Below are 54,696 nucleotides of genomic sequence, written 5' to 3' on the forward strand. Positions count from 1 at the left end.
AGCTGGAGCAACAGCAGCAGGCGCAGGACGAGCCGCCGGCCACGGCCACGCCGGATCCGACGAAGACCCCGGATCCGACGCCGACCCTGGACCCGACCCCCACCCCGGACCCGACCCCCACCCCGGACCCCACGCCGACCCCGACTCCGGCGCCGCCCGCCCCGGCCGGCGGGGCAGCCGCCGCGATCGCGTTCGCGCGCGCCCAGATCGGCGAGCCGTACCGCTGGGGTGCCGCCGGCCCCAGCTCGTGGGACTGCTCTGGCCTGACGATGGGCGCCTGGCGGGCCGGCGGCAGGGCGCTGCCGCACTACTCGGTCGCCCAGTACGAGCAGTCCACGCCGGTCTCGGCCGGCCAGCTGCAGCCCGGCGACCTGGTGTTCTGGGGCTCGTCGAGCGACCCGTCGTCGATCTACCACGTGGCGCTCTACGTCGGGGGCGGCCGGATCATCCACGCCCCGCGCACCGGCGAGGACGTCCAGGAGACCTCGATGTACTCCTGGATCCCGCCCGGCTTCTACGCCCGTCCCTGACCTCCGCCGAGCGGTCCAGATCACCCGCTTGGGTGGTGCTCCGGCTGGGTATCGGACGGTCATGGCCACGAACATGGCGGCGCCCCCGCAGCCCGGCTACGTCCAGCCCGACGTCGACGTACCCGCCCTGACCGCCCTCCTCGACGGCAAGTACGCCGACGTCCGCGACCTCGTCCGCACCAACCTCGCGAAGTACAGCCAGATCCTCGACGAGGCCGAGGAGATGTCGATCGACGACTTCCGCGAGCGCGTCCGCGAGGTCGTCGTCGAGATGGCCGCGACCGGCCAGACCGGCATGGGCTTCCCCGAGGAGTACGGCGGCGGTGGCGACATCGGCGCGTCGATCGCGGCGTTCGAGACCCTCGCGTACGGCGACCTCTCGGTGCTGGTCAAGGTCGGTGTGCAGTTCGGGCTCTTCGGCGGCGCCATCCTCCAGCTCGGCTCGAAGCATCACCACGACGCCTACCTCGCCGACCTGGTCAGCGGGAAGGTGATGGGCTGCTTCGCGATGACCGAGACCGGCCACGGGTCCAACGTGCAGGCCCTGGGCACGGTCGCGACCTACGACCAGGAGACCCAGGAGTTCGTGATCACCACGACCTCCGAGTCCGCGCGCAAGGACTACATCGGCAACGCCGCCAAGCACGCCGAGCTCGCGGTGGTCTTCGCCCAGCTCGAGGTCGGCGGTGCGTCCGAGGGCGTGCACGCGTTCGTCGTACCGATCCGCGAGAACGGGTCCGTCTGCCCCGGCGTCCGCATCGAGGACGACGGCCGCAAGATGGGCCTCAACGGCGTCGACAACGGGCGGATCTGGTTCGACGGCGTGCGGGTGCCGCGCACCGCGCTGCTGAACCGGTTCGCCGACGTGACGCCCGAGGGCGTCTACGAGAGCCCGATCGAGAACCCGAACCGCCGCTTCTTCACGATGCTGGGCACCCTGGTCCAGGGCCGGGTCTGCGTGGGCGGCGCCGGCATCAACGCGGCCAAGGTGGCGCTGGCGATCGCGACCAAGTACGCCGTGCGCCGGCGGCAGTTCGAGGCCACCTCGGACACCGAGGAGGAGCTGCTGCTCGACTACGGGCTGCACCAACGGCGGCTGTTCCCGCTGATCGCGCGGACCTACGCCCTGCACTTCGCGCAGGAGGTCGTCGCGGCGCAGCTGCACGACGTGTTCTCGGGGATCTCGGACGACGAGCACACGCGTCGCGAGCTGGAGTCCCGCGCGGCCGGGACCAAGGCGCTCGGGACCTGGCACGCCACGCGCACCATCCAGGAGTGCCGCGAGGCGTGCGGCGGGGCCGGCTACCTCGCGGTCAACCGGTTCGCCGCGCTCAAGGCCGACAGCGACATCTTCACGACGTTCGAGGGCGACAACCACGTGCTGCTGCAGCTCGTGGCGAAGGGGCTGCTCACCGACTACGCCAGCGAGTTCGAGGACCTCGACCAGCTCGGCATGGTCAGGTTCGTCACCAACCTCGCGGTCGAGACGGTCATCGAGAAGACGTCGGTCCACAAGCTGTTCGAGCGGGTGCGCGACCTGCTCCCCGGCGGCGACGACTGGGACCAGGAGGCCGGGCTGCTCGACCCGGACTACCAGCTCGCGATGCTGCGCTTCCGCGAGGAGCACATGCTCGCCGGCGTCGCGCGGCGCCTCAAGCGCGGCATCGACCAGAAGATGAACCCCGGCGAGGTGTTCTCCCACGTGCAGGACCACGTGGTCGCCGCCGCCAACGCCCACGTCGAGCGGCTGGTGCTCGAGGCGTTCGTCGACAAGACCCGCGGGCTGCCCGCCGGCGACAACAAGGTCGCGCTCAGCCTGCTCTGCGACCTGTTCGCGCTCTCGACGATCGAGGCCGACCGGGCGTGGTTCATGGAGCACGGCCGGCTCACCGTGCAGCGCTCCAAGGCGATCAGCCGCGAGGTGAACAACCTGTGCCGCAAGATCCGCCCGATCGCCGTACCGCTCGTCGACGCGTGGGCGGTGCCTCCGGAGATGCTGCGGTCCCCGGACCTGGTGGGGTGAGGTGGCGGTTTCCCCGGTACACCGGGGAGACCGGCACGGGCCGAACGCTCAGTGAGCGCCGGTCGTGAGCCGCTGGAACGACGCCTCGACCTCGGCCTCGGCCTCGGTGCGGCCGACCCACTCGGCGCCCTCGACGGACTTGCCGGGCTCGAGGTCCTTGTAGACCTCGAAGAAGTGCTGGATCTCCAGGCGGTCGAACTTCGACACGTGGGAGATGTCGCGCAGGTGCTCCAGGCGCGGGTCGGTCGCGGGGACGCAGAGGACCTTGTCGTCGCCGCCGGCCTCGTCGGTCATGCGGAACATGCCGATCGCGCGGCAGCGGATCAGGCAGCCCGGGAACGTCGGCTCCTGGAGGATCACCATCGCGTCGAGCGGGTCGCCGTCCAGGCCGAGCGTGTTCTCGATGTAGCCGTAGTCGGCCGGGTACTGCGTCGAGGTGAAGAGCGTGCGGTCGAGGCGGATCCGGCCGGACTCGTGGTCGACCTCGTACTTGTTGCGCTGACCCTTGGGGATCTCCACCAGCACGTCGAACTCGAGCACGTCATCCTCCGCAGTCGTCTACGTCGTCTACATCGTCGTCGGGGCCCGCCGACGGGCCGTGCCCAGTCTCGCGCACAATGTCGGCAAACGCGCAGTCGGAAGGGGCGAAGAGTGGGTCGACGTGACGCACGCCACCGTCGGCTCGCGCTCTGGCTCCCGGTCGGCCTCGTCCTCGCCGTCCTCGCGGCCGCCGGTACGGCGTACCTGGTCGACCCGGAGGCGCCCCGCGACCCGAGCCCGGCGGCCGTGCCTCCGCCGCCCGGCCTCGAGCTGCCCGCGGTCACGACGCCGGCGCCCGTCGCCGGCCCGGTGGCCGGGACGCCGGACCCGGCGAAGGTGCGCCGCGCCCTCGCCGGACCGCTCCGCGACGCCGACCTCGGCCGGCACGTGCTGGCGACGGTCTCGGCGCTGGACGGCACGCTGCTCTACTCCACCGGCACCGGGGAGGCCGCCCCGGCCTCGACGATGAAGCTGCTCACCACGACCGCCGCCCTGGAGACCCTGGGCCCCGACCACACCTTCACGACCACGGTCGTCGCCGCCGGCCCCCGGCGGGTGGTGCTCGTCGGCGGGGGAGACCCCCTGCTGTCGGTGCCCGACCTGACGAGGCTCGCCCGCGCGACGGCCGCGGCCGTCGACGGCCCGGTCCGGGTCGGGTACGACGCGCACCTCTTCTCGGGGCCGGCCGTCAACCCCCACTGGGAGCCGGGCTACGTGCCGGAGGAGGTCTCGCCGATCTCCGCGCTCTGGGTCGGCGAGGGCGACGGCGAGGCGGACCCCCCGGCCGCCGCGGCGGCGCAGTTCACCACGGCGCTGGGACGGGCGGGCGTCCGGGTCCTGGGTGAGCCGGCGCCGGCGCACGCCCCCGCCGACGGCCCCGAGCTGGCGTCGGTGGACAGTGAGCCGCTGGCCGGCATCGTCGAGCACACGCTGCTCACCAGCGACAACAATGCCGCCGAGGTGCTGGCCCGCCACGTCGGGCTCGCCACCTCGGGGACGGGCTCGTTCCGCGCCGGCGTCGCGGGCGTGCTCGACACCCTCGACGCGCTCGGCGTACCCACGAGCAGGGCGGTCGTCCACGACGGCAGCGGCCTGTCCCGCGGCGACCGGCTCGACCCGGACACGCTCACCGCCGTGCTCGAGACCGCGGGCTCGGACGCGCACCCGGAGCTCCGGTCGGTGCTGACCGGACTGCCGGTGGCGGGCTTCACCGGCTCGCTGGAGTACCGCTTCGACGCCGAGGACGCCGGCCGCGGGCTGGTCCGCGCGAAGACCGGCACCCTGTCCGGCGTCAGCGCCCTGGCCGGCACCGTCGTCGACCGGGACGGGGTCCCGATGGTCTTCGCGCTGCTCGCGGACCGGATCGCCGTGGTCGACACCCTCGACGCGCGGGCCGCGCTCGACGACGCGACCAGCGCGCTGGCGGCCTGCCGTTGCGGGGGCGCGGGTACGGTCGCTCCATGAGCACGGGCATGGTCGACTGGGACCTCGCGATCTCGCTGGGCTCCCGCATCGCCGGCACCGGACCGGTGCTGTCGCGTGCCGACGCCGCGGCCGTCGTCGCCGAGCTCCACGCGGACGCCGACCGCTCGACCGGGCTGGTCCGCGACTTCACCGGGCTCGAGACCGCGGCCGGGACGGCCCCGGTCCGGGTGGTCGACCGGGCCGGCTGGGTCGCCGCGAACGCCGACGGCTTCGCGACCGTGCTCGCGCCGGTCGTCGACAAGCTGACGGCCAAGAAGGGCCCGCCGACCGGCCTGTCGCTGGCGATCGGGTCCCGGGTCACCGGCGTCGAGGTCGGCGCGCTGCTGGGCTTCCTGGCCGGCAAGGTGCTCGGCCAGTTCGACCCGTTCCACCCGCCGGCCGGCCGGCTGCTGCTGGTCGCCCCGAACGTCGTGCACGTCGAACGCGAGCTCGGCGTCGACCCGCACGACTTCCGCCTCTGGGTCTGCCTGCACGAGGAGACCCACCGGGTCCAGTTCACCGCCACCCCGTGGCTGTCGGACCACCTGCTCGGCGAGATGCACGCGCTCGCGGAGACCCTCGAGCCCAGCGGTCTGCTGGACGACGGCCTCGGCCGGATCGTCGAGGTGGTCAAGGGGGAGGGCAGCCTGATCGACGCGATCGGCAGCCCGGAGCAGAAGGAGATCGTCGACCGGGTCACCGGGGTCATGTCGCTGCTGGAGGGCCACGCCGACGTGGTCATGGACGGCGTCGGCCCGAGCGTGATCCCCACGGTCGCGACGATCCGCACCAAGTTCAACCAGCGCCGCAAGGGCGCCGGCTCCCTCGACCGGATCCTGCGGCGACTGCTCGGCCTGGACGCCAAGATGGCGCAGTACCGCGACGGCGCGAAGTTCGTCCGCTCGGTCGTCGACAAGGCCGGCATGGCGGAGTTCAACGCCGTGTGGGAGCGCTCGGAGAACCTGCCCTCGAAGGCCGAGATCGCCGACCCGCGGGCCTGGATCAGCCGCGTGCTGTGACCGTGCGATGAGCCTGCACCCAGCGGTCGCCGCCGTGCGGGGCGCCGTACGGCGGGCGCTGGCCCACGTCGAGCCGGGCCGGACCGTGGTCGTCGCGTGCTCGGGGGGCGCCGACTCGCTCGCGCTGCTGGCGGCGACGGTCTTCGAGGGCCGCAAGGCGGGGTGGCACGTGGTGGGCGCGACCGTCGACCACGGCCTCCAGGACGGATCCGCCGCGCACGCCGCCCACGTCGTGGCGCAGATGGCGGCGCTCGGCGCCGACGAGACCCTCGCCGCGACCGTGCACGTCGACGCTCCCGGCCTGGGCCCCGAGGCCGCGGCCCGCCGGGCCCGGTACGCCGTCCTCGAGCAGGTCGCCGATCGGTTCGACGCGGCCGCGGTGGCGCTCGGCCACACGCGCGACGACCAGGCCGAGACGGTGCTGCTCGGCCTCACCCGCGGCTCCGGCGGGCGCTCGCTGGCGGGGATGCGCCGCTCCTTCGACCGGATCGTGCGCCCCCTCCTCGACCTGTCCCGCGACGACACCGTCACCGCCTGCCAGGTGGAGGGCATCGAGTTCTGGGACGACCCCCACAACGAGGACCCCGGCTACACCCGGGTGCGGGTCCGCCGCACGGTGCTGCCGGTGCTGGAGGAGCAGCTCGGCCCCGGCGTCGCGGCGGCCCTGGCCCGCACCGCTGACCAGCTGCGCGGCGACATGGACCTGCTCGACGACCTCGCCGAGGCGGCGTACGCCGAGCTGGCCGACCTCCCGGTCGACGGCCTGCTGGCCCAGCCGACCTCCCTGCGGCGCCGGGTGCTCCGGCTCGCGGCGCTCGCGGCGGGCTGCCCGGCCTCGGAGCTGTTCCACGAGCACGTCGTCGCCATGGACGGGCTGCTCACCGACTGGCACGGCCAGAAGTGGGTCGATCTGCCCGGCCCCGTCCGGTGCTTCCGGAGGGACGGCCACCTTCAGTTCGGGTGAGAATCCGCCGATAACCGTCACGAAGCGCGGCTCGCCGCGTCACACTTCGAACGTATCAGCCGCATTTCTCGAGGAGCATCGCCATGTCCCGTCGTCGCATCGCCACCCTGCTCGCCTCCTGTGGCGTGCTGCTGGCAGCACCCCACGCGCTGCCCGCCCAGGCGGCGCCGTCGTCCGCGGACCGGGCGGTCGCGCCGCTGCGCGCCGAGGTCCACCCGCTGATCCGGGGCGTGGTCGTGGACCAGGACGGCGACCCCGTCGACGACGTCGAGGTCCAGGCGACCAAGGCCGACGGCACCGAGCAGGCGTCCGCGCTCACCTACGCCAGCGACCGGGAGGACGGCCCGCAGCACGGCTACTTCTTCCTCGAGGTCACCAAGGGCACCTACACGGTGACGCTGTCGAAGAAGGGCTACAAGACCGTCGAGTACGACGCCGGCACGATCAGCAAGCGCGGCCAGAAGGTCAGCATGGGCGAGCTGGTGATCAAGAAGGTCGCCGCGGACACCGACACCAAGGCCGCGCTGAAGAAGGCGACGGTCACCACCAAGCAGCACGGCGAGGTCACGGTCACCGTCTCCAGCAAGGGCGCCAAGCCGCTCGGCGACATCGAGATCCGTGAGGGCAAGCACGCGGTCGGGGACGGAACGCTGCGCAAGTCCGACGGCGGGACGGTCACGATCGAGCTCGACAAGCTCCCCAAGGGCGAGCACGAGCTGAAGGCGTACTTCCTCGGCAGCGCGGGCTTCAAGGCCTCGTCCTCGAAGGCGTTCACCCTGACGGTGGTCAAGCCGAGGCGCTGACCTAGAGTCTGCGCCATGGACTCGTCCCACGTGGAGAACGACCTGGTCAACGTCCTCTTCACGGAGGAGCAGATCCAGGCCCGGCTCAAGGAGCTGGCCGCCGAGATCGAGGCCGACTACGAGGGCAAGGACCTCCTCATCGTCGGCATCCTGCGCGGCGCGGTGATGGTCATGGCCGACCTGGCCCGCAGCTTCAGCCGGCACCTGGAGATGGACTGGATGGCGGTGACGTCGTACGGCTCCGGGACCAAGTCCAGCGGCGTCGTGCGGATCCTCAAGGACCTCGACACCGACATCTCCGGCCGGCACGTGATCATCGTCGACGAGATCATCGACACCGGGCTCACGCTGTCCTGGCTGACCTCCAACCTGACCTCGCGCAGCCCCGCCAGCGTCGAGATCTGCACGCTGCTCCGCAAGCCGGAGGCGCTGACGATGCCGGTCGAGGTCAAGTACGTGGGATGGGACATCCCCAACGAGTTCGTGGTCGGCTACGGCCTGGACTACCGCGAGCGGTACCGCAACCTGCGCGACATCGGCACCCTCGCCCCGCACGTGTACTCGTAGCGGGAACGCGCCAGCGGATCCGCTGATGGTGGTCGAGCGAGCCGCGCGACCGAGCCTGCGAGGTCGCGACCGGCGTGTCGAGACCCGGTGAGCCGGAAGTCGGCGCTGGGGGCGACACCTTCGGGTGCGGGGGTCTCGACAGGCTCGACCACCGATCTCTAGGCCAGCCTGCGACAATGGGAGCGGCCGGCGGTCCCGTGTACCGTCGACACTTCCGATCAGCACGTCCGAGAGAAGTCTGTGAAGCGTATATTCAAGGGGCCCTGGCTCTGGATCGTCCTTGCCGTGGTGGGCGTGCTGCTCGCCCTGCAGTACCTGGCGCCCAACGGCGGGTACGACGAGGTCGAGTCGTCCAAGATGGCCGACTACATCTCGAGCGGTGAGGTCAAGGAGGTCACCTTCGTCGACGGTGACCAGCAGATCAAGGCGACCCTCGACGACGGCGACAAGGTCACGGCGTTCTGGCTGGACGGCACCCAGGCCACGCTCCAGGAGCAGGTGCAGAAGCAGGTCGATGCCGGCAAGATCGCGCAGTTCAACGTCGAGGTGCCCAAGCCCAGCCTGCTCGGCTCGATCCTCGCGACGCTCCTGCCGTTCGCGCTGATCATCCTGCTGTTCCTGTTCCTGATGAACCAGGTGCAGGGCGGCGGCGGCCGCGGCGTCATGCAGTTCGCCAAGTCCCGCGCCAAGCTGATCACCAAGGACATGCCGAAGACGACGTTCGCGGACGTCGCCGGCTGCGAAGAGGCCATCGAGGAGCTCGAGGAGATCAAGGAGTTCCTCCAGGAGCCCGCGAAGTTCCAGGCGGTCGGCGCCAAGATCCCCAAGGGCGTGCTGCTCTACGGCCAGCCGGGCACCGGCAAGACCCTGCTCGCCCGCGCGGTCGCGGGCGAGGCGGGCGTGCCGTTCTACTCGATCTCCGGCTCCGACTTCGTCGAGATGTTCGTGGGTGTCGGCGCCTCCCGGGTCCGCGACCTGTTCGAGCAGGCCAAGGAGAACGCCCCCGCGATCGTCTTCATCGACGAGATCGACGCCGTCGGCCGCCACCGCGGCGCCGGCATGGGCGGCGGCCACGACGAGCGTGAGCAGACCCTGAACCAGCTGCTGGTCGAGATGGACGGCTTCGACGTCCGCGGCGGCGTGATCCTCATCGCCGCGACCAACCGTCCCGACGTGCTCGACCCCGCGTTGCTGCGTCCGGGCCGCTTCGACCGCCAGATCCAGGTCGACGCGCCCGACCTCACCGGCCGCGAGCAGATCCTCCAGGTGCACGCGCGCGGCAAGCCGCTGGCGCAGGACGTCAACCTCCGGTCCGTCGCGCGGCGGACGCCGGGCTTCAGCGGCGCCGACCTGGCGAACGTGCTGAACGAGGCCGCGCTGCTGACCGCGCGCACCAACCAGAAGCTGATCACCAACCAGGCGCTCGACGAGGCCATCGACCGGGTGATCGCGGGCCCGCAGCGGCGGACCCGCCTGATGAGCGAGAAGGAGAAGCTGATCACGGCGTACCACGAGGGCGGCCACGCCCTCGTCGCCGCCGCGCTCCCGGGCAACGACCCGGTGCACAAGATCACGATCCTGCCGCGCGGCCGGGCGCTCGGCTACACGATGGTGCTGCCCGACGAGGACAAGTACTCCCAGACCCGCTCGCAGATGCTCGACACGCTGGCCTACATGCTCGGCGGCCGCGCCGCGGAGGAGATGGTCTTCCACGACCCCACCACCGGCGCCGGCAACGACATCGAGAAGGCCACCAACCTGGCGCGCGCGATGGTCACCCAGTACGGCATGACCGAGCGGCTCGGTGCGATCAAGCTGGGCGAGTCCAACTCCGAGCCGTTCCTGGGCCGCGACCTCGGCCACTCCCGGAACTACTCCGAGGAGATCGCCGCGGTCGTCGACGAGGAGACCAAGAAGCTGCTCGCGACCGCGCACCAGGAGGCCTTCGAGATCCTGGAGGAGAACCGCGACGTCCTCGACGCGCTGGTCCTCGAGCTGGTCGACAAGGAGACGCTCGACAAGGAGGAGGTCGCGCGGATCTTCCAGGCGCTGCGGCGCCGTCCCGAGCGGCCGGCGTGGACCGGCTCCGACCAGCGGCACCCGTCGGCGATCCCGCCGGTCGAGATCCCGCAGTGGATCCGCGACCGGGCCGCCACGAACGGCCAGAACGGCCACGCTGAAGAGGAGGCGGGCGCCGTCCTGACCCCGCCGGGCTCCGGGGGCGACGTGCACGGCGACCCGGGTGTCGAGGGTCCCTCCGCCGGCTCCGGCCCCAGCCTGCCGCCGCACTGATGACCGACCCGATCGGGTTCGACGACCGCGACCCCGCCGACGTCCCGCCGTTCGACTACGCGCGGGCGGAGGCGGCGGTGCGGGAGCTGCTGATCGCGCTCGGGGAGGACCCGGAGCGCGAGGGCCTGAGCGAGACGCCCGCGCGGGTGGCCCGGGCGTACGCCGAGCTGACCACCGGGCTGCGGATGCGCCCCGAGGACGTGCTGACCACGACGTTCGACCTCGGCCACGACGAGATGGTGCTGGTCCGCGACATCGAGCTGTGGTCGATGTGCGAGCACCACCTGGTGCCGTTCACCGGCGTCGCCCACGTCGGCTACATCCCGGCCGAGAGCGGCAAGATCACCGGGCTCTCGAAGCTCGCGCGGCTGGTGGACGTGTACGCCAAGCGGCCCCAGGTCCAGGAGCGGCTCACCACCCAGGTGGCGGACGCCCTGATGCGCATCCTCGAGGCGCGCGGCGTCATCGTCGTGATCGAGGCCGAGCACCTGTGCATGACGATGCGCGGGGTCAAGAAGGCCGGCGCCCGCACCATCACCTCCGCGGTCCGGGGCACGATGCGCTCCAACGCCGCCACCAGGGCCGAGGCGATGGCCCTGATCCACCGGAACCGCTGACCGATAGCCTCCGCTCATGACGACGATCCCGGTGCTCATGGGCGTCGTCAACGTCACGCCCGACTCGTTCTCCGACGGCGGCCGGTGGCTGGAGCCCGACGCCGCGATCGCGCACGGGCGCGAGCTGCTCCGCGACGGCGCGGACATCCTCGACATCGGCGGCGAGTCGACGCGCCCCGGCGCCACCAGGCCGCTGGTCGAGGAGGAGCTGGGCCGCGTCGTCCCCGTGATCGCCGCGCTGGCCGCCGACGGGGCCACGGTCTCGGTCGACACGATGCGCGCCGAGGTCGCCGAGGCCGCCCTCGCCGCCGGCGCGACGATCGTGAACGACGTCTCCGGGGGGCTCGCCGACCCGCGGATCCTCGACGTGACCGCAGCGAGCGACGCGACGTACGTCGCCATGCACTGGCGGGCCCACGCCGCGCACATGCGCGACTTCGCCGTGTACGACGGGCCGGGCGGCGTCGTGCAGGCCGTCCGCGACGAGCTCGCGGCGCGGGTGGAGGCGATCCTCGCCGCGGGCGTGCCGGCGGAGCGGATCGTGCTCGACCCCGGCCTCGGCTTCGCCAAGCGCGTGGAGCACAACTGGGCGCTGCTGCGCGACCTCGGCCCGCTCGAGTCGCTCGGCTACCCGGTGCTGGTGGGTGCGAGCCGCAAGACCTTCCTCGGTAGGCTCCTCGCCGACAGCGGCGGGACCGTGCGCCCCGTCGACCAGCGCGAGCACGCGAACACGGCCCTCACGGTCCTCCTCGCCCAGCGCGGCGTGTGGGGCCTGCGGGTGCACGACGTGCGTGCCGCCCGGGACGCGCTGCGCGTGCTCGAGCGGCTCGACCAGGGAGAGCAGGAATGACCGACGAGCTGGCGGTGACCGGCATCGAGTGCTTCGGCCACCACGGCGTGTTCGAGTTCGAGAGGCGCGAGGGCCAGGTCTTCGTGATCGACCTGGTCCTGGGCGTCGACACCGCCGCGGCGGCGGCCTCCGACGACTTGCCAGACACCGTCGACTACGGAAGTCTCGTGGCCTCGGTGAAAGCCGCCGTGGAGAAGGATCCGGTCGACCTGATCGAGACCCTCGCCCAGCGGGTCGCGGGCGTCTGCCTCTTGGACGACCGTGTTGAATGGGCGCGGATCACGGTCCACAAGCCGGATGCACCCATCGAGGCGACGTTCTCGGACGTCGCGCTCACCATCACCCGGAAACGCGAGGTCGCCCGTGACTGAGACCCCCAACCCGAACATCGTCGACACCGACACCCTGACCGGCGAGATGCGGCCGATCCGGCGTGCGGTGCTGGCGCTGGGGTCCAACCTCGGCGAGCGGATGGCGAGCCTGCAGGGCGCGGTCAACGCGCTCGCGGACACCCCGGACGTCTGGATCACCGCGGTCTCGCCGGTCTACGAGACCGACCCGGTCGACTCGCCGCCCGAGGCGAAGACCTACCTGAACGCCGTCGTGCTCATCGACACGACCCTCGCGGCGAGCCGGCTGATGGACCGGGCGCTGGCGATCGAGGACGCCTTCGACCGTGAGCGCGGCGAGGTCCAGAACGCCCCGCGCACCCTCGACGTCGACCTCATCGTGGTCGGCGACCGGCGCAGCGACGAGCCGTCCCTCCGCCTGCCGCACCCGCGGGCCGCCGAGCGCGCCTTCGTGCTGCGGCCGTGGTTCGACCTCGAGCCCGAGGCCGAGTTCCCCGACCGCGGCCCGATCGCCGACCTCCTGGAGCGGACCGACCAGAGCGGACTCAAGCTGCGCGACGACCTGGTCCTCGAGATCCAGTGAGCAGCGCCCCGTCCGGCGACGAGCCGTCGGGCGGGCGGCTGCGCCCGACCTCCGCAGCGGCGCTCACCCTCTGGGCGGTGGTCGGCCTGGTCGGCGGCTACCTGCTGCACCCGCTCGCGATCCGGGGCCGCGGCACCGCGCCGATCGTGACCTGGGCCCAGCCGCTGGCGCTGGTCCTGGTCGCGGCGATCCTCGGCGCCACGGCGTACCTCACCTGGCGCACCGTGCAGGTCCAGCACCAGCGGCTGGAGCCGCACCGGGCCGTGAACCGGCTGGTCCTCGCCCGCGCCTGCGCCCTGGTGGGCGCGCTGGTCGCGGGCGGGTACGCCGGGTACGCGCTCAGCTGGGTCGGCATGGACTCCGACCTCGCCTCGCAGCGGCTGTGGCGGTCGGTCGTCGCCGCGGTCGCGGGTGTGGCGATCGTCGTCACGTCGATCCTCCTCGAGCGCGCGTGTCGCGTCAGATCCGACGAGGACGAGCCCTAACCTGCTTTCATGGCTTCCCCCCAGGCACCTTCCGCTGTCCGCTCAGGTCGGCGTCGCCAGCGCAGCACCCGGCTGACGGTCGCCGTCGTCCTCCTCGTCGTGGCCGCCGTCCTGGTCGCCGCCGCGATCGCCAGCGGTTCGCCGGCCCTGGTCGCGGTGGTCGCGGCCGGTGCCGTCCTCCTCGGTGCCGCCGCCACCCGGATCACCCACGCCGAGGTGGTCGCCACCCGTCGGGACGCCGCGCGCGACCGCGCCGAGCAGGCCCAGGCCTACCGCGAGATCACCGCGACCCGCACCGCGGAGAACCAGGCGTTCGCGGACACGATGCGCACCCGCATCGCCCGGCACGAGGAGTCGATCCACGAGCTCGAGGACGCGCTGACGGCCGCCCAGGGGCGCGCCGCCGACGCCACCCGGAAGATGAACGCCGAGGCGCGCCGCGCCGACGCCGCCGAGCGAGAGGGCGCGGCCGTGTCCGACCGGCTCCGCGAGGCCGAGCAGCGGGCCGCGGACGCCGTCGTCCGGGTCGCCGAGCTGGAGCAGGAGCTGGACGTCGTCCGCGCCGAGCTCGAGGTCGTGACCCAGGCCTGGCGCGAGTCCGAGGCCCAGCGCAAGCACGCCTAGTCGAGACGCGCCAGCGGCTCGACCTGCGCTGCTGAGTCCTTCCCCACGTTTCCGCGTCACCGCGGTGCGGGATGATCGGGGACTGTGATCCCCGACGAGAACCGGTTCCACAGCGACCCCGACCAGCTGGTCGGTGACCGGCCCGGGTTGCCCGACGGCTGGACGGTCGGCCAGCCCGACCCCGCGGACCGGTTCGACGTCGCCCGGCTCACGCACCTGCTGCGTGCGCACGAGCGGGACGGGCGCGGGTGGGCGGGCTCCGGCGTCGACGACGTCCTGGTCGAGGTCTCCGAGCGCGGCCTGCGGATGCGGGAGAACGTCGTGGTCCGCGACCCCGACGGCGACATCCACGCCTGGGGCAGCGTCCACGACCGCTCGGTCGGCCGGATGCTGTTCGTGCACATCGTGCAGCGGGACCTGCCCGACGAGGTCGCCGACGCCTGTTCCGACGTGCTCTTCACCTGGGCCGAGGGGCAGGCCCGCGCCGTCGGCTCAGCCCGGGGCCTCCCGGTCCAGCAGATCGACACCGGGGCCTTCGAGGGGGACGAGCGCCAGGCCCGGTGGCTCCGGGACGCCGGCTTCGAGCGGGTCCGCCGCTGGTGGCAGATGAGCCGCCCGGTGGAGCCCGGCGAGAAGGACCTGGTGCCCGACCCGGAGCGGTGGGAGGCCGACGGCGTCGTGTTCCGCCTGGTGCGCCGGGCCGGGTCCGGCCTGCCCGACGAGGACGACCTCCGCGAGGTGCACGAGGTGCTCGAGGGCGCGTTCGTCGACCACTTCAACTCCAGCGAGGAGACGTTCGAGGAGTTCCTGTTCCGGCTGCGCGAGGACCCCGGGCACCGCTGGGACCACTGGTGGCTGGCCGAGCTCGTCGACGGTGACCGGCCCCAGCCGGTCGGCGCGCTGATCGGCACCGTGTCGGAGAGCTCGTCCGGCCCGGACGGGTCGTACGTCTCCTACCTCGGCGTCCTCGAGGCCGCCCGGGGCCGGGGCGTGGCCAAGGGCCTGCTGCGCACGATCATCGCGGACGCCGCGCTGCGCGGGCGGGACCGCGTCGGCCTCGAGGTCGACGCCGACTCGCCCACCGGCGCCGCCGGGCTCTACACGTCGATGGGCTGGGCGACCAAGTACGTCACCGAGTCCTGGCACCGGGACGTCCCGGTCAGCTGACCCGCGGGGGCGGCGGCGCGCAGCGCAATTGCGCGGCTGGACTGGTTCTACCGGCGAGTAACCCAGGGCAACCCAGCAATTGAACGGAAATCGCACGAACCGCAGGGGCGCTCAGCTGACCTGCGCCATCTCCGCGAGCGCCGCGCGGAGCGCCCGGTGGATGCCGTTGGGGGTGAGGACGCCGACGAACTGCGCGCCCTGCTTGACGCCGACCACGCCGCGGTCGTCGTTCAGCAGCACCGCCAGCGCCTCGCCGAGCGTGGCGTCGACGTCGATGGCGGCGCTGAGGTCGCCGGCGCGGACGCCGTCCATCGGCTCGAGGTGCGCGGGGTCGAGCGGGATCACCTGCAGCCGCCGCAGGCCGCTGGTGGAGCCGACGAAGTCCGCCACGAAGTCGTCCGCCGGGCGCCCGAGCAGCCGGGCCGGGGTGTCGTACTGCGCCAGCCGGCCGCCGGGACCGAAGACCGCCACCCGGTCGCCGAGCCGCACCGCCTCGTCGATGTCGTGGGTCACGAACACCACCGTCACCCCGAGCTCGTCCTGGAGCCGGAGGAACTCGTCCTGCAGCCGCAGCCGCACCAGCGGGTCGACCGCGCCGAAGGGCTCGTCCATCAGCAGCACCGGCGGCTTGGCCGCCAGGGCGCGGGCCACGCCGACCCGCTGCTGCTGGCCGCCCGAGAGCTGGTGCGGGTAGCGGTCGGCGTACCGCGCCGGGTCCAGCCCGACCAGCTCGAGCAGCTCCCGCGCGCGCCCCCGCGCGAACTCCTTGGACTCGCCGTGCAGCAGCGGCACGGTCATCACGTTCGCCAGGATCTTCTGGTGCGGGAACAGCCCCACCTGCTGGATCACGTAGCCGATGTCGCGCCGCAGCCGCACCGGGTCCTGGCCGGTGACGTCCCGGCCGTCGATCTCGATCGTGCCCGTGGTGGGCTCGATCAGCCGGTTGATCATCTTCAGCGTCGTCGACTTGCCGCACCCCGACGGCCCGACGAGGCAGACGAGCTCGCCCCGCCGGACGTCGAGGTCCAGCTGCTGCACGGCGACCGTGCCGTCGTCGTAGGTCTTCCCGACGCCGGCCAGCCGGATCATCGGCTCGGCGCTCAGAGCAGGCCCTTGTCCTGGAGGAACTGCTGGGCGACGTCCTCGGGCTTCTTCCGCTCGAGGTCGACCTGGACGTTCATGTTCGCCAGGTCCTCGGTGGTGAGGGCCGCCGAGAGCTTGTTGAACAGGTCCTCGAGGTCCGGGTTGTCGTTCAGGAAGCCCGTGTTGACCGCCGGCGTCAGGTTCTGCGCCGGCTGGATGCCCTTGTCGTCCTCGAGCAGCACCAGCCCGAGGTCCGCGAGCGTGCCGTCGGTCGTCCCGGTCTCACCCATCTGGACCTCGCCCTTCTTGACCGCGTCCTTGACCTGGGCGCTGGCGAAGTCGAGCGGCACGATCTCGGTGATCTTGAAGCCGTAGGTCTTGGTCAGCCCACCCTCGCAGTCGGCGCGGCCCTCGCAGTCCGGCGGCGCGCCCAGCTTGATCGGCTGGTTCATCGCCGCGAAGTCCGACAGCGTGGTCAGGCCGTTCTGCTCCGCGAAGTCCTTGGTCACGAAGAAGGCGTTCTGGTCGGTCGCCTGGGACGGCGGCAGGATCGAGATGCCCTTGGCCTCCGCGAGCGGCTTGAGCGCCTCGAGCGTCGCCTGCGGGTCGTTGCTGGACACCAACGGGGCGTCCGGCCCGTTCTTCTCGGTGTTGAGGTAGTCGGTGATCCCGGCGAGGTAGTCCGGGACGACGTCCACCGAGCCCTTGCTCAGCTCGGGCAGGTAGACGTCGCGCGTGGTCACCAGCTTCGTCTGGACCGAGTAGCCCTCGTTCTCCAGCAGCTTCTGGTAGATCGCGGCCATGATCTGGCTCTCGGTGAAGTCCTGGCCGCCGACGACCACCGACCCCTTGTCGGCGCCACCGCTGCCGCCGTCGGAGGACTGGCCCTCCAGCGAGTCGCCGCTGCCGCCACAGCCCGAGGCCGCCAGCGCCAGCGCGCCGGCGAGGATCCCTCCGAGTACGCGTCCGACCTTCATGGGTGCCACCACCTTCTGTGTCCCGCGGGGTGTCACCGCCGCGCGTGTCCGATGGGCGCCGGAACGGCACCCGCGACAAGACCCTAGCCCTCACCACCGACAGCGGTCGCTGACGATTTGGTAACGGCTCGACGGGCCCGGCGCACGGGGTCGGCGTACCGCTCGACGGTGGCCATCACCGCCTCGAGCAGCAGGGCGCCCACGGCGACGAGCACGGCGCCGGCGACCACCTCGTAGGTGCGGTGGTTCGCGAACCCCCGCGTGATGATCCGGCCCAGTCCCGGACCGGCCACCAGGGCGGCGATCGTCGCCGTCGCCCAGACCTGCACCAGCGCCAGCCGGATGCCGGTCATCACCACCGGCATCGCCAGTGGGAGCTCGACGGCGCCGAACACCTGGCGCTCGGCCATGCCCATGCCGCGTGCCGACTCGACCGCGCCGGGGTCGACCTCCACCACGCCGACGTACGCGTTGGTGATGATCGGCGGGAGCGCGAAGAGCACGAGCGCCACGAGGGTGGCCAGGCCGGCTCGTCCGAACGGGCCGAACTGCTCCGAGCCGACCGGCCCCAGCGCGAGCACCAGCAGGACGGCGAAGACCGGCACCGCCCGGCCGATGTTCGACACGTTCACCGCGACCAGGCCGCCGCGGTGCCGGTGGCCCAGGTAGAGCGCCGGGGGCAGCCCGAGCGCCATCGCGACGACCAGGGCGGTGACCGTCAGCAGCAGCTGCTGGACGGCGAACGCGCCGATGCCGGTCGAGCCCGACCAGTTCGACCCGTCGGTGAGGTAGGAGAGGACGTCACCCAGCACGGCGCGTCCAGGGGGTGAGGAGGCGCTGCACGAGCACCAGGACCAGGTCGAGGACCACCGCGAGGGCCACGCACAGCACGCTGGCGGCGAAGATCTGGGCCTTGAACTGGTTGCCGACCGCGAGCAGCAGCAGGTTCCCGAGCCCGCCGTACGACACGATCGAGCCGACCGTCACCAGGGCGACCGTCGAGACGGTCGCGACGCGGATGCCGGCCATGATCACCGGCAGGGCCAGCGGGATCTCCACGCGCCAGAGCAGGCCGCGGTCGGAGTAGCCGACCCCGCGCGCGGACTCCTTGACCGCCTCGGGGACGCCGCTGAGCCCGGCGATCACGTTGCGCACCAGGACCGTCAGGGAGTACAGCGCGAGGCCGACGATCACGGTCGTGGACGTGAGGCCGGTGAACGGCAGCAGCAGCGAGAACAGCGCCAGCGACGGGATCGTGTAGACGATCGTGGTGCCCCCGACGACCAGGTTCTCGAACGCCGGGTTGCGCCGGGCGAGCAGCCCGAGCGGTACGGCGACCAGCAGGCCGGCCAGCACCGAGACGACGGTCAGCCAGATGTGCTCGACGGTCGCGTCGATGAGCTCGGGACGGTAGTCGTGCCAGTACTGCGCGCAGATCCAGTCGTTGTCGACGTAGCACTGCGGCACGTCGTCCACGAGAGCGATCACGGGCTGACGCTACCCCGTCCTCAGGCCCGCACCTCGAAGTCGCGCAGCGCGAGCGCCGCGGGGTCGACGCTCGCCGGGTCGATGACCGGTACGTCGAGGCGCGGCCCGGCCGGGGTCCGGACCTGGGGGACCGGGCCGCCGAGGCGGGCGACGTACTCCATCACCGCCGTCGCGTCCTCGCGCCGGCCCATCTGCACCAGCCAGCCGGTCAGCCGGTGCACGGGCGGCAGCCCGGAGTGCACCAGCGAGCGCGACCCCCAGAACTCGCGGACGCCCGCGACCAGCAGGTCCCACCACTCGTCGGAGCAGCCGGGGATCTCGATGAAGTAGCGGTGCAGGTCGCCGGCCAGCACCCGGTCCACGAAGACCCTGGTGACCTTGTCCGAGCCGAAGCCGGTGACCGTCGCGAGCGACATCCGCTTCGTGGTCCACCGGTCCCGCAGGTCGTCGAGCGAGGAGCGCTGCTGGGTGATCGACGAGCCGTCGTAGCGGACCCGCCAGTGGTAGACGACGTCGGGCACCACGCCGAACAGCCGCGCCCGCACGTACGCCGCGGTGGTCGTCGGCTGGTCCTCGTAGCGGATCCCCTCGGGCCAGGACAGCCCGGCGTTCTCCCAGAACGCGCGGCGGAACAGCTTGTTCCACGCGAACACGTCACCGAGCAGCTCGGGGTGGCCCTCGACCACCTCGGCGGCACGGTGCTTGTGCAGCCGCCGCATCCAGGGCAGCTCGGTGAGCGTGGTGCCGTCCCAGCGCGCCACCGAGCCGGTCACGAAGTCGGCGCCGGTGCGCCGCAGCTGCCGGTGGAGCACGGCGTACGCGTCCGGCGGCACGACGTCGTCGGAGTCGGCGAAGGCCAGCAGCTCGCCGGTCACGTGCCGCAGCCCCTCGTTGCGCGCGGCGCCGAGGCCGCGGTTCTCGGTGTGCACGACGCGGACCCGCGGGTCCCGGGCGGCGTACGCGTCGGCGATCGCCCCGGAGCCGTCCGTGGACCCGTCGTCCACGACGACCACCTCGAGGGCGGGGTAGGTCTGGGCGAGGAGGGAGTCCAGCGCCTCGGGGAGGTACGCCTCGACGTCGTACACGGGCACGACCACGCTGATCAGCGGTGTGCGGCGCCCGAACTTCATGCGCGAACCGTATCGACCGTAGAGTCTGACGCCGTGAGTGCCGAGCCTGCCGCCGTCGATCCGCCTGCCGACCGCAGCGAGATCGACCCCTCCGAGTACCCGCGCAAGGTCCTCTTCGTGGCCGGCGCCGGCCGCAGCGGCACCAGCACCATGGCCGGCCTGATGCAGATCATGGGGCTGCACGTGCCGCAGCCCGAGGTCGCCGCGGACGAGACCAACCCGAAGGGCTTCGGCGAGCCGGCATGGGTCGTCGAGAACCACGACCGGCTGCTCAAGGAGGCGCTGGTCCAGGTGAGCGACGCGCGGCCGGACGCGTGGTTCGAGACCGGCCGGATCTCGGCGCGCGAGCAGGAGCGGATCCGCGCCGCGGAGTGGCTCGAGGGGCACTTCGCGGTGAACCGGGAGCTGGTCGTCAAGGACCCGCGGCTGAGCTGGTTCCTCTCGCTGTGGCGGGTCGCCGCCATCCGCACCGGCGCGACGCCGGTCTTTGCGACGATGCTGCGCCCCCCGGCCGAGGTGGTCGGCAGCAAGCAGACCTACTACAAGAACCGGCTCGGGTCGGCGCACCTGGCGGCGTCCTGGCTGAACATGCTCCTGCACACCGAGCGCGCGACCCGCGAGTCGGTCGCCGACGGCGGCCGGGTGTTCGTGCGGTACGCCGACCTGCTCGACGACTGGACGAAGGTCGTGATGCGCGTCGGCGAGCAGCTCCAGCTCGAGCACGTCATGCACGCGCGCAGCGAGGCGATCCGCGACGGGCACCGGTTCGTGGACCCGAGCCTGCGCCGGATGACCCAGACCCTCGACGACCTCGGCCTGCCGCCGCGGCTGCACGAGCTCACCGCCCAGACCTGGGAGGAGCTCAACAAGCTGGCCGAGCCGGGCGGGGACACCCCGCAGGTGCACGCCGCGCTCGACCAGCTCCGCGAGGGGTACGTCGACCTGTACGAGGAGGCGGAGGCGATCTCGCGCTCGTCGGTCGTCGCCGCCGAGCAGCGCACCCGCAAGCAGCTCAAGGGGAAGCCCGCGCCGGCGCCGGCCCCGTCGGGCGCGGACAAGATCCCGCACGGCGTCCGCGCGGCGGTCCCCGCGCCGGTGCGCCGCGGCCTGCGCAAGGCGTTCGGCAAGCAACGATGACCGCCCACCTCGGCGCGACCGGCCTCTCGAACCTCGAGGGCCACACCGACTTCGACATCACCTGGCCGTGGCTGCGGCCCGAGGGGCTGCGTCCCGGCGCGACCGCCGTCCTGCGGGTGAAGAACGAGGCCCCCTCGCTGCCGTTCGTGCTGCCGCCGCTGCTGCGCGCCTGCGACTTCGTGCTGCTGGTGGACAACGACTCCGACGACGGTACGCCGGACGTCGCCCGCGAGACCGCAGCGATTGCCGGGCACGCCGACAAGCTGACGGTCGCGTCGTACCCGTTCAGCGTCGCCCGCGCCGGCGCCGAGCACCTCCAGGTCCACGAGCTGTCGGTGCACTCGCTGTCGTACTTCTACAACTGGTGCTTCGCCCAGGTCACCACCCGTTACTCCTGGAAGTGGGACGGCGACATGGTGCTGACCACCGAGGGCGAGGTCTCGATGGCGGACCTCAGCTGGCAGGTCGGCGACGTGCAGTCGATCATCCGGGTGCCCCGGCACGGGCTCTACCTGGAGAGCGAGTCGAAGGGCTACCTCGACCTGGGCTGGCGCAACGCGGAGGAGTGGGGCTTCCCGATCGGCCCGGACTTCGTCTACACGAAGGCCTTCGAGTGGGAGATCCGGACCACTCCGGAGGGCGTGCGCTCGATCGGCCTGCCGCACGGGCTCTGCGTGGAGCTGAAGTACCTCGACGGCGAGGAGTTCGCGCACTGGACCGACCCGGAGTCGTTCGCGACCTCCTGGCGCAACCGGCGCAAGCGTCGCGAGTGGGAGGTCTTCCACGCGCTCAAGGAGGGCCGCGTGCTGCCCGGCGTGCACGAGATCACCGCGCCCCCGGGCGTGCACATCGTGGACCACGTCACCCACGACTGGCTCCCGCACGCACCCCGCCCGCTCGACGTCGGCTGACCCGCGAGTCGGCGCCAGTGCAGGCGTCAGGGGTGCCGAGTCGGCGCCAGTGCAGGCGTCAGGGGTGCCGAGTCGGCGTGAATGCAGGCGCGCGTGGCGCCGAGTCGGCGTGAATGCAGGCCCAGCATCTGCAGTGGCGCCGACTCGAGGGCTTCCAGGCCTGCAGTAGCGCCGAGTCGGCGCGGGAGGGATGTCGGGTAGGTCACGCCGCGCGTCCCTTACCTCGGTCCAGACCGGGGCGTACCTTGGACGGCGCCGGGGAACAACCACCCCGACAACCACCAGACGAGCACACCGTCCGGTACCCACACCGGCCCCGAACCGCAGCGACGCGGCGAGGGGTGGTCGGAGGGACTGGAACGAAAGGTTCGACACCCATGACGCACCGGATCGGCGTCGTCGGCGCGGGACGCGTCGGCGCCGTCCTGGCCGCCGCCCTCGAGGCCGCGGGCCACACCGTCGTCGCCGCCGCCGGCGAGTCCGACGCCTCGCGCTTCCGCATCGCGGACCTGCTGCCCGGCGTCGGCCACGCGAAGCCGACCGACGTGGCGCGCTCCTGCGACCTGCTGCTGCTCACGGTCCCCGACGACATGCTCGAGAACGTCGTCACGGTGCTCAGCGACAGCGGCGCGATCCGCCCGGGGCAGTACGTCGTGCACACGTCCGGCCGGCACGGCCTGGCCGTGCTCGAGCCCGCGCGCCGGGTCGGCGCGCGGGTGGTCGCCATGCACCCCGCGATGACGTTCACCGGCACCGCCCTGGACCTCGACCGGCTCCCCGGCTGCGTGTTCGGCCTCACCGCCGGCAGCGCGGAGCGGGCCTTCGCGGAGGGTCTGGTCGCCGACCTCGGCGGCCGCCCGATGTGGGTGCCGGAGGAGATGCGCACGCTCTACCACGCCGGCCTCGCGCACGGCGCCAACCACCTGGTCACCCTCGTGACGCAGGCGATGGAGCTGCTGGCCGCGGCGGGGGCCGACGACCCCGCCGGCACGCTGCGCCCGCTGCTGACCGCTGCCCTCGACAACGCCCTCGAGCACGGCGACGCCGCGCTGACCGGCCCGATCGTCCGCGGCGACGTGAACACCGTCCGCGCGCACCTCGCGGAGATCACCGCGAACGCCCCGCACACGATGCCGTCGTACGTCGCCCTGGCCCGCGACACCCTGGACCGCGTCGTGACCGACGGCCGGGTGCTGCCGATCCGCGCGGCCACGATCCGCCGGGTGATCGACGACGCCGAGCGCACCGCCCAGCTCCAGGCCGCCCGTCGCCGATGAGCACTGCTCCCGCCCTCGCCCACACGCGCGAGGAGCTCGCCACGCTGCTCGCGAAGCACGACGACCCGGTCGGGTTCGTGCCGACCATGGGCGCCCTGCACGAGGGCCACGCCAGCCTGATGCGCGTCGCGCGGGAGCGGATCGGCGACGACGGCCCGCTGGTCGTCTCGGTCTTCGTGAACCCGCTCCAGTTCGGGCCGGGCGAGGACCTGGACCGCTACCCCCGCACCCTCGACGCCGACGTCGAGGTCTGCGCACGCGAGGGCGTGGACATCGTGTTCGCGCCGGGCGTCGACGAGGTGTACCCCGGGGGCGAGCCGCAGGTGACGGTGGACCCCGGCCCGCTCGCCGACGTGCTGGAGGGCAGGATCCGCCCCGGCCACTTCCGCGGAGTGCTCACCGTGGTCGCCAAGCTCTTCGGCCTGGTGCGCCCCGACGTCGCGGTGTTCGGGGAGAAGGACTACCAGCAGCTCGCGCTGATCCGCCGGATGGTGCTCGACCTGAACATGGGCGTCGAGGTGGTCGGCGCCGAGACCGTCCGCGAGGCCGACGGGCTCGCCCTCTCCAGCCGCAACCGCTACCTCGACCCGGAGCAGCGCGAGCAGGCGGTGGCGCTGAGCCGGATGCTGCGGGCGGCGCAGGACGCGGCGGCGTACGGCGCCTCGAGCGCCCTGGCCGCCGCCCGCGCGGAGCTGCGCGCGGCTCAGGGCGTGGACCTCGACTACCTCGTGGTCGCCGACCCCGGCCTGGGTGAGCTGCCCGACGACGTACCCGCCGGGACGGAGGCCCGCGTGCTCGTCGCCGCGCGGGTCGGCCCCACCCGCCTGATCGACAACATGCCGCTCGTCCTCGGGCGAGGGAAGGACAGCTGATGCTGCGCACCATGATGAAGAGCAAGATCCACCGCGCGACCGTGACCCAGGCGGACCTGCACTACGTCGGGTCGGTCACCGTCGACGAGGACCTGCTCGACGCCGCCGACCTGCTGCCGGGCGAGCTCGTGCACATCGTCGACATCACCAACGGCGCCCGCCTCGAGACGTACACGATCGCGGGCGAGCGCGGCTCGGGGGTGATCGGCATCAACGGCGCCGCCGCGCGGCTCGTGCACCCCGGCGACCTGGTGATCCTCATCGGCTACGGCCAGATGGAGACCGCCGAGGCGAAGGAGCTCCGGCCGCACGTGGTGTTCGTCGACGCCGGCAACAAGATCCGCAGCGTCGGGCACGACCCGGCCGAGGCGGTCGCGGGCTCCGGTCTGGTCCGCGGCGACCAGCTGGCCGGGCGGTCTCGACACGCCGGTCCCGACTTCGTCCCTCAGTCGGGCGGCTCGCTCGACCACCATCATCCGATTCGCTGACGCGCCTCGGATAACCTGCGCCAATGCCCACCGCTCCGGTACGCCGCGTGCCCGGACGCCTCGTCGCGCCCGAGCCCGGCTGGACCACGACCGCCGACGTCGTGGTCGTCGGCTCCGGCATCGCCGGGCTGACCGCGGCGCTCCGCCTGCGCGACCGGGTCGGCAAGGTCCTCGTCGTCACCAAGGACGTGCTCGCCGCGGGTTCGACGCAGTGGGCCCAGGGCGGCATCGCCGCCGCGCTCGGCCCGGGCGACACCCCCGAGGAGCACGAGCAGGACACGCTCGTGGCCGGTGCGGGCGCCTGTGACCGCGACGCGGTGCGGGTGCTGGTCACCGAGGGGCCGGACGCCGTACGCGAGCTGATCGCGCTGGGCACGAACTTCGACCACGACCCCGACGGCGAGCTGTCGCTGACCCGCGAGGGCGGCCACCACCGCGACCGGATCGCGCACGCCGGCGGCGACGCCACGGGCGCCGAGATCCAGCGGGCGCTGATCGCCGCGGTCGAGCAGGCGCCCGAGATCGAGGTGATCCAGCACGCGCTCGCCGTCGACCTGCTGCTGGCCCGGGACGGCGGCGTCGCCGGGCTCACTCTCCACGTGATGGGCGAGGGTCAGCGCGACGGCGTCGGCGCGGTGCTCTGCCGCGCGGTCGTGCTCGCCAGCGGCGGCCTCGGGCAGGTGTTCTCCCAGACCACCAACCCCGCCGTCTCCACCGGTGACGGCATGGCGGTCGCGCTGCGCGCCGGCGCGGTGCTGCGCGACCTGGAGTTCGTCCAGTTCCACCCGACCGTGATGTACCTCGGCCCGCAGTCCCTCGGTCAGCAGCCGCTGATCTCCGAGGCGGTCCGGGGCGAGGGCGCCGTCCTCGTGGACTTCGAGGGCAACCGCTTCATGCAGGGCGTGCACGAGCTCGCCGACCTCGCGCCGCGCGACGTGGTCGCGAAGGCGATCATGCGTCGCATGCTCGACACCGGGCGCCCGCACATGTGGCTGGACGCCCGGCACCTCGGCGCGGAGTTCTGGGAGCGCCGGTTCCCGACGATCCTCGCCACCTGCCGCTCGTGCGGCGTCGACCCGGTCACCGACCTGATCCCGGTCGCGCCCGCCTGCCACTACGCGTCCGGCGGCGTGCACACCGACCTGTGGGGCCGCAGCAACGTGCCCGGGCTCTACGCCACCGGCGAGGTCGCCTGCTCGGGCGTGCACGGCGCGAACCGGCTGGCGTCCAACTCGCTGCTCGAGGGCCTGGTCTTCTCGCGCCGGATCGCCGAGGTGCTGCCGGGCGAGCTGCGTCCCCAGCTGCCGCCGGTGCCCGACGCCCGCACCGCGGGCCTCGTGCCTGGCGGGCTGCGCCGCGACCTGCAGGAGATCATGACCTCGCGGGTCGGCGTGCTGCGGCACGCGACCGGCCTCGGCGAGGCGGCAGGCCTGCTGGACAAGCTGGCCGGCGTCCCGGCCGAGGTCGTCGACCAGGAGTCCTGGGAGACCACCAACCTGCTGACGATCGCCACCGCGCTCGCCGACGCGGCGCTGCTGCGCGAGGAGACCCGTGGGTCGCACTGGCGCGAGGACTTCCCCGAGCGCGACGACGAGCGGTTCTCCGGCCACTTCGACGCGGTCATGAACGACGGCGCGACCACCTTGGAGCTCGTGTGATCACCCCGTACGACGACGAGCTGGCCGAGGCCGGCCTCGACCCCGCCGCGGTCCTGGCCCAGGTGCGCCAGGCGCTCGCCGAGGACCTGCCCGCCGGTGACGTCACCTCGCTCGCGACGATCTCGCCCGATGCGCAGGGCACCGGCGTCTTCGCCGCCCGCGAGGCCGGGGTCGTCGCGGGGCTGGGCCTGGCCGCGCTGGTGTTCCACGAGGTCATGGGCGACACCGTGAAGGTCACCGACCGCGTGCCCGACGGCACCCGCGTCGAGCCCGGCGACGTCGTCATGCGGGTCTCCGGCCCGACCCGCGGCCTGCTCACCGCCGAGCGCACCGCGCTCAACTACGCCAGCCACCTCTCCGGGGTCGCCACCGCGACCGCGCACTGGGTCGAGGCGCTGCGCGGCACGAACGCGCGGGTGCTCGACACCCGCAAGACACTCCCGACGTTCCGCGCCCTGCAGAAGTACGCCGTCCGCTGCGGCGGCGGCGTCAACCACCGCTTCAGCCTCAGCGACCGGGCGATGGTCAAGGACAACCACGTGGTGGCCGCGGGGGGCGTGGTCCCGGCGTACCGCGCGGTCCGCGAGCGCTACCCCGACCTGCGCGTCGAGGTCGAGGTCACCGACCTCGACCAGCTCCGGGAGCTGCTCGACGCGGGCTGCACCGAGATCCTGCTCGACAACATGGACTCGCCGACGATGGCCGAGGCCGTCCGGATCACCGCCGGCCGTGCCACCCTGGAGGCCTCCGGCGGGCTGACCATCGAGCGGGCCCGCGAGGTCGCCGAGACCGGCGTCGACTTCATCTCGGTCGGCGCGCTCACCCACTCGGTCAAGGTCTTCGACCTCGGGCTGGACCTCCAGGACGAGTGATGCCGCTCCTCGCCGCCGACATCGGCAACAGCCACACGGTCCTCGGGCTGCTGGCCGACGGCGAGGTCACCGCGCACTGGCGGGTCGCGACGGACGCGCGGCGCACCGCGGACGAGTGGTCGGTGCTGCTGCGCGGCCTGCTCGGCCGCGCGATCGACGACGTGGACGGGGTCGCGGTCTGCGCCACGGTTCCGTCGGTGCTCCACGAGTGGCGCGAGATGCTCGCGCGGCACCTCGCCGACGTCCCGAGCCTGGTCGTCGAGCCCGGTGTCCGCACCGGCGTCCCGGTGCTCATGGACAACCCCCGCGAGGTCGGGACCGACCGGATCATCAACGCGCTCGCCGCGGTGCACGAGTACGGCGGCCCGGCGATCGTCGTCGACTTCGGCGGGACCGCGACGACGTTCGACGTCGTCAATGCGAAAGGCGAGTACGTCGGCGGCGCGATCTCCCCCGGAATCGAGATCTCGCTCGAGGCGCTCGGGCGCCGGGGTGCGCAGCTGCGCAAGGTGGAATTGCAGCGTCCGCGGACCGTGATCGCCAAGAACACCGTCGAGGCGCTGCAGTCCGGAATGGTTTTCGGTGTCGCGAGCCAGGTCGAGGGCATCGTGGCCCGGATGATCGCCGAGCTGGGGCAGGAACCCGCGGACGTGCAGGTGATCGCGACCGGGTACCTCGCGGACCTGGTCGTCGGGGAATGCACGTGCTTCACCCGGCACGCGCCGTGGTTGACGCTGCGCGGCCTCGAGCTCGCTTTTCTGCGGAATAGATGAATTAACCCGGGCCGAAATGCGCTACCCATTCGCTTTGTGGCACGATGGGAATTGCCCAGACACCTAAACTCATTAGTGAGGTCAAAAGATGGCCCAGAAGGTCAACATCGTTCTCGTCGATGATATCGACGGCAGCGAGGCGACAGAGACCGTGTCGTTCGGTCTCGACGGCACGACGTACGAGATCGACCTGAACGACAAGAACGCGGCGGCGCTGCGCGACGCCCTCGCCAGCTACGTCGGCCACGGCCGCAAGGTCGGCGCCGCCCCGCGGCGCGGCCGCCGGTCCGCGGCCGCGGCCTCGAACGGGCCGAGCGCGAAGGAGATCCGGGACTGGGCGCGCGCCAACGGCCACGACGTCCCCGACCGCGGCCGCGTCTCCGCCGAGGTCCGTGAGGCCTACGACAAGGCACATTGACGGAGCCGCCCGAGGAACGAGGGCGGATCCGAGAGTCAATGTGGGTCGAGTAGCCCCGCGACCGAGGAACGAGGTCGCGACGGGCGTATCGAGACACCAGTGACATGACGCAGGGCGGTGACCACCGTGGTCACCGCCCTGTTGTCGTCTCACCGGATTTCAACGCGCCCGTCGCGGCTTCGTCCCTCAGCCGCGGGGCTTGCTCAATCGAACAGAGCCCACGCGGCACGCTCGTTCCTCGCGCGCCGCTGCTCTGTTCGCTCTCAGCGGACTGCCTGGGACCCGATCGGGGAACGCGTAGGCTGTCCGTGGGGTTGGAGTACCCGTAGCCCCACACAAAGCTTCAGGAGCGATGCGCATGTTCGAGCGGTTCACAGACCGAGCTCGCCGGGTGGTCGTGCTGGCCCAGGAAGAGGCCCGCATGCTCTCCCACAACTACATCGGGACCGAGCACATCCTGCTCGGCCTCATCCACGAGGGCGAAGGCGTTGCCGCCAAGGCGCTGGAGAGCCTCGACATCTCGCTCGAGGCCGTGCGCGCACAGGTCGAGGAGATCATCGGCCAGGGCCAGCAGGCCCCGAGCGGCCACATCCCGTTCACCCCGCGCGCCAAGAAGGTGCTCGAGCTGTCCCTGCGCGAGGCGCTGCAGCTCGGCCACTCCTACATCGGCACCGAGCACATCCTGCTCGGCCTCATCCGCGAGGGTGAGGGCGTGGCGGCCCAGGTGCTGCAGAAGCTGGGCGCGGACTTGAACCGGGTCCGCCAGCAGGTCATCCAGCTGCTCTCCGGCTTCCAGGGCAAGGAGTCCGCGGGCGCCGGCGCCGCGACGGGAGCCGCGTCGAGCGACGCGCCGTCGTCCTCGCTGGTGCTCGACCAGTTCGGTCGCAACCTCACCCAGGACGCCCGCGAGGGCAAGCTGGACCCGGTCATCGGCCGGGAGCAGGAGATCGAGCGGGTCATGCAGATCCTGTCCCGCCGTACGAAGAACAACCCGGTCCTGATCGGCGAGCCCGGCGTCGGCAAGACGACCATCGTCGAGGGCCTGGCCCAGGACATCGTCAAGGGCAACGTGCCCGAGACGCTCAAGGACAAGCAGATCTACACCCTCGACCTCGGTGCGCTGGTCGCCGGCTCGCGCTACCGCGGTGACTTCGAGGAGCGCCTGAAGAAGGTGCTGAAGGAGATCCGCACCCGCGGCGACATCGTGCTGTTCATCGACGAGATCCACACGCTGGTCGGCGCCGGTGCGGCCGAGGGCGCGATCGACGCGGCGAGCATCCTCAAGCCGATGCTGGCCCGCGGCGAGCTGCAGACCATCGGCGCGACCACCCTCGACGAGTACCGCAAGTACCTCGAGAAGGACGCCGCGCTCGAGCGCCGCTTCCAGCCGATCCAGGTCGCCGAGCCGTCGATCGCCCACACGATCGAGATGCTCAAGGGCCTGCGCGACCGGTACGAGGCGCACCACCGCGTCACGATCACCGACGAGGCCCTGGTCTCGGCGGCCACGCTGGCCGACCGCTACATCTCCGACCGGTTCCTGCCGGACAAGGCCATCGACCTGATCGACGAGGCCGGCTCGCGGCTGCGGATCCGCCGGATGACGGCGCCCGCGGACCTGCGTGAGTACGACGACAAGATCAGCGACGTGCGGCAGCGCAAGGAGGCCGCGATCGACGGTCAGGACTTCGAGGCCGCCGCGCGCCTGCGCGACGAGGAGAAGCAGCTGATCCTCAAGAAGTCCGAGCGCGAGCGCCAGTGGCGCGCGGGCGACATGGACGAGGTCGCGGAGGTCGACGAGGAGCTGATCGCCGAGGTGCTCGCCGTGGCGACCGGCATCCCGATCGTGAAGCTCTCCGAGGAGGAGTCGACCCGGCTGCTCAAGATGGAGGACGAGCTGCACAAGCGGGTCATCGGGCAGGAGGAGGCCGTCAAGGCCCTCAGCCGCGCGATCCGGCGTACCCGTGCCGGCCTGAAGGACCCCAAGCGTCCGGGCGGCTCGTTCATCTTCGCCGGCCCGTCCGGTGTCGGTAAGACCTGGCTGTCCAAGACGCTGGCCGAGTTCCTGTTCGGCGACGAGGACGCGCTGATCCAGCTCGACATGTCCGAGTTCGGCGAGAAGCACACGGTCTCTCGGCTGTTCGGCTCGCCTCCGGGCTACGTCGGCTACGAGGAGGGCGGCCAGCTCACCGAGAAGGTGCGGCGCAAGCCGTTCTCGGTCGTGCTGTTCGACGAGGTCGAGAAGGCGCACCCGGACATCTTCAACAGCCTGCTGCAGATCCTGGAGGAAGGTCGCCTGACCGACTCCCAGGGCCGGGTGGTCGACTTCAAGAACACCGTCATCATCATGACCACCAACCTCGGCACCCGGGACATCGCCAAGGGCATCAACCTCGGCTTCCAGCAGTCGGGCGACGCCGCGGGCTCCTACGAGCGGATGAAGAGCAAGGTGTCGGAGGAGCTCAAGCAGCACTTCCGCCCCGAGTTCCTCAACCGTGTCGACGAGATCATCGTGTTCCCGCCGCTGTCGCAGGAGCAGATCGTCGCGATGGTGGACAACATGATCGCGTCGGTCGAGCTGCGGATGAAGGACCGCGACATGCGGATCGAGCTCACCCAGCCCGCGAAGCAGCTGCTCGCCGAGCGGGGCTTCGACCCGGTCCTGGGCGCCCGGCCGCTGCGCCGCACGGTCCAGCGCGAGATCGAGGACGTGCTCGCCGAGAAGATGCTGTACGGCGAGGTCGGCCCCGGCCAGATCGTGCTCGTCGGCGTGGAGGGCGAGGGCCCGACCGCGACGTTCACGTTCCAGGGTCAGAAGATCGGCGAGCTGCCGGACCTCCCGCCGTTCGAGGCCGCCGAGGTCACGTCGTCCGACGCGGCCGCCGACGGTCCGGACGACTCCGACAGCGGCTCCGACGTCCCGAAGTCCACGGACTGACGGTCTGATCAACGCCTGCGTCGGGGCNNNTGGCGCCGACTCGGCATTTCAGGGGAGCGCGTAGGTGTCCGGGCCGGCCGGCACGACCAGGCCGTCGTCGACGAGGGACGCCAGGCAGCGGATGCGCTGCGCCTCCTCCGACCAGGCCGCGTCGAGGAGCGAGCGGTGCACGGGTCCCTCGCTGTCGCGCAGCACGGCGAGCAGCCGGCCGCGGCACTGGCGGTCGGTCCCGGCCCAGGCCTGCACCTTGCGCGGCGGACCGTCGTACGGCGGGTGCCCGGCCGCCCGCCACGCGCAGAGGTCCCGCACCGGGCAGGCGGCGCAGCGCGGGTTGCTCGCGGTGCACACGAGCGCGCCGAGCTCCATGACCGCGACCGACCAGGTCGGTGCGTCGTGCTCCGGCAGCAGCTCGCGGGCGACCTCGCGCTCCGCCTTCGTGACCGAGGGAGCGGGGAGCTCCACGCCCTGGACGGCCCGCGCGAGCACCCGGCGCACGTTGGTGTCCAGCACCACGTGGCGCCGGCCGTGCGCGAACGTCGCGATCGCCGCCGCGGTGTAGTCGCCGATGCCGGGCAGCGCCAGCAGGTCGTCGTACGACGCCGGGACCTCGCCGCCGTGCCGCTCGACGATCGAGGTGGCGGCCGCGTGCAGCCGCAGCGCCCGGCGCGGGTAGCCCAGCCGGCCCCACGCCCGCACCGCCTCGCCGCTGGGCTCGGCGGCCAGTGCCGCGGGGGTGGGCCACCGCCGGAGCCACTCCGCGTGCACGGGCAGGACCCGGGACACCGGCGTCTGCTGGAGCATGAACTCCGAGACCATCACCGACCACGGCGAGGCCTGCTCGCCGCGCCAGGGCAGGTCGCGCGCGTGCTCGTCGTACCAGCGCAGCACCGGCTCGTGCAGTTCACTCATCGCACGCACATCCTGCCCGGTGTGGCACCACCATCCGGAGCCGGGCGCTGACTAGCGTTTGAGCATGCCGCCGCTGACCCGAGGACCGCTCCCCGCGAGGGTGTACTGGTTCCGCCGGCTGCTCGTGCTCGGTACGGCGCTCGCGCTGGTGTTCGGCATCGGCCGGCTGCTCGTCGGCGGCAGCGACGCCTCGTCCGGCGAGGACACCGCGGCCCAGGTCGCCGCCGGCACCGCGCCGACGTCGACGGCTCCCACGACGCCGGCGGCCACGCCCACCAAGCACCGCACGAGGACCCCGAAGCCGACCCCCACCCTGGCCGCACCCGAGGGGGACTGCGACGGCTCCGACATCGCCGTCACCCCGAAGGTCACCAACGCCGTGGCGGGCCGCGACGTCCTGGTCGTGCTCCAGCTCCGCACCCTGGAGTCGGAGGCCTGCACCTGGCGCACCGGCGCCGACGCGGTGACGGTCAACATCACCTCCGGCAAGGACGCCATCTGGTCGAGCCGGCAGTGCCCGCGGGCGATCCCGGTGCGCGACGTCGTCGTCCGCAAGGCGGTGACCACCAACCTCGGGATCATGTGGCGCGAGGCCAAGCGGTCCGGCGAGGAGTGCACGAAGCTCACCGACTGGGCGATGCCGGGCTGGTACCACGTGACCGCCGCGGCGCTCGGCGGCGAGCCGTCCGACCTCCAGTTCGAGCTGAAGCGGCCCACGGCCACCACGGTCACCCAGACCGCGACCCCGACGCAGAGCCCCAGCGGCAAGCCGACCGGGAAGCCGACCGGGAAGCCGACCGGTCGTCCGGTGACGTCGTCGGGCTCGCCGTCCGGGTCAGCGACGGGTTCGGCCCACTAGCGGCTGCTGCCCGGCTCACCGGGTCTCGACACGCGGGCCACAGCTTCGTTCCTCAGCCGTGCCGCTTGCTCGACCACCGACGAACGGTAGGTGTGACTTCGTCACACGTACCGTTCAAGGATCGTCGACTCGGCGAGCCGGGAGAGGCCCTCGCGGACGCTGCGGGCGCGGAGCTCGCCGACGCCCTCGACCGCCTGGAGGTCGTCGACGCCGGCGGACAGCAGCTTCTGCAGCGTGCCGAAGTGGTCGACCAGCCGGTCGACGACCGCGCTGGGCAGCCGCGGCACCTTGGCCAGGAGCCGGTAGCCGCGCGGCGCGACGGCGCCGTCGAGGTGCTCGCCGGTGCCGAGGCCGAGCGCCCGCGCGGCGGCGGCCGGGTCGACCAGCTCGGTCGACGAGAGCGACTCCAGCCGGTTGAGCAGCGCCTCGGGGCTCTTGGAGCGGCGGCCGGTGGGCAGGTAGTCGCGGATCACCAGCTCGCGCTCGGTGTCGACGCCGGTCACCAGCTCCTCGAGCTGCAGCGACAGCAGCCGGCCGTCGGTGCCCAGCTCGAGCACGTAGTCCTCGATCTCGGCGGCGATCCGGGTGACCATCTCCAGCCGCTGGGCGACGACCGCGACGTCGCGGACCGTGACCAGGTCCTCGATCTCCAGCGCGGACAGGGTCGCGGAGACCTCGTCGAGGCGGAGCTTGTACCGCTCGAGGGTCGCCAGCGCCTGGTTCGCGCGCGAAAGGATCTGGCCGGAGTCCTCGAGCACGTGGCGGGTCTCGCCGACGTACGCCGCGATGATCTGCATCGACTGCGACACCGAGATCACGGGGTACCCGGTCTGCCGGGCCACCCGGTCGGCGGTGCGGTGCCGGGTGCCGGTCTCCTCCGACGGGATCGTGTGGTCGGGCATCAGGTGCACGGCCGCGCGGATGATCCGAGTGACGTCCTTGTCGACGATGATCGCGCCGTCCATCTTGGCCAGCTCGCGCAGGCCGGTGGCGGTGAACGGGACGTCGAGGGTGAACCCGCCGGTCGAGATCGCCTCGACGACCTTGTCGTGCCCCAGGACGATCAGGGCGCCGGTCCGGCCGCGGAGGATCCGCTCGAGGCCGTCGCGGAGCGGGGTTCCGGGCGCGATCGACGCCAGTGTCGCGCGCAGGCGCAGCGTCTCGTCCGAGCGGTCGGGGGGCACGCCGTGAGTCTAGAGGTCTTCGACGGGACGCGGACGCTGAACGTCCGCGGCGAGCAGGTGCAGCAGCCGCAGGGCCGAGCCGACGTCGGGCACGTCGAGGACTCGCATGCCGTCGACCGTCCACGACTCCGGCGACCGGGCGGGCGGCCGCCCCGGCTCGGTGGGCACCACCGCGAGCTGGAAGCCGAGCCGTGCGGCCTCGCTGAGGCGCTGCGGCAGGTCGCGCACCCGGCGCAGCTCGCCGGACAGGCCGATCTCGCCCATGGCGACGACGCCGCGGGGCGCCGGAGCGCCCCGGCTCGCGGAGGTCAGCGCGACCGCGACCGCCAGGTCGCTGGCCGGCTCCATCAGCCGCGCGCCGCCCACGGTCGAGGCGAACACGTCGAAGGTGTGCAGCCGGACCCCGCAGTGCTGCTGGAGCACCGCCATCACCATCGCGACCCGGGAGGAGTCGAGCCCGGACGTCGTCCGGCGGGGCCGCTCCGCGGCGCTGTGCGTCACCAGGGCCTGGACCTCCGCGAGCAGCGGCCGGCGCCCCTCCATGGTCACCGCGACGCAGGTGCCCGGCACCTGGCCGTGGTGGCTCTCCACGAACAGGCCGGTCGGGTCGGTGACCGCGTTGATGCCCTCGGTGCTGAGGTCGAAGCAGCCGACCTCGTCGACGGGCCCGAACCGGTTCTTCATCGCGCGGACCATCCGGAACCGGGAGTCGCGGTCACCCTCGAAGTGCAGCACCACGTCGACGACGTGCTCGAGCACCCGGGGTCCGGCGATCGAGCCGTCCTTGGTGACGTGGCCGACCAGGACCGTGGTGATGTTGCGGGTCTTCGCGACCCGCACCAGTGCGGCCGCGACCTCCTTGACCTGGCTGACCCCGCCCGGCACCCCGTCGACGCCCGAGGCCCCGATGGTCTGCACGGAGTCGACCACGATCAGGCTCGGGCGGACCTCCTCGATGTGGGTGAGCACCGCGCCGAGGTCGGTCTCGGCCGCGAGGTAGAGCTCGTCGTGGACGCCCCCGGTCCGGTCGGCGCGCAGCCGCACCTGGGACGCCGACTCCTCGCCGGTGACGTAGAGCGTGCGGCGCTGGTAGCGCGCCGTCTGCGCGGCGACCTCCAGCAGCAGCGTGCTCTTGCCGACGCCCGGCTCGCCGGCCAGCAGGATCACCGCCCCGGGGACGAGCCCGCCGCCGAGCACCCGGTCGAGCTCGGGCACGCCGCTGGTGCGGAACGTCGAGTCCTCCACCGACACCTGGCCGATCGGGACCGCCGGGCTGGTCACGGGGCTCGCCGACGTGCGCCCGGCGGGCGCCGTGGCGGCCTCGGCCACCGACCCCCAGGCCTGGCACTCGCCGCAGCGGCCGACCCACTTGGCGGTCTCCCAGCCGCACTCGGAGCACCGGAACGAGGGACGGGCGGTCTTCGGCATGGCGCACACGCTAAGTGACGGCGCCGACAGCGCCGACACGCCCGGTTATGGTGTCATTGGATCGATCAAGACCGTCGAGGGGTCGAGAGGAGCTCGAGGTGACCAGGAGCATCGGTCGGCTCGCGACGCCTCCGACCCTGGCCGACGTCGCCGAGCGGGCCGGCGTCTCCCGCCAGACCGTCTCCAACGCGGTCAACAACCCCGACCTGCTGCGCGCCGACACCCTCGCCCGGGTGCTCGCCGCCATCGACGAGCTCGGCTACTCCCCGAACCGGGCCGCCCGCAACCTGCGCACCCGCGCCTCCCACCTGATCGGGATGCGGATCAACCCCGCGCAGGAGGGCACCGCCAACGCGACCATGGACCGGTTCGTGCACTCGCTGGTCGAGACCTCGCGCGAGGCCGGCTACCACGTGCTGCTGTTCTCCGGCGACCACGACGATCCCGTCTCCGGGTACGACGACCTGCTCCGCTCGACGGCCGTCGACGCGTTCGTCGTCACCGACACCTACCTGGGCAACCCCCAGGCGGCGTGGCTGCAGCAGCGGCGCGCGCCGTTCGTCGCGTTCGGCCGGCCCTGGGACAACCCCGCCGCCGAGCACGCCTGGGTCGACGTCGACGGCGCCGCCGGCACCGACCTCGCCACCAGCCACCTGATCGAGCGCGGCCACCACCGGATCGCGTGGATCGGCTGGCGCAAGGACTCCTTCATCGGCGAGGACCGCCGCTCCGGCTGGAGCCGCGCCATGCACGCCCGCGGCCTGTCGACGACCGGCCTGGCGTCCCGGGTCGAGGACACCGTCGCGTCCGGCCGCGAGGCCAGCGCGGTGCTGCTGGACGAGGCGCACCCCTCGGCGTTCGTCTGCGCCTCCGACACCCTCGCGATGGGGGTGCTGCACACGCTGCGCGAGCGGGGGATGGAGGCGGGCCGCGAGATCGCCGTGGTCGGCTTCGACGACTCCCAGGTCGCGCAGGTCGTCCCGCCCGGCCTCACGTCGGTGCGCCAGCCGCTCGAGCAGGTCGCGATCGAGATCGTGAAGGCGCTGGAGGGCATGCTCGCCCACCCGCCGGTCGTCGGCCCGGGCGTGATGCTCACGCCGAGGCTGGCGCTGCGCGGGTCGTCCTAGAAGCGTCGCCACCAGAGGTTGACCGCGTAGTCGACCTCGGTGCCCTCGTGGGCCGCCAGCACCTCGTCGGCGACCTCGCGGGTGAACTCGATGCGCACGACGGCCTCGAGGTCCGCCCGCGAGGAGAACGACCAGCGCATGTCGACCGGTGTGCGGGTCCAGCCCCGGGTGGACCAGAACCGCTCGACGGCCGCGGGGTCGACCTCGGGGTAGCCGCGCCGGAACCAGGCGCCGAACGTCGACCGGGTCGGGTCGTTGTCGATCACGAACGCCGTGCCGCCGCGGCGTACGACCCGGTCCAGCTCGGCCAGTCCGGGCTCGCAGCCGGGGCCGAAGAAGTACGCCCAGCGTGCGTGCACGACATCGACGGACGCGTCCGCGAGCGGCAGCGACTGGGCGGTCCCCTGCAGCACGGACACGTTCGGCAGCCGGCGGGTGCGGCGGCGCGCCAGCGCCACCAGGTCGGCGTGCGGCTCGACGCCGACCACGGACGCCGCGGTCGCCGCGAACCAGGGCAGGTGGAACCCGGTCCCGCAGCCGAGGTCCAGGACGGTGCGGCCGTCCCAGGAGTCGACCGCCCGCATCGCGCGCTCGATCGCCCCGTCCGGGTCGACGGCGCGGTTCTCGACCTCGTACGTCGCGGTGTGGTGCCAGATGTTGGGGCTCGGCCGAGCCCCGGGACTCACAGACGTACGAGCCCGTTCGGCGTCTGCACCTGGCAGGCGAGGATGCCGGGGGTTCCGTTGGGGGCGACCCACTCGACCTTCACGTCCTCCAGGGGCGCCTCGACGGTCTCGCCGAGCCACTCGCTGACCCGCTGCGGGTCGCCGGCGATCTCCAGGCAGGCCAGGGAGAACGCCGGGTCCGCGCCCGCGCTGGGGTGCATGTCCGCGGGCGACTCCCACTGGATGAAGAACGGCAGCTGCGGGTCGGCGATCAGGCCGTGGACGCCGATCTGCTTCCAGACCAGCTCCTTGCCGTCGGGGCGGTGCCGGTTGCCCTTGACGGCCTCGCGGCCGAGCCGCTGCTCGACCTGGGTGATGTCGTCGACCGCGACCACCCAGCCCAGCCAGCCGCCGCCGAGGGCGGAGCGGGCGCGTACGGCCTGGCCGAAGGGGGCCTTGTCCGACGCGGGGTGGTCGAGGACCTCGACGATCTCGAGGTAGGTGTTGCCGGCGAGCGGCAGGATCATGTTGCGGGTACCGAAGCGGGGGTGGACCCCACCGTCGACGAAGTCCTTGCCGAGCAGACCCCCGATGCGCTGGGCAGTGCTGGCGAGGCCATCCGGTCCTGCTGCGAAAGAGAGATGGTCCAGGCGCATGCCCCGATTCTCGGCGGCCTCTCAGGCACGTCGGACACCGGGGTCGGTGTCTCTTGACGTCGAGACGTTATCGGGCGCGAATCGGATCTCGGTCAGCGCGGATCGGCTGGGTGCAGCGCCAGGGCCGAGCGGGACCGCAGGTGGGCCTCGCAGTGCCGCACCAGCTCGTCGTACGCCGGCCTGCCCATCAGCTCGGTCAGCTCGGCCTCGTTGGTGACGTAGACGGGCTCCATCGCGACGTGGGCCTCGGTGTTGCCCGAGCAGTACCAGTCGAGGTCGTGGCCTCCCGGTCCCCACCCGCGGCGATCGTATTCGCCGATCGTCACCTCGGTGTACGTCGTGTCGTCCTGCCGCTTGACCTCGCGGAACGTGCGCCGGATCGGGAGCTGCCAGCACACGTCCGGCTTGGTCTCGAGCGGGTTCTTGCCGAGCACGTACGCCAGCGCGTGCAGCGCGCAGCCCGCGCCGTTCTTGAAGTCCGGGCGGTTCTGGAAGACGCACGCCTGCTGGCCGTCGACCTCGGTGACACGGGTCTTGCGCTCGCCGTCGTCGTCGAGCTCGACCCAATGCTCCTTGCGGACCTTGCCGGGCGGCTTCTGCTGCCAGAGCTCCTCGTCGAGCATCCCGACGTATGCCGCGACCCGCTTCTCGTCGTCCTTGTCGGCGAAGTGGGCGCCGAGCGTGCAGCAGCCGACGTCCGGGGCGTCCGCGTAGATGCCCTGGCAGCCCTGGCCGAAGATGCACATGTAGCTGGACGTCAGCCAGGTCAGGTCGCAGCGCATGACCTCGGTCTCGTCGGCCGGGTTGACGAACTCCACGAACGCGCGAGGGAACACCAGGTCGACTTCGGGCACGGCCCAACCCTACGTGCCGTCTCGTCGCGGGTACGTTGGTGCCATGCGCCTGGGCGTGCTCGACATCGGCTCCAACACCGGACACCTCCTGGTGGTGGACGCGCACCGCGGTGCGGCCCCGCTCCCGGCGTACTCCTACAAGCAGCCGCTGCGCCTGGCCGAGCACCTCGACGAGAACGGCGAGGTCGCGCAGGCCGGCATCGACGCGCTGGCCGAGTTCACCGCCCAGGCCCTGCGGGTCGCCGAGGACAAGGGCAGCGAGGACATGCTGGCGTTCGCGACCTCGGCGGTCCGCGAGGCGGGCAACGGGGACGCGGTGCTGGCCGAGGTCCGCGAGCGGACCGGCCAGGACATCGTGGTGCTGTCGGGGGAGGACGAGGCGCGGCTGACCTTCCTCGCCGTACGCCGGTGGTTCGGCTGGTCCGCGGGCCGGCTGTCGGTCTTCGACATCGGCGGCGGCTCGCTGGAGATCGCGGGCGGTGCGGACGAGGAGCCGGACGTCGCCTGGTCGTTGCCGCTCGGTGCGGCCCGGCTGGCCCGGCAGTACTTCGCCGACGGCCCGCCCGACGAGGACACCGTGCGCGAGCTGCGCCGGCAGATCCGCGCCGACATCGCCCGCGACGCGGGTCGGCTGCTGCGCGCCGGCACGCCGGACCATGCCGCCGCGACGTCCAAGACGTTCCGCTCCCTGGCCCGCATCTGCGGCGCTGCACCCTCCGCCGAGGGCCCGCTCGTCCCGCGCGCGCTGCCGCTGGCCGCCCTTACCGAGTGGATCCCGAAGCTGGTGGCGATGACGCCCGGCGAGCTCGCCGGCCTGCCCGGCGTCTCGCCGAGCCGCAGCCACCAGGTCCTGCCCGGCGCGCTCGTGGCCGAGGCCGTGATGGACATCTTCGACCTGCCGGCGCTGGAGATCTGTCCGTGGGCGCTGCGCGAGGGTGTGATCCTCGAACGGCTCGACCAGATCGCGGCGATCCTCTGATGACCCCCCGCATCGGCCTCTCGACGGTCTCGGTCTACCCCGAGTCGTCCGCGCACGCCTTCGGCTACGCGGCGTCGCTCGGGTACGACGCCGTCGAGGTGATGGTCGGCATCGACGCCCTGAGCCAGCAGACGTCGGCGGTCAAGCAGCTGTCCGACCACCACGAGATCCCCATCTCCGCCGTGCACGCGCCGTGCCTGCTGTTCACGCAGCGGGTCTGGGGCACCGAGCCGTGGGGCAAGCTGGAGCGCTCCGCCGAGATGGCCCAGGCGGTCGGCGCCGAGGTGGTCGTGGTGCACCCGCCGTTCCGCTGGCAGAAGACCTACGCCGCCAACTTCGTCGAGGGCATCGCCGCCCTCGAGGCCTCGACGGGCGTCGCGTTCGCGGTCGAGAACATGTACCCGTGGCGGGCGTCCTCGCGCCGCGGGATGGAGATGTACCTCCCGGGGTGGGACCCGTCCGAGGAGTCGTACGCCAACACCACGATCGACCTCTCGCACGCGGCCATCGCGCAGTCCGACCCGATCCTGATGGCGCGCCGGCTCGGCGACCGGCTCCGGCACATCCACCTCACCGACGGCACGGGGTCGGCCAAGGACGAGCACCTCGTGCCGGGCCGCGGGTCGATGGGCGCGGCGCCGTTCCTGCGGCACCTCGCCAAGGTCGGGTTCGCGGGCGAGATCGTCGTCGAGATCAACACCCGCAAGTGCCGCGACACCGCGGAGCGCGAGGCGGACCTGCGCGAGTCGCTGGAGTTCGCCCGCGAGCACCTGTCGGTGACGACGCCGTGAGCACCCCGTGAGCACCCCGTGAGCACCGCGTGAGCACCGCGGCGTCCCGGCGCGGTCGCCGGCCGGGCACCCCGGACACGCGCGCCGCGATCCTGGCCGCCGCGCGCTCGTCGTTCGCCGCCAACGGGTACGCCGGCACCTCGGTCCGTGCGGTGGCCTCCGCCGCCGGCGTCGACGCGGCGCTGGTGCACCACTACTTCGGCACCAAGGACGACCTGTTCGTCGCGGCCCTGGAGCTCGCGGTCGACCCGCGGGTCGCGATCCGGCCGGTCATCGAGGGCGGCCTCGACGGCGCCGGCGAACGGCTGATGCGGCTGTTCGTCTCGGTCTGGGACGACGAGCAGAGCCGCCTGCCGCTGCTGGCGGTGGTGCGCGGCATCCTCGAGCCGGGCGGGCAGCAGCTGGTCGAGGACGGCTTCCTCCGGATGGTGCTCGCCCCCCTCGCCGCCGGCCTCGAGATCGACGAGCCCGAGCTGCGGATGCCGCTGGTGGCGTCGCAGCTGGTGGGCATCGTCGTGCTCCGCTACGTGCTCGCGGTCGAGCCGCTCGCGTCGCTCCCGGGTGACGTCCTGGTGGCGATCTACGGGCCGACGCTGCAGCGGTACCTGTCCGGCCCGCTGTCGTAGGTGGGGCCCGGCGGTTTCCCCGGTCAACCGGGGAAACCTGTACTTGTCGGCCGAAACTTCGGCCGACAAGCGGCAGTTTTCCCCGACAAGTCCGGCCCGAAGTCCCTTGCGCCGACCCGGCGACGCGATCACAATTCATCACATGGTGAATAACGCGGTGGAGATCCGGGACCTGCACGTGGTCCGCGGGCGGCACCCGGTGCTCGAGCACCTCGACCTCACGATCGGTGGGGGCGTCACCGGCCTGCTCGGGCCGTCCGGGTGCGGGAAGTCGACGCTGATGCGCTGCCTCGTCGGCGTGCAGCAGGTCAGGGGCGGCACGATCGAGGTCTTCGGCCGGCCCGCGGGCAGCCGGCCGCTGCGCGACCGGGTGGGCTACGTGACCCAGGCCGTGAGCGTCTACCACGACCTGACCGTCGCGGAGAACCTGCGGTTCTTCGCCCGGGTGATCGGCGCGGACCGGGCCGCGGTCGACCGCGCGATCGCAGCCGTCGACCTGCAGGACCGTGCGGGCGACGTCGTCGGGCGGCTCAGCGGCGGCCAGCAGTCCCGGGCGAGCCTCGCCGTCGCGCTGCTCGGCGAGCCCGACCTCCTCGTCCTCGACGAGCCGACGGTCGGCCTCGACCCCGTCCTCCGCGAGGACCTGTGGAGCCTCTTCCACCGGCTCGCCGACTCCGGCGTCGCGGTGTTCGTCTCGAGCCACGTGATGGACGAGGCGGAGCGCTGCGACCGCCTGCTGCTGATGCGGACCGGGCGGATCATCGCGGACGGGACGCCGGCGGAGATCAAGGCGAGGGCCGGCGTGAACGACGTCGAGTCGGCGTTCCTCGCGATCGTGAGGAGCGACGCGGCATGAACATCCGGATCACTCTCGCCGTCGCGCAGCGCGTGCTGATCCAGCTGCGCCGGGACCACCGCACGCTCGCGATGCTGCTCGTGCTGCCGTGCCTGCTGATCTCGCTGCTGTGGTGGGTCTACGACGACGCGAACCCGCTGCTCTTCGACCACATCGGCCCGGCGCTGCTCGCGATCTTCCCGGTCATCGTGATGTTCCTCGTGACCAGCGTGACCACGCTGCGCGAGCGGAGCAGCGGCACCCTCGAACGGCTGCTCGCCATGCCGATGGGCAAGCTCGACTTCCTGGTGGGCTACGCGCTGGCGTTCGGCCTGGTCGCCGCCGTCCAGTCGGTCCTCGCGGTCGCGGTCAGCGTCGGGCTGCTCGGCCTGGACGTCATCGGCCCGCTGTGGCTGCTGACCGTGGTCGCGGTCGTCGACGCGATCCTCGGCAGCGCACTCGGCCTGTTCGTCTCTGCCTTCGCCCGTACCGAGTTCCAGGCGGTGCAGTTCATGCCGGCGATCGTCATCCCGCAGCTGCTGCTGTGCGGGCTGCTCGTGCCCCGCGAGGCGCTACCCGCCTTCCTGCACGCCGTCAGCGACGCGCTCCCGCTGTCGTACGCCGTGGACGCGATGCAGCACCTCACGACCACGGCGAGCACGGCCCAGGTCTGGCAGGACGTCGCGATCGTCGCGGCGTTCGCCGTGGGCGGGCTCGCGCTGGGGGCGGCCACCCTGCGCCGGCGTACCCCCTGAAATCGGAGTTGGCGACGGTCCCGTCGTAGCCTGAGGGACATGTCGCTCCTCCGCCAGCCGCTCCTCCTCCTGGCCCGCAGCGCCGCGGTCAAGAAGATGGTGAGCACCATGCCGGTCTCGGCCGGAATCGTCCGCAGCTACGTTCCCGGCGAGACCACCGATTCCGCCGTCGAGGCCACCGGCCGCCTGGTCGACGACGGCCTGCGCGTCACCCTGGACCACCTCGGCGAGGACACCCTCGACGCCGAGCAGGCCGAGGCGACGGTCGCGGCGTACCTCGACGTGCTCGCGGCGCTGTCGGCCCGCGGCCTGACCCGGCACGCCGAGGTGTCGGTCAAGCTCAGCGCGATCGGCCAGTTCCTCCCGGAGAGCGGCCAGAAGATCGCCCTGGAGAACGCCCGCACGATCTGCCGGGCCGCCCGCAACGCCGGCACGACGGTGACGCTGGACATGGAGGACCACACCACCACCGACTCGACGCTGTCGATCCTGCGCGAGCTGCGCAAGGACTTCCCGGAGACCGGCGCGGTGCTCCAGGCCGCGCTGAAGCGCACCGAGGCCGACTGCCGCGCGCTGGCCCACGAGGGCTCGCGGGTCCGCCTCTGCAAGGGCGCCTACCTCGAGCCCGAGGACGTCGCGTTCCAGGACAAGACCGAGATCGACAAGTCCTACGTCCGCTGCCTCAAGGTGCTGCTGGCCGGCGAGGGCTACCCGATGATCGCGACCCACGACCCGCGGATGGTCGAGATCGCCTCCTCGCTCGCGAGCCGGTACGGCCGGGCGCAGGGGTCCTACGAGTACCAGATGCTCTACGGCATCCGGCCCGAGGAGCAGCGCCGCCTGGCGGCGGCGGGCGAGACGGTCCGCGTCTACATCCCCTACGGCCTGGAGTGGTACGGCTACCTGATGAGAAGGCTCGCGGAGCGTCCGCAGAACCTGACATTCTTCCTGAGGTCCCTGATCTCCAAGAAGTAGGTGGAGCCCGCAGCGACCGCGACGAAGGAGCGGGCGCGTGGGGGGCGAAGATCGAGCAAGCCCCGCGGTCGAGGGACGAGGCCGCGACGGGCGCGTCGAAATCGAATGAGTGAAAGAGGAGTGGGTCGAATGGCGCAGACCGCGATCCTCGGAGCCGGCGTGATGGGGGAGACCCTCCTGTCCGGCCTGGTCCGCGCCGGGCGCCGGGTCGACCACCTGCTGGTCGGCGAGAAGCGCCCCGAGCGGGCCCGCGAGCTCGAGGAGCGGTACGGCGTCGCGGTGGTCGGCAACGCCGAGGCGGCCCGCAGGGCCGACACCCTGGCGCTGGTCGTGAAGCCGCAGGACATGGCCGACGTGCTCGAGGAGATCGCCCCGGAGCTGCGGCCCGGCCAGCTCGTCGTCTCGCTCGCGGCCGGCATCACCACGGCGTTCATCGAGTCCCGGGTGCCCGACGGCGTCGCGGTCGTGCGGGTGATGCCGAACACCCCGGCGCTGGTCGACGAGGGCATGGCCGCGATCTCGCCGGGCTCGCACTGCTCCGAGGACCACCTCGCCGAGGCCGAGGCGCTGATGGCGTCGGTGGGCAAGGTGCTGCGCATCCCCGAGCGCCAGCAGGACGCGGTCACCGCCATCAGCGGCTCCGGCCCGGCGTACCTCTTCTTCGTGGTCGAGTCGATGATCGAGGCCGGCGTCCACCTCGGGCTGCCGCGCGCGACCGCCACCGAGCTCGTCGTCCAGACCGTCGTCGGCTCCGCGAAGATGCTGCGCGAGACCGGCACCCACCCGGTCGTGCTCCGCGAGCAGGTCACCTCGCCCGCCGGCACGACGGCCGCCGCGCTCCGCGAGCTCGAGATCCACAAGGTGCGCGCGGCGTTCCTCGCCGCGATGGAGGCCGCCCGCGACCGGTCGCGGGCGCTGGCCGAAGGCAGCTGAGCCGGTCAGCTCGGGGGCTCCAGCGGCGACCGAGCAGGTGGCGGACCAGCACCACGTTCGCCGCCGCCGCGAGAGCGAGGGCCGCGACGCCGAGCACGTCGGTCGTGACCAGGAACCAGGTGGCCAGGTCGCCGGTCGAGGAGTACTCGCACACGCCGTCCGCCGTGCACGACCCGGTCCCGGTGCTCACGGACGGATTCGCCCCGGGGACCTGGGCGAGCAGGCCGTACGCGACGTAGAAGCCGACGATCGCCGGGACGCTGACCGGCAGCGACAGGGCTCCCGCCAGCAGGATGCCCGCGGTCGAGCCGGTCGCGAAGCCGAAGACCGCGAGGCCGGCCACCGTCGCGACGTACGCCGCCGCGACGAGCCGCCCGGTCATGACGGCGACCGGAGCGCGTGGACCAGGCCGACCACGTCGTCGATGACGCCGCGCACGACCGGGAGCCGCGACAGCCGTACCAGCCGGTCGACGATCGGGACGATCCGGGCCACCAGCGCGTGGCTGCGCTGCTGGTGCGGGCTGTCGTCGTACACCCAGAACAGCACCACGCCCATCTGCAGCAGCCACAGCAGCTGCGGCAGCTCGGGCCGCAGCGCCGCGAGCGGCTTCGCGTCGGACTCCTCGACCAGCCGCGCGAACAGCGCGATGCTCGCGTCGCGGGCCGGCGCCGACTCCGGGCTGAACGGCGACAGCGGGCTCTTCGGATCGGCGGCGTTGCGGAAGAACTCGCCCGCGAACTCGTGGTGCGGCTCGGCGACGTCCAGCCACGCGTGCAGGACGCCGTGCAGCCGCTGGTCGAACCGGCTGTCGCGCTGCAGGACCCGCTCGGCAGCGGCGGCGTGCTCGGCCTGGAGCTGGTCGTAGAACGCCTGGATCAGGTGCTCCTTGGACCCGAAGTAGTAGTAGGCGTTGCCCAGGGACACGCCCGCCTCGGCGGCGATCGCGCGCATGGTCGTCCGCCCGTAGCCCTCGCGGTTGAACAGCCGCATGGCGGCGTCCACGATGGTCCGCCGGGTCTGCTCAGCCTTGGGGGAGCGGGCAGGTTCCGGCACAGTCGTCAGCGTAGTCACCCCCTCCGGCCGCGCCGCTCCCGAGCAGGTGCCGCAGCCCCGCGGCGCTGAACGCCGCGCCGCGGGCCAGTGGCAGCAGCCGCGGGTGGGCCAGCCGCTCGGCCATCCCGCGGTACGACCGGGTCGCCCACAGGCACATCACCCACGCGTGCTCGTGGGTCCAGACGGCGCCGTCGGCGCCGACCACGGTCACCTCCTCGAGCGTGCGGGCGTGGTCGAGGCCCGGGAACCGCCGCCGCGCCTCGGCGGAGCCGGCTGCGACGAGGTCGAGCGGGACCAGCAGCGGCTGCCCGGCCAGCCATCCCGCGAACGAGCGGCACAGCGGGCAGCCCGGATCGGTCAGCACGGTGAGGCCCTCGACGGTCATGGTCGCGACCTCAGGCCGGGTACGCCGGCTGCTGCGGCGACAGGTTGCCCTGCGGCGGGACGGGCGCGACGCGGGTGCGCTCGAGGCGGCTCCGCCGGCGGATCGCGTTGAACACGTAGACGTTGAAGAAGTGCACGACGCCGAGCGTCAGCATCACGACGCCGACCTTGACGCTCAGCGTGTCGAACAGGCCGCCCAGGTCGGGCACCGGGTCGCCGATCCGCAGGAACAGCATCACGAAGCCCAGGTTCAGCAGGTAGAAGCCGACCACCAGCAGCCGGTTCACGGCGTGCGCCAGGCCCTCGCTCTGGTCGAAGACGTCCTCGAGGAAGACGCGGCCGTTGCGCGACAGGGTGCTGGCCACCCAGATCGTGAGGGGAACGGTGATCAGCAGGTAGACGACGTAGGTGCCGACGGTCCAGGTCACGGTGGTCTCGCTTTCTTGAACGTGTTCAAAAGTGGTCGTGTCAGCACCGTAGAGCAGTTTTTGAACATGTTCAATACCGGTCAGATGCCGATCGCCGCCTGGGCCGCGGCCAGCACCGGCGCGGTGACCTCCCGGCACCGCTCGGCGCCGCGCTCGAGGACCGCGGTGACGTACGCCGGGTCCGCCGCGAGCTCGGCGTACCGCTTCCGGAGCGGCTCGAGCTCGGCGACCACCGCGTCGGTGACGGCGCGCTTGAGGGCGCCGTACGTCGTGATGCCGTCCGCGGAGCCGCCGCACGCGGCCAGGATCGCCAGCAGGTTGGTGACCCCGGGCTTCGCGGCGTCGGTACGGACGGCCCCCGGCCCGGTCTCGGAGTCGGTGACCGCCCGGGCGACCTTGCGGCGGACGACGTCCGGCGGGTCGAGCAGGTACACCGAGCCGGCGGCGTCGGCCGACTTCGACATCTTCCGGGTGGGGTGCAGCAGGTCCATGACCCGGGCGCTGCCGTCCGCGGCGGTCACCACCTCGGGCACCGTGAACACCTCGCCGTAGCGCCGGTTGAAGCGCAGCGCGAGGTCGCGGGTGAGCTCGACGTGCTGACGCTGGTCGGCGCCGACCGGCACCTGCGCCGGCCGGTACAGCAGGATGTCGGCCGCCATCAGGGCCGGGTAGGTGTAGAGCGAGACGCGGGTCGAGTCGACGCCGCGTCCCTTCTCCTTGAACTGGATCATCCGGTTCAGCTCGCCGGTGGACGCGGTGCACTCGAGCAGGTAGGCCAGCTGGGCGTGCGCCGGCACCCGGCTCTGGCGGAAGAGCGTGGCCCGGTCGAGTCCGGCGGCGAGGAACAGCGTGGCGATCTCGTCGGTGTACGCACGCAGCAGCCGGGGGTCGTGGTCGGTGGTCATGGCGTGCAGGTCGGCCACGCCGTAGAACGCGTCGTCCTGCCGGTGCGACATCGGGAGCAGGGCGCCGAGGTAGCTGCCGAGCGTGAGCCGGCCCGAGGGCGTGAGCAGGGAGAGGGTGCGGGTCATGGTGAGCTCCTGGTGGTGAGAGCCCACGGGCCGACGGCCCTGCGCGGGAAATGCAGAACGGCCGCCCGTGGGCGGCCGGTGGATGACGTGCGTGCGCGTCGAGAGGTGGTCCGCCCTCAGGCGGGCCACCAGAACATGGGACGCGGTAGCACCCGGCCAGGGTACCGGTAGCGTCGTCGGCATGCCCGCCTGTCCCGGTCCCGCGGCGGTCGTCTTCGACCCGAGCCTCACCGAGTACGACTTCGGGCCGGCGCACCCGATGTCGCCGGTCCGGGTCGACCTGACGATGCGCCTGGCCGAGGCCCTGGGCGTGGTGGGCGGCCAGCTGGTCCGGGTGCCGGCGCCGATCGCGACCGACGACGAGATCGCCCGCGTCCACGACGCGGTGCTGATCGAGGCCGTCAAGAAGGCCGAGTACAACGAGCCGCGGGGGCTCGGCACCGACGACAACCCGGTGTTTCCGGGCATGCACCGGGCCGCCGCGCACATCGTGGGTGCCAGCCTCGAGGCGTTCCGCCGCGTGTGGTCGGGCGAGTCCCTGCATGGCGTCAACATCGCCGGCGGACTGCACCACGCCATGCGCGGCCGGGCCAGCGGCTTCTGCATCTACAACGACGTCGCGATCGGCATCCAGCACCTGCTCGACCAGGGCGCCGAGCGGGTCGCGTACGTCGACGTCGACGTCCACCACGGCGACGGGGTCGAGCGGATCTTCTGGAACGAGCCGCGGGTGCTCACGATCTCGCTGCACGAGACCGGGCAGATGCTGTTCCCGGGCACCGGCTTCCCGAAGGACCTCGGCGGGCCCGACGCGCTCGGCTCGGCGGTGAACGTCGCGCTGCCGCCCGGCACCGGGGACGGCGGCTGGCTGCGGGCGTTCCACGCCGTCGTGCCGCCCCTGCTCCGGGAGTTCCGCCCCGACGTCCTGGTCACCCAGCACGGGTGCGACTCCCACGTCGAGGACCCGCTCGCGCACCTCAGCCTGAGCGTGGACGGTCAGCGCGCGGCGTACCTCGCGCTCCACGACCTGGCCCACGAGGTCAGCGCCGGTCGCTGGGTCGCCACCGGGGGTGGCGGGTACGCGCTGGTCGACGTGGTGCCGCGCGCGTGGACCCACCTGCTCGCGATCGCCGGCGGCAACCCGCTGGACCCGCTGACGGACACCCCGGACGAGTGGCGCGAGCACGTGCGCACGGCGCTGGGTCGGGTCGCGCCGTACCGGATGACCGACGGCCGCACGCCCGCCTTCCGCGACTGGAGCGAGGGCTACGACCCGGAGACGTGGCTGGACCGGGCCATCCACGCGACCCGGATGGAGGCCTTCCCTCTGCACGGTCTGGACCCGCTGCCCTAGACCTTCTGGCGCCGATGGCAAGCGGACACGCCGGGTCCCTTACGCGACTTTGGTGAACCCCTTCCCCACGAGTCACATCAGGCTCTATTCTCACGGATGCGCGACGCGTGCACTCACCGGCGGGGAAGCCGGTGGCGCGTCAGACAGAAAGTATCGGTGCACGATGGCTACCAGCTCCGGGGACATCTCCGACTCCAAGTTCCTCACCATCGCCGAAGTCGCGGCGATGATGCGCGTCTCCAAGATGACCGTCTACCGGCTGGTCCACAACGGCGAGCTGCCCGCCGTCCGGGTCGGCCGGTCCTTCCGGGTTCTCGAGAAGGACGTCGACGAGTACCTGCGCAAGAGCTTCTACAGCGCCGGCTGAGCGCCCGAACTGCACCGATCCGGTCGGGATTCGACCGGTTTCGAGACGCGTCGCTCGGTCCGTCGCTGCGCTCCGGTCCGGCCGACGCTCCTCAACCTTCGCCGCTGGCGCTGCCCTCGCAGGCTCGGACAGTGGCGGCTCGATTCTGCCTGTCCCGCTGCGGCGGATAGGCTTGGCCGGTCCCCCGGGCCCGTCCGGGGAACCGCAGTACTGCGTTGAAAGGTTTCCCTGTGGGTTCTGTCATCAAGAAGCGGCGCAAGCGCATGGCGAAGAAGAAGCACCGCAAGCTGCTCAAGAAGACGCGCGTCCAGCGTCGCAAGCTCGGCAAGTAGTCCGCGCACGCGCCGCATGGGCAGCGCCGGCAGGGTCGTCCTGGTCACCGGGGTCTCACGCGACCTCGGCCGGCGCTTCGCGCGTGCGGTGGCCGCCCAGCCCGGCGTCGCCCGGGTGGTCGGCGTGGACGCGATGCCTCCGCGCGGTGACATCGGCGACGTCTCCTTCGTGCGTGCGGACATCCGCAACCCGATCATCGCCAAGGTGATCGTCAAGGAGGACGTCGACACGGTCGTCCACATGAGCGTCATCGCCACCCCCGGCACGGCCGGCGGGCGGAACACGATGAAGGAGCTCAACGTCATCGGGACGATGCAGCTGCTGGCCGCCTGCCAGAAGGCGCCGGGGCTGCGCACCCTGGTCGTGAAGTCCTCGACCACCGTCTACGGCGCGAGCAGCCGCGACCCCGCGATGTTCACCGAGGACATGGAGCCGCGGCGCGCGGCCCGGGCGGGCTACGCCAAGGACGTCGCCGAGGTCGAGGGGTACGTGCGCGGGTTCGCCCGCCGGCGGCCCGACGTCCGGGTGACGACCGTCCGCGCCGCGAACGTGATCGGCCCGCACGTGGCCAGCCCGCTCACGTCGTACCTCCGGCTGCCGGTGGTCCCGACCGTGCTCGGCTTCGACCCCCGGCTGCAGTTCCTCCACGAGCGCGACCTGATCGGCGTGCTGTGTCACGCCGTCGACGCCGAGGTCGCCGGCACGTTCAACGTCGCCGGCGACGGGGTCGTCACCCTCTCCCAGGTGGTACGCCGGCTCCAGCGCGCCCGGGTGGCGCTGCCGTCGTTCGCCCTGGGCGGCGTCGGCTCCGCCCTCCGCTCGGCGCGGGTCACCGACCTGCCGCCGGAGCTGCTCGCGCTGCTCACCTACGGCCGCGGGGTCGACACCACCCGGATGCGCACCGACCTGGGCTTCGAGCCGGCGTACTCCACCGCCGCGGCCCTCGCCGACTTCGGCGCGGGGCTGACGCCGACCGGCGGCCGCACCGAGAGGGTCCTGGCCCGCGTCGCCGCCGGCCTCCCCGAGCCGGAGAGGAGCGCCCTGCATGGGTGACGCCGAGATCATCCCGATCGGTACCCGCGGCCGCCCGGGCCGCGGCTCCGGCAGCGCGCAGCCGTCCTCCGCCGCCCGCGGCCTGGCCCCGAAGCCGGCCCCGAAGCCGGCCACGAAGCCGGCCACGAAGAAGGCCCCGTCGCGGAAGGCCCCCGCCACGAAGGCGGCGCCCACCCCGGCCGTCGACGCTCCCGCCGAGGCCGAGCGCGCCCCGGTCGTCGCAACCGACCGCGAGCCCGCCGGCGGCATCCCCGCCTCCGACTGGCTGGCCGCCCTCCAGGGCGCCGCCCGCGAGGTGTTCGGCGAGCAGTGGGAGCCGCAGCTGGCCCGGTTCCTGGCCTTCCTGCGTCGCCGGGTGACCGGCGCCTACGAGGTCGACGAGTACGGCTTCGACCCCGAGGTCACCGAGCGGTTCCTCATGGCCACGCTGCGCCCGATCGCGGAGAAGTGGTTCCGCGTCGAGGTGCGCGGCGCCGAGAACATCCCGTCCGAGGGCGGCGCGCTGGTGGTGTCCAACCACTCCGGCACGATCCCGGTCGACGGGCTGATGACGATGGTGTCCATCCACGACACGACCGGCCGGTTCCTGCGCCCGCTCGGCGCGGACCTGGTGTTCCGGCTGCCGTTCGTGAGCACCATCGCCCGGCGCAGCGGCGCGACCCTGGCCTGCACCGAGGACGCCGAGCGGATGCTGCGCGGCGGCGAGCTCGTCGGTGTGTGGCCCGAGGGCTTCAAGGGCATCGGCAAGCCGTACGCCGAGCGCTACAAGCTGCAGCGGTTCGGCCGGGGCGGGTTCGTCTCGGCGGCCCTGCGCACCGGGGTGCCGATCGTGCCGCTGTCGGTCGTCGGCGCCGAGGAGATCTACCCGTTGGTCGGCAACGTGCCGTCGCTGGCGCGGCTGCTCGGCCTGCCGTACATCCCGATCACGCCGCTCTTCCCGCTGCTCGGCCCGCTCGGGCTGGTGCCGCTGCCGTCGAAGTGGCTGCTGGAGTTCGGCGAGCCGATCCGCACCGACGAGTTCGAGCCGGGCGCAGCCGACGACCCGATGCTGGTCTTCAACGTGACCGACCAGGTGCGCGAGACGATCCAGCAGACGCTCTACACGCTGCTGATGCAGCGGCAGTCGGTCTTCCGCTGAGCGAGCTCGCTGGGACTCGTTAGCGGCCGAGGCCTCGGCCGCCGAGTGCTACGGAGCCGGGGTCTGCTGGCCGGTGAGCCCGTCGACGACGCCCTCGAGGATGCCGGTCACGCCGTCCACGACGTCGTCGGCGCTCGGCGCCGGCGGGTTCTCGGCCGGGGTGTGGTGCGTGCCGCCACCGCCGGTCAGGGTGCTCGTGATCGCCTGCAGCGGGTCGCCGCCACCGGTCGGGTCGGACGACGGTCCGCTGTCCGGGTCGGACACGCTGCCGGGGCCGAGGTTGTCGGGCTGGACGTTCGGCAGGTCGGGCCCGCCGCCGTCGCCCTTCTTCGGGTCGGACTTCTTGGCGCCCGTGCTCGGCTCGGCCGTCGGCGCCGACGCCGCCGCCGGGACGAAGACGGTCTCGGTGGGGATGAGGACCGGCGGGATCGAGTCGATCGGCGTCCCGCCGCAGGACGGGCAGCGCTGCCCTGCGGCCGCGTCGATGCCCTGCAGGACCCCGGCGGCGCGGATCAGCTCGTCGCGGGCCTCGGCCGGCACCAGCGGCTCGAGGGCCGCGAGCTGGCCGAGGCTGGAGGAGGCGAAGTCGTGGAGCTTGGCGATCGAGCTCGGGTCGCCGGTGTGGGCGTAGTCGGCCAGCAGGAGGTCGGAGGCCTGGGTCGCCTGGTCGGCGAACGTGTTGAGCGTGTCGGCGATGCGCAGGTCGTCGCCGAGGCCGTCCTGGTGGGCCAGCGCGTCGACCTCGTCGAGGCGGTCGGCGGCGTTGCCGAGCATCGCGGTGCCCTTGCTGCCCTCGCCGACCGACAGGCCGGTGTGCGCGCTCTCGATGGCCCGCTTGACCGGGTAGAGCGAGTCGCCCGGCAGGGCGCCCTGGGACGCCACCGCGACGCCGGTGGTGACGCCGACGACGGCGATGCCGCCGACCACGGCCGCCAGCCGGCGCTCGCGCGTCGGGCGGCGCTGGGGGAGGGTGAGCCGGGAGGTGTCGGCGGGCACGAGGGCGGTCGCCGCCTCGGCCATCAGCTGCGCGCGCAGGTCGGCGACGAACTCGGGGCGAGCGGCCACCTGCGGCACGGTCCGCAGCGCACCGACCAGCTCCAGCAGGTCGGCGTCACGGGTCGCCGCGGGAGCGGTCGAGAGAGCCTCGACCTGCTCGTTGAACTCGTCGGCGCGCCGGTGCGCCGGGAACCCCCAAGTCATGTCGACCTCAACGAGGGGTGGCGCGGTGAGGTTACGGCGGTCCCGCCGGCGATGTAAACGATTACGTCACGTCGTGTCATCAGTCCCGCAACCCCTCCGGCATGAGCTTGGCGAGGTTGCGCACGCCGCGCAGCTGCAGCTGCTTCACCGCGCCGTCGGAACGGCCCAGGATCTCGGCCGTCTCGGCGATGCTCATGCCCTGCAGGAACCGCATCACCAGGCAGTCGCGCTGCTCCGACGGCAGCTCGGTGAGCGCCTTGAGCAGGATCTCGTTCGTCAGCCCGGCCAGCACCGTGGACTCCGGGCCCTCGGTGGCGTCGTCGTGCAGCGCCATGTCCTCGGTCGTGAGCTCGAGGCGGGTGCGGCCGGCCTTGAAGTGGTCGGTGGCCAGGTTGCGGGCGATGGTCATCAGCCAGGCGCCGAAGTCCTTGCCCTGCCATCGGAAGTTGGTCATGCTCCGCAGCGCGCGGAAGAACGTCTCCGAGGTGAGGTCCTCGGCCAGGGTGCCGGAGCGGGTCCGGTAGAAGAGGAACCGGTAGACCGACGGCTGGTAGTGGTCGTAGAGGAGCCCGAACGCGTCGGCGTCGCCCTTGCGGGCCAGCTCGACCAGGGCGATCAGCCGGGTGCGCTCGGCGGCGTCCTCCTCGGACGACGCGGCGAGGTCGGCGTCGTCGTACCCGCCGCCGCTGCCGGTGCCGGCCTGGGCGCGGTCGCCCGCGAGCGCCTCGGTGAGGACGATTCCGGGCGCGCCGGCGAGCGCGGGGCGCTCACCCAGCAGCGCCTGGGCGACGAGCCGGCGCAGGGCGTCCAGCCCGCGCACGACGTCGCTGTCCTCCCACGGCATGGATCGTCATCCTCCCAAGAAGCTTCCCCCGGAGCCTCCCCATGGTAAACGGGAGTTACGCATCTGGGAACCGGACGATCAATGCCGTTTTCCCTTGAGCGCGAATCCGGCGGCCACCGCGCCCGACACGGCCCCCGCCACGGCGCCCACGACGAGGCCGCCGCGCACCGCCTTCCGGCCGGTCCGGTAGTCGTGGATCCGCCAGCCCTGGTCCCGGGCGTGCGCGCGCAGCCGCGCGTCCGGGTTGATCGCGCACGGGTCGCCGACCAGCGAGAGCATCGGCAGGTCGTTGTAGGAGTCGGAGTACGCCGAACAGCGCCGCAGGTCGAGCCCTTCGCGCTCGGCCAGGGCCCGGATCGCCTCGGCCTTGGCGGGGCCGTGGAGCATGTCGCCGACCAGCCGGCCGGTGTAGACGCCGTCCTCGTGCTCCGCGACGGTCCCCATCGCGCCGGTGAGCCCGAGCCGGCGGGCGATGATCTGCGCGATCTCGATCGGGGCGGCCGTCACCAGCCAGACCCGCTGCCCCTCGTCCAGGTGCAGCTGCGCGAGCGCGCGGGTCCCCGGCCAGATCCGGTCGGCCATCGCCTCCTCGAAGATCTCCTCGCCCAGCTCCTGCAGCTCGGTCACGGTGTGCCCGGCGATGAAGCTCAGCGCCGAGGCGCGGGCGTCGGCGACGTGGTCGGGGTCCTCCACGCCGACCACGCGGAAGTAGGCCTGCTTCCAGGCGGCGCCGAGGATCTCGCGGGTGGTGAAGAAGCGCCGCCGGTGCAGCCCGCGGGCCAGGTGGAAGATGCTCGCGCCCTGCATCACCGTGTTGTCGACGTCGAAGAACGCCGCCGAGTCGGCGTCGACGGCCGGGGTCAGCGCCGACTCGACCTCGGCGGCGGCCGCGGCCGCCTCGCCGGCCAGCACGGACCGGACCTGCAGGTTGCGCGGCCGCGGACGCTTCTCGGTCACAGTTCGCAGCGTAGCGGCGGACGCGCTGTGGAAGGATCGTCGCATGTCCGGAGTGCACGACGTCTCCGAGCTGGT

60 protein-coding genes (1 of these 60 running past the window's edge) are annotated in these 54,696 nt (G+C 72.5%); 41 read left to right on the forward strand and 19 right to left on the reverse strand.

Features of this window, described 5'->3' with window-relative positions:
- Both ABD086_RS06970 and ABD086_RS06975 read left to right on the forward strand, forming a co-directional pair.
- Positions 1 to 530: C40 family peptidase (locus tag ABD086_RS06970; protein ID WP_343906759.1), on the forward strand; the 530-nt coding region annotated here is incomplete at its 5' end.
- Between the two features lie 61 nt (positions 531 to 591).
- A complete protein-coding gene (locus tag ABD086_RS06975) occupies positions 592 to 2,553 on the forward strand; it encodes an acyl-CoA dehydrogenase family protein (RefSeq protein ID WP_343906760.1) in 1,962 nt (653 codons plus the stop codon).
- Positions 2,554 to 2,601: 48 nt separating this feature from the next.
- On the opposite strand, the gene ABD086_RS06980 is transcribed toward ABD086_RS06975, so the two are convergent.
- Positions 2,602 to 3,093, reverse strand: a complete 492-nt coding sequence (locus ABD086_RS06980; RefSeq protein ID WP_343906761.1) for an inorganic diphosphatase — start codon at positions 3,091 to 3,093, stop codon at positions 2,602 to 2,604.
- Positions 3,094 to 3,204: 111 nt separating this feature from the next.
- Here ABD086_RS06980 and dacB point away from each other — a divergent pair, with 111 nt between their 5' ends.
- The 13 genes from dacB (at position 3,205) to ABD086_RS07045 (ending at position 14,878) form a co-directional block, all read left to right on the forward strand.
- Positions 3,205 to 4,557, forward strand: coding sequence for a D-alanyl-D-alanine carboxypeptidase/D-alanyl-D-alanine endopeptidase (dacB, locus tag ABD086_RS06985; RefSeq protein WP_343906762.1), 1,353 nt, complete (start codon positions 3,205 to 3,207; stop codon positions 4,555 to 4,557).
- Entirely contained in the window at positions 4,554 to 5,576 is a 1,023-nt protein-coding gene (locus ABD086_RS06990; protein ID WP_343906763.1) for a zinc-dependent metalloprotease, read from the forward strand. The genes dacB and ABD086_RS06990 overlap by 4 nt, the downstream gene beginning before the upstream one ends.
- Before the next feature lie 7 nt (positions 5,577 to 5,583).
- On the forward strand, positions 5,584 to 6,540 hold the full coding sequence (gene tilS, locus ABD086_RS06995; RefSeq protein ID WP_343906764.1) for a tRNA lysidine(34) synthetase TilS: 957 nt from the start codon (positions 5,584 to 5,586) through the stop codon (positions 6,538 to 6,540).
- A gap of 83 nt (positions 6,541 to 6,623) precedes the next feature.
- Entirely contained in the window at positions 6,624 to 7,343 is a 720-nt protein-coding gene (locus ABD086_RS07000) for an Ig-like domain repeat protein (protein ID WP_343906765.1), read from the forward strand.
- Positions 7,344 to 7,358: 15 nt separating this feature from the next.
- Entirely contained in the window at positions 7,359 to 7,910 is a 552-nt protein-coding gene (gene hpt / locus ABD086_RS07005) for a hypoxanthine phosphoribosyltransferase (protein ID WP_343906766.1), read from the forward strand.
- A gap of 240 nt (positions 7,911 to 8,150) precedes the next feature.
- Entirely contained in the window at positions 8,151 to 10,202 is a 2,052-nt protein-coding gene (gene ftsH / locus ABD086_RS07010) for an ATP-dependent zinc metalloprotease FtsH (RefSeq protein WP_343906767.1), read from the forward strand.
- Complete coding sequence (gene folE, locus ABD086_RS07015) at positions 10,202 to 10,819, forward strand: GTP cyclohydrolase I FolE (RefSeq protein ID WP_343906768.1); 618 nt, start codon at positions 10,202 to 10,204, stop codon at positions 10,817 to 10,819. Before ftsH ends, folE begins: the two co-directional genes overlap by 1 nt.
- Positions 10,820 to 10,835: 16 nt before the next feature.
- A complete protein-coding gene (folP, locus tag ABD086_RS07020) occupies positions 10,836 to 11,669 on the forward strand; it encodes a dihydropteroate synthase (protein ID WP_343906769.1) in 834 nt (277 codons plus the stop codon).
- The gene (folB, locus tag ABD086_RS07025; protein WP_343906770.1) at positions 11,666 to 12,040 is read left to right on the forward strand and encodes a dihydroneopterin aldolase; all 375 of its coding nucleotides are present in this window, start codon (positions 11,666 to 11,668) and stop codon (positions 12,038 to 12,040) included. The genes folP and folB overlap by 4 nt, the downstream gene beginning before the upstream one ends.
- On the forward strand, positions 12,033 to 12,602 hold the full coding sequence (gene folK / locus ABD086_RS07030) for a 2-amino-4-hydroxy-6-hydroxymethyldihydropteridine diphosphokinase (protein WP_343906771.1): 570 nt from the start codon (positions 12,033 to 12,035) through the stop codon (positions 12,600 to 12,602). Before folB ends, folK begins: the two co-directional genes overlap by 8 nt.
- Positions 12,599 to 13,087 (forward strand): DUF3180 domain-containing protein, encoded by a 489-nt coding sequence (locus ABD086_RS07035; protein WP_343906772.1) that lies wholly within the window; start codon positions 12,599 to 12,601, stop codon positions 13,085 to 13,087. The genes folK and ABD086_RS07035 overlap by 4 nt, the downstream gene beginning before the upstream one ends.
- 9 nt (positions 13,088 to 13,096) lie before the next feature.
- Entirely contained in the window at positions 13,097 to 13,711 is a 615-nt protein-coding gene (locus ABD086_RS07040; RefSeq protein ID WP_343906773.1) for a hypothetical protein, read from the forward strand.
- An 84-nt stretch (positions 13,712 to 13,795) separates the two neighbouring features.
- Positions 13,796 to 14,878: a GNAT family N-acetyltransferase gene (locus tag ABD086_RS07045; protein WP_343906774.1), complete on the forward strand. Its 1,083-nt coding sequence runs from the start codon at positions 13,796 to 13,798 to the stop codon at positions 14,876 to 14,878.
- Between the two features lie 111 nt (positions 14,879 to 14,989).
- Here the strand turns inward: ABD086_RS07045 and ABD086_RS07050 are convergent, their stop codons facing one another.
- From ABD086_RS07050 to ABD086_RS07070, 5 genes are all read right to left on the reverse strand, one after another.
- A complete protein-coding gene (locus ABD086_RS07050; protein WP_343906775.1) occupies positions 14,990 to 15,967 on the reverse strand; it encodes an ABC transporter ATP-binding protein in 978 nt (325 codons plus the stop codon).
- Positions 15,968 to 15,978: 11 nt separating this feature from the next.
- Entirely contained in the window at positions 15,979 to 16,938 is a 960-nt protein-coding gene (locus ABD086_RS07055) for an ABC transporter substrate-binding protein (protein WP_343906776.1), read from the reverse strand.
- 83 nt (positions 16,939 to 17,021) lie between these two features.
- Positions 17,022 to 17,750 (reverse strand): ABC transporter permease, encoded by a 729-nt coding sequence (locus ABD086_RS07060; protein WP_343906777.1) that lies wholly within the window; start codon positions 17,748 to 17,750, stop codon positions 17,022 to 17,024.
- Entirely contained in the window at positions 17,740 to 18,426 is a 687-nt protein-coding gene (locus ABD086_RS07065; RefSeq protein ID WP_343906778.1) for an ABC transporter permease, read from the reverse strand. Before ABD086_RS07065 ends, ABD086_RS07060 begins: the two co-directional genes overlap by 11 nt.
- Before the next feature lie 20 nt (positions 18,427 to 18,446).
- Complete coding sequence (locus ABD086_RS07070; RefSeq protein ID WP_343906779.1) at positions 18,447 to 19,556, reverse strand: glycosyltransferase family 2 protein; 1,110 nt, start codon at positions 19,554 to 19,556, stop codon at positions 18,447 to 18,449.
- A gap of 33 nt (positions 19,557 to 19,589) precedes the next feature.
- On the opposite strand from ABD086_RS07070, the gene ABD086_RS07075 reads away from it, so the two are divergent.
- The 10 genes from ABD086_RS07075 to ABD086_RS07120 all read left to right on the forward strand — a co-directional run bounded on the left by ABD086_RS07075 (position 19,590) and on the right by ABD086_RS07120 (position 30,900).
- Entirely contained in the window at positions 19,590 to 20,693 is a 1,104-nt protein-coding gene (locus tag ABD086_RS07075) for a sulfotransferase family protein (RefSeq protein ID WP_343906780.1), read from the forward strand.
- The gene (locus ABD086_RS07080; RefSeq protein WP_343906781.1) at positions 20,690 to 21,604 is read left to right on the forward strand and encodes a hypothetical protein; all 915 of its coding nucleotides are present in this window, start codon (positions 20,690 to 20,692) and stop codon (positions 21,602 to 21,604) included. Before ABD086_RS07075 ends, ABD086_RS07080 begins: the two co-directional genes overlap by 4 nt.
- Positions 21,605 to 21,981: 377 nt before the next feature.
- Positions 21,982 to 22,881, forward strand: coding sequence for a Rossmann-like and DUF2520 domain-containing protein (locus tag ABD086_RS07085; RefSeq protein ID WP_343906782.1), 900 nt, complete (start codon positions 21,982 to 21,984; stop codon positions 22,879 to 22,881).
- Positions 22,878 to 23,753 carry a pantoate--beta-alanine ligase gene (gene panC, locus ABD086_RS07090; RefSeq protein WP_343906783.1) on the forward strand — a complete coding sequence of 292 codons (876 nt, stop codon included), beginning with the start codon at positions 22,878 to 22,880 and terminating at the stop codon, positions 23,751 to 23,753. The genes ABD086_RS07085 and panC overlap by 4 nt, the downstream gene beginning before the upstream one ends.
- Complete coding sequence (panD, locus tag ABD086_RS07095; protein WP_343906784.1) at positions 23,753 to 24,241, forward strand: aspartate 1-decarboxylase; 489 nt, start codon at positions 23,753 to 23,755, stop codon at positions 24,239 to 24,241. The genes panC and panD overlap by 1 nt, the downstream gene beginning before the upstream one ends.
- 23 nt (positions 24,242 to 24,264) lie before the next feature.
- Positions 24,265 to 25,899 (forward strand): L-aspartate oxidase, encoded by a 1,635-nt coding sequence (locus ABD086_RS07100; protein ID WP_343906785.1) that lies wholly within the window; start codon positions 24,265 to 24,267, stop codon positions 25,897 to 25,899.
- Positions 25,899 to 26,771: a carboxylating nicotinate-nucleotide diphosphorylase gene (gene nadC / locus ABD086_RS07105; RefSeq protein WP_425571589.1), complete on the forward strand. Its 873-nt coding sequence runs from the start codon at positions 25,899 to 25,901 to the stop codon at positions 26,769 to 26,771. Before ABD086_RS07100 ends, nadC begins: the two co-directional genes overlap by 1 nt.
- Entirely contained in the window at positions 26,771 to 27,544 is a 774-nt protein-coding gene (locus tag ABD086_RS07110) for a type III pantothenate kinase (protein WP_343906787.1), read from the forward strand. Before nadC ends, ABD086_RS07110 begins: the two co-directional genes overlap by 1 nt.
- Positions 27,545 to 27,632: 88 nt before the next feature.
- Positions 27,633 to 27,962: a histone-like nucleoid-structuring protein Lsr2 gene (locus ABD086_RS07115; protein ID WP_343906788.1), complete on the forward strand. Its 330-nt coding sequence runs from the start codon at positions 27,633 to 27,635 to the stop codon at positions 27,960 to 27,962.
- 358 nt (positions 27,963 to 28,320) lie between these two features.
- Entirely contained in the window at positions 28,321 to 30,900 is a 2,580-nt protein-coding gene (locus ABD086_RS07120; protein ID WP_343906789.1) for an ATP-dependent Clp protease ATP-binding subunit, read from the forward strand.
- A gap of 48 nt (positions 30,901 to 30,948) precedes the next feature.
- Here ABD086_RS07120 and ABD086_RS07125 read toward each other — a convergent pair whose 3' ends face one another.
- Positions 30,949 to 31,809 carry an HhH-GPD family protein gene (locus tag ABD086_RS07125; RefSeq protein WP_343906790.1) on the reverse strand — a complete coding sequence of 287 codons (861 nt, stop codon included), beginning with the start codon at positions 31,807 to 31,809 and terminating at the stop codon, positions 30,949 to 30,951.
- Between the two features lie 64 nt (positions 31,810 to 31,873).
- Here ABD086_RS07125 and ABD086_RS07130 point away from each other — a divergent pair, with 64 nt between their 5' ends.
- Complete coding sequence (locus tag ABD086_RS07130; RefSeq protein WP_343906791.1) at positions 31,874 to 32,668, forward strand: hypothetical protein; 795 nt, start codon at positions 31,874 to 31,876, stop codon at positions 32,666 to 32,668.
- Positions 32,669 to 32,769: 101 nt separating this feature from the next.
- Here ABD086_RS07130 and disA read toward each other — a convergent pair whose 3' ends face one another.
- A complete protein-coding gene (gene disA / locus ABD086_RS07135) occupies positions 32,770 to 33,852 on the reverse strand; it encodes a DNA integrity scanning diadenylate cyclase DisA (RefSeq protein ID WP_343906792.1) in 1,083 nt (360 codons plus the stop codon).
- 9 nt (positions 33,853 to 33,861) lie between these two features.
- Positions 33,862 to 35,280 (reverse strand): DNA repair protein RadA, encoded by a 1,419-nt coding sequence (radA, locus tag ABD086_RS07140; RefSeq protein WP_343906793.1) that lies wholly within the window; start codon positions 35,278 to 35,280, stop codon positions 33,862 to 33,864.
- A gap of 98 nt (positions 35,281 to 35,378) precedes the next feature.
- Between radA and ABD086_RS07145 the strand changes: the two genes are divergently transcribed.
- Positions 35,379 to 36,407, forward strand: a complete 1,029-nt coding sequence (locus ABD086_RS07145; RefSeq protein ID WP_343906794.1) for a LacI family DNA-binding transcriptional regulator — start codon at positions 35,379 to 35,381, stop codon at positions 36,405 to 36,407.
- On the opposite strand, the gene ABD086_RS07150 is transcribed toward ABD086_RS07145, so the two are convergent.
- The 3 genes from ABD086_RS07150 to ABD086_RS07160 all read right to left on the reverse strand — a co-directional run bounded on the left by ABD086_RS07150 (position 36,404) and on the right by ABD086_RS07160 (position 38,582).
- The gene (locus tag ABD086_RS07150; RefSeq protein WP_343906795.1) at positions 36,404 to 37,093 is read right to left on the reverse strand and encodes a class I SAM-dependent methyltransferase; all 690 of its coding nucleotides are present in this window, start codon (positions 37,091 to 37,093) and stop codon (positions 36,404 to 36,406) included. The two genes, ABD086_RS07145 and ABD086_RS07150, sit on opposite strands and share 4 nt — an antisense overlap.
- Entirely contained in the window at positions 37,090 to 37,728 is a 639-nt protein-coding gene (locus tag ABD086_RS07155; RefSeq protein WP_343906796.1) for a VOC family protein, read from the reverse strand. Before ABD086_RS07155 ends, ABD086_RS07150 begins: the two co-directional genes overlap by 4 nt.
- A gap of 92 nt (positions 37,729 to 37,820) precedes the next feature.
- Positions 37,821 to 38,582, reverse strand: a complete 762-nt coding sequence (locus ABD086_RS07160; RefSeq protein WP_343906797.1) for a DUF3109 family protein — start codon at positions 38,580 to 38,582, stop codon at positions 37,821 to 37,823.
- A 43-nt stretch (positions 38,583 to 38,625) separates the two neighbouring features.
- Between ABD086_RS07160 and ABD086_RS07165 the strand changes: the two genes are divergently transcribed.
- The 8 genes from ABD086_RS07165 (at position 38,626) to ABD086_RS07200 (ending at position 44,715) form a co-directional block, all read left to right on the forward strand.
- The gene (locus ABD086_RS07165) at positions 38,626 to 39,561 is read left to right on the forward strand and encodes a Ppx/GppA family phosphatase (protein WP_343906798.1); all 936 of its coding nucleotides are present in this window, start codon (positions 38,626 to 38,628) and stop codon (positions 39,559 to 39,561) included.
- Positions 39,561 to 40,352 (forward strand): sugar phosphate isomerase/epimerase family protein, encoded by a 792-nt coding sequence (locus tag ABD086_RS07170; RefSeq protein ID WP_343906799.1) that lies wholly within the window; start codon positions 39,561 to 39,563, stop codon positions 40,350 to 40,352. The genes ABD086_RS07165 and ABD086_RS07170 overlap by 1 nt, the downstream gene beginning before the upstream one ends.
- A gap of 29 nt (positions 40,353 to 40,381) precedes the next feature.
- Positions 40,382 to 40,978, forward strand: a complete 597-nt coding sequence (locus tag ABD086_RS07175) for a TetR/AcrR family transcriptional regulator (RefSeq protein WP_343906800.1) — start codon at positions 40,382 to 40,384, stop codon at positions 40,976 to 40,978.
- 142 nt (positions 40,979 to 41,120) lie between these two features.
- Positions 41,121 to 41,834 carry an ABC transporter ATP-binding protein gene (locus ABD086_RS07180; RefSeq protein ID WP_343906801.1) on the forward strand — a complete coding sequence of 238 codons (714 nt, stop codon included), beginning with the start codon at positions 41,121 to 41,123 and terminating at the stop codon, positions 41,832 to 41,834.
- The gene (locus ABD086_RS07185; protein ID WP_343906802.1) at positions 41,831 to 42,568 is read left to right on the forward strand and encodes an ABC transporter permease; all 738 of its coding nucleotides are present in this window, start codon (positions 41,831 to 41,833) and stop codon (positions 42,566 to 42,568) included. The genes ABD086_RS07180 and ABD086_RS07185 overlap by 4 nt, the downstream gene beginning before the upstream one ends.
- Before the next feature lie 39 nt (positions 42,569 to 42,607).
- Positions 42,608 to 43,543, forward strand: coding sequence for a proline dehydrogenase family protein (locus ABD086_RS07190; protein WP_343906803.1), 936 nt, complete (start codon positions 42,608 to 42,610; stop codon positions 43,541 to 43,543).
- A 129-nt stretch (positions 43,544 to 43,672) separates the two neighbouring features.
- The gene (gene proC / locus ABD086_RS07195; RefSeq protein WP_343906804.1) at positions 43,673 to 44,476 is read left to right on the forward strand and encodes a pyrroline-5-carboxylate reductase; all 804 of its coding nucleotides are present in this window, start codon (positions 43,673 to 43,675) and stop codon (positions 44,474 to 44,476) included.
- Between the two features lie 104 nt (positions 44,477 to 44,580).
- Complete coding sequence (locus tag ABD086_RS07200) at positions 44,581 to 44,715, forward strand: hypothetical protein (RefSeq protein ID WP_343906805.1); 135 nt, start codon at positions 44,581 to 44,583, stop codon at positions 44,713 to 44,715.
- A 139-nt stretch (positions 44,716 to 44,854) separates the two neighbouring features.
- On the opposite strand, the gene ABD086_RS07205 is transcribed toward ABD086_RS07200, so the two are convergent.
- The 4 genes from ABD086_RS07205 to trpS form a co-directional block, all read right to left on the reverse strand.
- Positions 44,855 to 45,532 carry a TetR/AcrR family transcriptional regulator gene (locus tag ABD086_RS07205; protein WP_343906806.1) on the reverse strand — a complete coding sequence of 226 codons (678 nt, stop codon included), beginning with the start codon at positions 45,530 to 45,532 and terminating at the stop codon, positions 44,855 to 44,857.
- Positions 45,501 to 45,917 carry a thiol-disulfide oxidoreductase DCC family protein gene (locus ABD086_RS07210; RefSeq protein ID WP_343906807.1) on the reverse strand — a complete coding sequence of 139 codons (417 nt, stop codon included), beginning with the start codon at positions 45,915 to 45,917 and terminating at the stop codon, positions 45,501 to 45,503. The genes ABD086_RS07205 and ABD086_RS07210 overlap by 32 nt, the downstream gene beginning before the upstream one ends.
- Before the next feature lie 10 nt (positions 45,918 to 45,927).
- Positions 45,928 to 46,344: a hypothetical protein gene (locus ABD086_RS07215; RefSeq protein WP_343906808.1), complete on the reverse strand. Its 417-nt coding sequence runs from the start codon at positions 46,342 to 46,344 to the stop codon at positions 45,928 to 45,930.
- Positions 46,345 to 46,424: 80 nt separating this feature from the next.
- Entirely contained in the window at positions 46,425 to 47,375 is a 951-nt protein-coding gene (trpS, locus tag ABD086_RS07220) for a tryptophan--tRNA ligase (protein WP_343906809.1), read from the reverse strand.
- Between the two features lie 181 nt (positions 47,376 to 47,556).
- On the opposite strand from trpS, the gene ABD086_RS07225 reads away from it, so the two are divergent.
- The 5 genes from ABD086_RS07225 (at position 47,557) to ABD086_RS07245 (ending at position 51,620) form a co-directional block, all read left to right on the forward strand.
- Positions 47,557 to 48,729, forward strand: a complete 1,173-nt coding sequence (locus ABD086_RS07225; protein ID WP_343906810.1) for an acetoin utilization protein AcuC — start codon at positions 47,557 to 47,559, stop codon at positions 48,727 to 48,729.
- A 163-nt stretch (positions 48,730 to 48,892) separates the two neighbouring features.
- Positions 48,893 to 49,096, forward strand: a complete 204-nt coding sequence (locus tag ABD086_RS07230; protein ID WP_343906811.1) for a helix-turn-helix domain-containing protein — start codon at positions 48,893 to 48,895, stop codon at positions 49,094 to 49,096.
- A gap of 230 nt (positions 49,097 to 49,326) precedes the next feature.
- Positions 49,327 to 49,428, forward strand: a complete 102-nt coding sequence (locus ABD086_RS07235) for a 30S ribosomal protein bS22 (RefSeq protein WP_008356322.1) — start codon at positions 49,327 to 49,329, stop codon at positions 49,426 to 49,428.
- Positions 49,429 to 49,444: 16 nt separating this feature from the next.
- Entirely contained in the window at positions 49,445 to 50,482 is a 1,038-nt protein-coding gene (locus ABD086_RS07240; protein WP_343906812.1) for an NAD-dependent epimerase/dehydratase family protein, read from the forward strand.
- The gene (locus tag ABD086_RS07245; RefSeq protein WP_343906813.1) at positions 50,475 to 51,620 is read left to right on the forward strand and encodes a lysophospholipid acyltransferase family protein; all 1,146 of its coding nucleotides are present in this window, start codon (positions 50,475 to 50,477) and stop codon (positions 51,618 to 51,620) included. The genes ABD086_RS07240 and ABD086_RS07245 overlap by 8 nt, the downstream gene beginning before the upstream one ends.
- Before the next feature lie 48 nt (positions 51,621 to 51,668).
- Here the strand turns inward: ABD086_RS07245 and ABD086_RS07250 are convergent, their stop codons facing one another.
- The 3 genes from ABD086_RS07250 to ABD086_RS07260 all read right to left on the reverse strand — a co-directional run bounded on the left by ABD086_RS07250 (position 51,669) and on the right by ABD086_RS07260 (position 54,621).
- On the reverse strand, positions 51,669 to 52,820 hold the full coding sequence (locus tag ABD086_RS07250; protein WP_343906814.1) for a DUF5667 domain-containing protein: 1,152 nt from the start codon (positions 52,818 to 52,820) through the stop codon (positions 51,669 to 51,671).
- A 79-nt stretch (positions 52,821 to 52,899) separates the two neighbouring features.
- Positions 52,900 to 53,664, reverse strand: coding sequence for a sigma-70 family RNA polymerase sigma factor (locus tag ABD086_RS07255; protein ID WP_343906815.1), 765 nt, complete (start codon positions 53,662 to 53,664; stop codon positions 52,900 to 52,902).
- 78 nt (positions 53,665 to 53,742) lie between these two features.
- Complete coding sequence (locus ABD086_RS07260; RefSeq protein WP_425571565.1) at positions 53,743 to 54,621, reverse strand: HAD family hydrolase; 879 nt, start codon at positions 54,619 to 54,621, stop codon at positions 53,743 to 53,745.
- Positions 54,622 to 54,664: 43 nt separating this feature from the next.
- Between ABD086_RS07260 and ABD086_RS07265 the strand changes: the two genes are divergently transcribed.
- Positions 54,665 to 54,696 carry the 5' portion of a class I adenylate-forming enzyme family protein gene (locus tag ABD086_RS07265; protein ID WP_343906816.1) on the forward strand. 1,498 nt of this gene lie beyond the right edge of the window, so only the first 32 of its 1,530 coding nucleotides appear in the window; the start codon lies at positions 54,665 to 54,667; its stop codon lies beyond the right edge, outside the window.

It is taken from the genome of Nocardioides aquiterrae, assembly GCF_039526625.1.
GTDB lineage: Bacteria > Actinomycetota > Actinomycetes > Propionibacteriales > Nocardioidaceae > Nocardioides > Nocardioides aquiterrae.

What these genes read in the sequence shown, in the direction of transcription:
- ABD086_RS06975 (WP_343906760.1), top strand. Translation starts at nt 592, where the DNA reads ATGGCCACGAACATGGCGGCGCCCCCGCAGCCCGGCTACGTCCAGCCC.
- ABD086_RS06990 (WP_343906763.1), top strand. Translation starts at nt 4,554, where the DNA reads ATGAGCACGGGCATGGTCGACTGGGACCTCGCGATCTCGCTGGGCTCC.
- tilS (WP_343906764.1), top strand. Translation starts at nt 5,584, where the DNA reads ATGAGCCTGCACCCAGCGGTCGCCGCCGTGCGGGGCGCCGTACGGCGG.
- ABD086_RS07000 (WP_343906765.1), top strand. Translation starts at nt 6,624, where the DNA reads ATGTCCCGTCGTCGCATCGCCACCCTGCTCGCCTCCTGTGGCGTGCTG.
- hpt (WP_343906766.1), top strand. Translation starts at nt 7,359, where the DNA reads ATGGACTCGTCCCACGTGGAGAACGACCTGGTCAACGTCCTCTTCACG.
- folE (WP_343906768.1), top strand. Translation starts at nt 10,202, where the DNA reads ATGACCGACCCGATCGGGTTCGACGACCGCGACCCCGCCGACGTCCCG.
- folP (WP_343906769.1), top strand. Translation starts at nt 10,836, where the DNA reads ATGACGACGATCCCGGTGCTCATGGGCGTCGTCAACGTCACGCCCGAC.
- folB (WP_343906770.1), top strand. Translation starts at nt 11,666, where the DNA reads ATGACCGACGAGCTGGCGGTGACCGGCATCGAGTGCTTCGGCCACCAC.
- ABD086_RS07040 (WP_343906773.1), top strand. Translation starts at nt 13,097, where the DNA reads ATGGCTTCCCCCCAGGCACCTTCCGCTGTCCGCTCAGGTCGGCGTCGC.
- ABD086_RS07050 (WP_343906775.1), bottom strand. Translation starts at nt 15,967, where the DNA reads ATGATCCGGCTGGCCGGCGTCGGGAAGACCTACGACGACGGCACGGTC.
- ABD086_RS07055 (WP_343906776.1), bottom strand. Translation starts at nt 16,938, where the DNA reads ATGAAGGTCGGACGCGTACTCGGAGGGATCCTCGCCGGCGCGCTGGCG.
- ABD086_RS07070 (WP_343906779.1), bottom strand. Translation starts at nt 19,556, where the DNA reads ATGAAGTTCGGGCGCCGCACACCGCTGATCAGCGTGGTCGTGCCCGTG.
- ABD086_RS07080 (WP_343906781.1), top strand. Translation starts at nt 20,690, where the DNA reads ATGACCGCCCACCTCGGCGCGACCGGCCTCTCGAACCTCGAGGGCCAC.
- ABD086_RS07085 (WP_343906782.1), top strand. Translation starts at nt 21,982, where the DNA reads ATGACGCACCGGATCGGCGTCGTCGGCGCGGGACGCGTCGGCGCCGTC.
- panC (WP_343906783.1), top strand. Translation starts at nt 22,878, where the DNA reads ATGAGCACTGCTCCCGCCCTCGCCCACACGCGCGAGGAGCTCGCCACG.
- panD (WP_343906784.1), top strand. Translation starts at nt 23,753, where the DNA reads ATGCTGCGCACCATGATGAAGAGCAAGATCCACCGCGCGACCGTGACC.
- ABD086_RS07100 (WP_343906785.1), top strand. Translation starts at nt 24,265, where the DNA reads ATGCCCACCGCTCCGGTACGCCGCGTGCCCGGACGCCTCGTCGCGCCC.
- ABD086_RS07110 (WP_343906787.1), top strand. Translation starts at nt 26,771, where the DNA reads ATGCCGCTCCTCGCCGCCGACATCGGCAACAGCCACACGGTCCTCGGG.
- ABD086_RS07115 (WP_343906788.1), top strand. Translation starts at nt 27,633, where the DNA reads ATGGCCCAGAAGGTCAACATCGTTCTCGTCGATGATATCGACGGCAGC.
- ABD086_RS07120 (WP_343906789.1), top strand. Translation starts at nt 28,321, where the DNA reads ATGTTCGAGCGGTTCACAGACCGAGCTCGCCGGGTGGTCGTGCTGGCC.
- ABD086_RS07125 (WP_343906790.1), bottom strand. Translation starts at nt 31,809, where the DNA reads ATGAGTGAACTGCACGAGCCGGTGCTGCGCTGGTACGACGAGCACGCG.
- ABD086_RS07130 (WP_343906791.1), top strand. Translation starts at nt 31,874, where the DNA reads ATGCCGCCGCTGACCCGAGGACCGCTCCCCGCGAGGGTGTACTGGTTC.
- radA (WP_343906793.1), bottom strand. Translation starts at nt 35,280, where the DNA reads ATGCCGAAGACCGCCCGTCCCTCGTTCCGGTGCTCCGAGTGCGGCTGG.
- ABD086_RS07155 (WP_343906796.1), bottom strand. Translation starts at nt 37,728, where the DNA reads ATGCGCCTGGACCATCTCTCTTTCGCAGCAGGACCGGATGGCCTCGCC.
- ABD086_RS07165 (WP_343906798.1), top strand. Translation starts at nt 38,626, where the DNA reads ATGCGCCTGGGCGTGCTCGACATCGGCTCCAACACCGGACACCTCCTG.
- ABD086_RS07170 (WP_343906799.1), top strand. Translation starts at nt 39,561, where the DNA reads ATGACCCCCCGCATCGGCCTCTCGACGGTCTCGGTCTACCCCGAGTCG.
- ABD086_RS07180 (WP_343906801.1), top strand. Translation starts at nt 41,121, where the DNA reads ATGGTGAATAACGCGGTGGAGATCCGGGACCTGCACGTGGTCCGCGGG.
- ABD086_RS07185 (WP_343906802.1), top strand. Translation starts at nt 41,831, where the DNA reads ATGAACATCCGGATCACTCTCGCCGTCGCGCAGCGCGTGCTGATCCAG.
- ABD086_RS07190 (WP_343906803.1), top strand. Translation starts at nt 42,608, where the DNA reads ATGTCGCTCCTCCGCCAGCCGCTCCTCCTCCTGGCCCGCAGCGCCGCG.
- proC (WP_343906804.1), top strand. Translation starts at nt 43,673, where the DNA reads ATGGCGCAGACCGCGATCCTCGGAGCCGGCGTGATGGGGGAGACCCTC.
- ABD086_RS07210 (WP_343906807.1), bottom strand. Translation starts at nt 45,917, where the DNA reads ATGACCGTCGAGGGCCTCACCGTGCTGACCGATCCGGGCTGCCCGCTG.
- trpS (WP_343906809.1), bottom strand. Translation starts at nt 47,375, where the DNA reads ATGACCCGCACCCTCTCCCTGCTCACGCCCTCGGGCCGGCTCACGCTC.
- ABD086_RS07225 (WP_343906810.1), top strand. Translation starts at nt 47,557, where the DNA reads ATGCCCGCCTGTCCCGGTCCCGCGGCGGTCGTCTTCGACCCGAGCCTC.
- ABD086_RS07230 (WP_343906811.1), top strand. Translation starts at nt 48,893, where the DNA reads ATGGCTACCAGCTCCGGGGACATCTCCGACTCCAAGTTCCTCACCATC.
- ABD086_RS07240 (WP_343906812.1), top strand. Translation starts at nt 49,445, where the DNA reads ATGGGCAGCGCCGGCAGGGTCGTCCTGGTCACCGGGGTCTCACGCGAC.
- ABD086_RS07245 (WP_343906813.1), top strand. Translation starts at nt 50,475, where the DNA reads ATGGGTGACGCCGAGATCATCCCGATCGGTACCCGCGGCCGCCCGGGC.
- ABD086_RS07250 (WP_343906814.1), bottom strand. Translation starts at nt 52,820, where the DNA reads ATGACTTGGGGGTTCCCGGCGCACCGGCGCGCCGACGAGTTCAACGAG.
- ABD086_RS07255 (WP_343906815.1), bottom strand. Translation starts at nt 53,664, where the DNA reads ATGCCGTGGGAGGACAGCGACGTCGTGCGCGGGCTGGACGCCCTGCGC.